The 56,947-nt window shown below is 66.9% G+C and carries 51 protein-coding genes and 3 pseudogenes (1 of these 54 cut by a window edge); 27 read left to right on the top strand and 27 right to left on the bottom strand.

The features are described from left to right. The 13 genes and pseudogenes from HB681_RS19270 to HB681_RS19215 all read left to right on the top strand — a co-directional run. On the top strand, positions 1-412 hold the final stretch of the coding sequence (locus HB681_RS19270) for a branched-chain amino acid ABC transporter permease (RefSeq protein WP_213956489.1). 530 nt of this gene lie to the left of the window's left edge; 412 of the gene's 942 nt are visible here — the last part of the coding sequence; the start codon falls outside the window, past its left edge; its stop codon occupies positions 410-412. Between the two features lie 238 nt (positions 413-650). Then, positions 651-1,811, top strand: coding sequence for a branched-chain amino acid ABC transporter permease (locus tag HB681_RS19265; protein WP_213956488.1), 1,161 nt, complete (start codon positions 651-653; stop codon positions 1,809-1,811). 16 nt (positions 1,812-1,827) lie between these two features. Next, positions 1,828-3,081 carry an ABC transporter substrate-binding protein gene (locus HB681_RS19260; RefSeq protein ID WP_213956487.1) on the top strand — a complete coding sequence of 418 codons (1,254 nt, stop codon included), beginning with the start codon at positions 1,828-1,830 and terminating at the stop codon, positions 3,079-3,081. Further along, a complete protein-coding gene (locus HB681_RS19255; protein ID WP_213956486.1) occupies positions 3,081-3,914 on the top strand; it encodes an ABC transporter ATP-binding protein in 834 nt (277 codons plus the stop codon). The genes HB681_RS19260 and HB681_RS19255 overlap by 1 nt, the downstream gene beginning before the upstream one ends. Continuing rightward, positions 3,914-4,417: pseudogene (locus HB681_RS38755) on the top strand (ATP-binding cassette domain-containing protein); the annotation flags it as partial. The gene HB681_RS19255 and the pseudogene HB681_RS38755, both read left to right, overlap by 1 nt. A gap of 567 nt (positions 4,418-4,984) precedes the next feature. Next, positions 4,985-6,190 (top strand): annotated as a pseudogene (locus HB681_RS38750) (Tm-1-like ATP-binding domain-containing protein); the annotation flags it as partial. A gap of 33 nt (positions 6,191-6,223) precedes the next feature. Continuing rightward, a complete protein-coding gene (locus HB681_RS19245; RefSeq protein ID WP_213956484.1) occupies positions 6,224-7,054 on the top strand; it encodes a phosphoenolpyruvate hydrolase family protein in 831 nt (276 codons plus the stop codon). Between the two features lie 33 nt (positions 7,055-7,087). Beyond that, on the top strand, positions 7,088-8,776 hold the full coding sequence (locus HB681_RS19240) for a flotillin domain-containing protein (protein ID WP_213956483.1): 1,689 nt from the start codon (positions 7,088-7,090) through the stop codon (positions 8,774-8,776). 3 nt (positions 8,777-8,779) lie between these two features. Next, entirely contained in the window at positions 8,780-9,214 is a 435-nt protein-coding gene (locus HB681_RS19235) for an SRPBCC family protein (protein ID WP_213956482.1), read from the top strand. 40 nt (positions 9,215-9,254) lie between these two features. Further along, positions 9,255-9,722 (top strand): nuclear transport factor 2 family protein, encoded by a 468-nt coding sequence (locus HB681_RS19230; protein WP_213956481.1) that lies wholly within the window; start codon positions 9,255-9,257, stop codon positions 9,720-9,722. 9 nt (positions 9,723-9,731) lie between these two features. After that, positions 9,732-11,207, top strand: a complete 1,476-nt coding sequence (locus tag HB681_RS19225; RefSeq protein ID WP_213956480.1) for an SRPBCC family protein — start codon at positions 9,732-9,734, stop codon at positions 11,205-11,207. Beyond that, entirely contained in the window at positions 11,207-11,614 is a 408-nt protein-coding gene (locus HB681_RS19220) for a VOC family protein (protein WP_213956479.1), read from the top strand. Before HB681_RS19225 ends, HB681_RS19220 begins: the two co-directional genes overlap by 1 nt. 74 nt (positions 11,615-11,688) lie before the next feature. Further along, on the top strand, positions 11,689-12,924 hold the full coding sequence (locus tag HB681_RS19215; protein WP_213956478.1) for an MFS transporter: 1,236 nt from the start codon (positions 11,689-11,691) through the stop codon (positions 12,922-12,924). Between the two features lie 48 nt (positions 12,925-12,972). Here the strand turns inward: HB681_RS19215 and HB681_RS19210 are convergent, their stop codons facing one another. Together HB681_RS19210 and HB681_RS19205 are read right to left on the bottom strand one after the other, a co-directional pair. Next, a complete protein-coding gene (locus HB681_RS19210; RefSeq protein WP_213956477.1) occupies positions 12,973-14,508 on the bottom strand; it encodes a tripartite tricarboxylate transporter permease in 1,536 nt (511 codons plus the stop codon). A 1-nt stretch (position 14,509) separates the two neighbouring features. Then, the gene (locus HB681_RS19205) at positions 14,510-14,896 is read right to left on the bottom strand and encodes a tripartite tricarboxylate transporter TctB family protein (protein ID WP_213956630.1); all 387 of its coding nucleotides are present in this window, start codon (positions 14,894-14,896) and stop codon (positions 14,510-14,512) included. Positions 14,897-15,121: 225 nt separating this feature from the next. Between HB681_RS19205 and HB681_RS19200 the strand changes: the two genes are divergently transcribed. Both HB681_RS19200 and HB681_RS19195 read left to right on the top strand, forming a co-directional pair. Then, positions 15,122-15,460 (top strand): type II toxin-antitoxin system RelE/ParE family toxin, encoded by a 339-nt coding sequence (locus HB681_RS19200; RefSeq protein ID WP_213956476.1) that lies wholly within the window; start codon positions 15,122-15,124, stop codon positions 15,458-15,460. Further along, entirely contained in the window at positions 15,438-15,728 is a 291-nt protein-coding gene (locus tag HB681_RS19195; RefSeq protein WP_213956475.1) for an addiction module antidote protein, read from the top strand. The genes HB681_RS19200 and HB681_RS19195 overlap by 23 nt, the downstream gene beginning before the upstream one ends. Before the next feature lie 84 nt (positions 15,729-15,812). Here the strand turns inward: HB681_RS19195 and HB681_RS19190 are convergent, their stop codons facing one another. From HB681_RS19190 to HB681_RS19110, 17 genes are all read right to left on the bottom strand, one after another. Continuing rightward, positions 15,813-16,502: a substrate-binding domain-containing protein gene (locus HB681_RS19190; protein ID WP_256735009.1), complete on the bottom strand. Its 690-nt coding sequence runs from the start codon at positions 16,500-16,502 to the stop codon at positions 15,813-15,815. A gap of 58 nt (positions 16,503-16,560) precedes the next feature. Further along, entirely contained in the window at positions 16,561-17,535 is a 975-nt protein-coding gene (locus HB681_RS19185) for a tripartite tricarboxylate transporter substrate binding protein (protein WP_213956474.1), read from the bottom strand. An 88-nt stretch (positions 17,536-17,623) separates the two neighbouring features. Then, positions 17,624-17,890, bottom strand: coding sequence for a helix-turn-helix domain-containing protein (locus HB681_RS19180; protein WP_213956473.1), 267 nt, complete (start codon positions 17,888-17,890; stop codon positions 17,624-17,626). A gap of 20 nt (positions 17,891-17,910) precedes the next feature. After that, positions 17,911-18,774 carry an isocitrate lyase/phosphoenolpyruvate mutase family protein gene (locus HB681_RS19175; protein ID WP_213956472.1) on the bottom strand — a complete coding sequence of 288 codons (864 nt, stop codon included), beginning with the start codon at positions 18,772-18,774 and terminating at the stop codon, positions 17,911-17,913. Continuing rightward, positions 18,756-20,183 carry an FAD-dependent oxidoreductase gene (locus tag HB681_RS19170; RefSeq protein ID WP_213956471.1) on the bottom strand — a complete coding sequence of 476 codons (1,428 nt, stop codon included), beginning with the start codon at positions 20,181-20,183 and terminating at the stop codon, positions 18,756-18,758. The genes HB681_RS19175 and HB681_RS19170 overlap by 19 nt, the downstream gene beginning before the upstream one ends. After that, positions 20,180-20,797, bottom strand: a complete 618-nt coding sequence (locus tag HB681_RS19165) for an isochorismatase family cysteine hydrolase (protein ID WP_213956470.1) — start codon at positions 20,795-20,797, stop codon at positions 20,180-20,182. The genes HB681_RS19170 and HB681_RS19165 overlap by 4 nt, the downstream gene beginning before the upstream one ends. Further along, the gene (locus tag HB681_RS19160; RefSeq protein ID WP_213956469.1) at positions 20,794-22,860 is read right to left on the bottom strand and encodes a hydantoinase/oxoprolinase family protein; all 2,067 of its coding nucleotides are present in this window, start codon (positions 22,858-22,860) and stop codon (positions 20,794-20,796) included. Before HB681_RS19160 ends, HB681_RS19165 begins: the two co-directional genes overlap by 4 nt. Beyond that, on the bottom strand, positions 22,861-24,552 hold the full coding sequence (locus tag HB681_RS19155; protein WP_213956468.1) for a hydantoinase B/oxoprolinase family protein: 1,692 nt from the start codon (positions 24,550-24,552) through the stop codon (positions 22,861-22,863). It lies immediately after the preceding gene. Continuing rightward, the gene (locus HB681_RS19150; RefSeq protein WP_213956467.1) at positions 24,545-25,063 is read right to left on the bottom strand and encodes a 3-isopropylmalate dehydratase; all 519 of its coding nucleotides are present in this window, start codon (positions 25,061-25,063) and stop codon (positions 24,545-24,547) included. Before HB681_RS19150 ends, HB681_RS19155 begins: the two co-directional genes overlap by 8 nt. Then, on the bottom strand, positions 25,060-26,331 hold the full coding sequence (locus tag HB681_RS19145; protein WP_213956466.1) for a 3-isopropylmalate dehydratase large subunit: 1,272 nt from the start codon (positions 26,329-26,331) through the stop codon (positions 25,060-25,062). The genes HB681_RS19150 and HB681_RS19145 overlap by 4 nt, the downstream gene beginning before the upstream one ends. Then, positions 26,328-27,287 carry a tripartite tricarboxylate transporter substrate binding protein gene (locus HB681_RS19140; RefSeq protein WP_213956465.1) on the bottom strand — a complete coding sequence of 320 codons (960 nt, stop codon included), beginning with the start codon at positions 27,285-27,287 and terminating at the stop codon, positions 26,328-26,330. The genes HB681_RS19145 and HB681_RS19140 overlap by 4 nt, the downstream gene beginning before the upstream one ends. 9 nt (positions 27,288-27,296) lie before the next feature. Then, the gene (locus tag HB681_RS19135; protein WP_213956464.1) at positions 27,297-28,007 is read right to left on the bottom strand and encodes an ABC transporter ATP-binding protein; all 711 of its coding nucleotides are present in this window, start codon (positions 28,005-28,007) and stop codon (positions 27,297-27,299) included. Continuing rightward, the gene (locus HB681_RS19130) at positions 28,004-28,756 is read right to left on the bottom strand and encodes an ABC transporter ATP-binding protein (protein WP_213956463.1); all 753 of its coding nucleotides are present in this window, start codon (positions 28,754-28,756) and stop codon (positions 28,004-28,006) included. Before HB681_RS19130 ends, HB681_RS19135 begins: the two co-directional genes overlap by 4 nt. Beyond that, positions 28,749-29,726: a branched-chain amino acid ABC transporter permease gene (locus tag HB681_RS19125; RefSeq protein ID WP_213956462.1), complete on the bottom strand. Its 978-nt coding sequence runs from the start codon at positions 29,724-29,726 to the stop codon at positions 28,749-28,751. The genes HB681_RS19130 and HB681_RS19125 overlap by 8 nt, the downstream gene beginning before the upstream one ends. Before the next feature lie 31 nt (positions 29,727-29,757). Further along, the gene (locus HB681_RS19120) at positions 29,758-30,630 is read right to left on the bottom strand and encodes a branched-chain amino acid ABC transporter permease (RefSeq protein ID WP_213956461.1); all 873 of its coding nucleotides are present in this window, start codon (positions 30,628-30,630) and stop codon (positions 29,758-29,760) included. 18 nt (positions 30,631-30,648) lie between these two features. Continuing rightward, the gene (locus tag HB681_RS19115) at positions 30,649-31,851 is read right to left on the bottom strand and encodes an ABC transporter substrate-binding protein (RefSeq protein WP_213956460.1); all 1,203 of its coding nucleotides are present in this window, start codon (positions 31,849-31,851) and stop codon (positions 30,649-30,651) included. Between the two features lie 19 nt (positions 31,852-31,870). Then, on the bottom strand, positions 31,871-32,659 hold the full coding sequence (locus HB681_RS19110; protein ID WP_213956628.1) for a GntR family transcriptional regulator: 789 nt from the start codon (positions 32,657-32,659) through the stop codon (positions 31,871-31,873). Between the two features lie 207 nt (positions 32,660-32,866). Here HB681_RS19110 and HB681_RS19105 point away from each other — a divergent pair, with 207 nt between their 5' ends. The 3 genes from HB681_RS19105 (at position 32,867) to HB681_RS19095 (ending at position 37,482) form a co-directional block, all read left to right on the top strand. Continuing rightward, on the top strand, positions 32,867-36,391 hold the full coding sequence (locus HB681_RS19105) for an ATP-binding protein (RefSeq protein ID WP_213956459.1): 3,525 nt from the start codon (positions 32,867-32,869) through the stop codon (positions 36,389-36,391). Between the two features lie 127 nt (positions 36,392-36,518). Then, the gene (locus HB681_RS19100; protein WP_213956458.1) at positions 36,519-36,728 is read left to right on the top strand and encodes a hypothetical protein; all 210 of its coding nucleotides are present in this window, start codon (positions 36,519-36,521) and stop codon (positions 36,726-36,728) included. A gap of 64 nt (positions 36,729-36,792) precedes the next feature. Beyond that, positions 36,793-37,482: an alpha/beta family hydrolase gene (locus HB681_RS19095; RefSeq protein WP_213956457.1), complete on the top strand. Its 690-nt coding sequence runs from the start codon at positions 36,793-36,795 to the stop codon at positions 37,480-37,482. Positions 37,483-37,544: 62 nt separating this feature from the next. Here the strand turns inward: HB681_RS19095 and HB681_RS19090 are convergent, their stop codons facing one another. After that, positions 37,545-37,718, bottom strand: a complete 174-nt coding sequence (locus HB681_RS19090) for a DUF3563 family protein (protein WP_213956456.1) — start codon at positions 37,716-37,718, stop codon at positions 37,545-37,547. Positions 37,719-37,896: 178 nt separating this feature from the next. Here HB681_RS19090 and HB681_RS19085 point away from each other — a divergent pair, with 178 nt between their 5' ends. Continuing rightward, positions 37,897-40,239, top strand: coding sequence for an ATP-dependent DNA helicase (locus HB681_RS19085; protein WP_213956455.1), 2,343 nt, complete (start codon positions 37,897-37,899; stop codon positions 40,237-40,239). On the opposite strand, the gene HB681_RS19080 is transcribed toward HB681_RS19085, so the two are convergent. The 4 genes from HB681_RS19080 to HB681_RS19065 form a co-directional block, all read right to left on the bottom strand. Beyond that, complete coding sequence (locus tag HB681_RS19080) at positions 40,221-40,727, bottom strand: hypothetical protein (protein ID WP_213956454.1); 507 nt, start codon at positions 40,725-40,727, stop codon at positions 40,221-40,223. The genes HB681_RS19085 and HB681_RS19080 overlap by 19 nt on opposite strands. 25 nt (positions 40,728-40,752) lie before the next feature. Then, entirely contained in the window at positions 40,753-41,547 is a 795-nt protein-coding gene (locus HB681_RS19075) for an alpha/beta hydrolase (RefSeq protein WP_213956453.1), read from the bottom strand. 104 nt (positions 41,548-41,651) lie between these two features. Further along, a complete protein-coding gene (locus tag HB681_RS19070) occupies positions 41,652-42,515 on the bottom strand; it encodes a tetratricopeptide repeat protein (RefSeq protein WP_213956452.1) in 864 nt (287 codons plus the stop codon). Beyond that, positions 42,516-43,454 (bottom strand): Ku protein, encoded by a 939-nt coding sequence (locus HB681_RS19065; protein WP_213956451.1) that lies wholly within the window; start codon positions 43,452-43,454, stop codon positions 42,516-42,518. It lies immediately after the preceding gene. 762 nt (positions 43,455-44,216) lie between these two features. On the opposite strand from HB681_RS19065, the gene HB681_RS19060 reads away from it, so the two are divergent. Further along, on the top strand, positions 44,217-44,570 hold the full coding sequence (locus tag HB681_RS19060; RefSeq protein WP_213956450.1) for a hypothetical protein: 354 nt from the start codon (positions 44,217-44,219) through the stop codon (positions 44,568-44,570). Positions 44,571-44,603: 33 nt separating this feature from the next. Here HB681_RS19060 and ligD read toward each other — a convergent pair whose 3' ends face one another. After that, complete coding sequence (gene ligD, locus HB681_RS19055) at positions 44,604-47,087, bottom strand: DNA ligase D (protein WP_213956449.1); 2,484 nt, start codon at positions 47,085-47,087, stop codon at positions 44,604-44,606. Positions 47,088-47,297: 210 nt separating this feature from the next. Here ligD and HB681_RS19050 point away from each other — a divergent pair, with 210 nt between their 5' ends. The 6 genes from HB681_RS19050 (at position 47,298) to HB681_RS19025 (ending at position 54,754) form a co-directional block, all read left to right on the top strand. Next, the gene (locus HB681_RS19050; RefSeq protein ID WP_213956448.1) at positions 47,298-48,659 is read left to right on the top strand and encodes an MFS transporter; all 1,362 of its coding nucleotides are present in this window, start codon (positions 47,298-47,300) and stop codon (positions 48,657-48,659) included. Positions 48,660-48,874: 215 nt separating this feature from the next. After that, positions 48,875-49,906 (top strand): TRAP transporter substrate-binding protein, encoded by a 1,032-nt coding sequence (locus tag HB681_RS19045; RefSeq protein WP_213956447.1) that lies wholly within the window; start codon positions 48,875-48,877, stop codon positions 49,904-49,906. Between the two features lie 129 nt (positions 49,907-50,035). Beyond that, complete coding sequence (locus HB681_RS19040; protein ID WP_256735014.1) at positions 50,036-51,835, top strand: TRAP transporter large permease subunit; 1,800 nt, start codon at positions 50,036-50,038, stop codon at positions 51,833-51,835. Between the two features lie 29 nt (positions 51,836-51,864). Next, positions 51,865-52,920, top strand: coding sequence for a substrate-binding domain-containing protein (locus tag HB681_RS19035; protein WP_213956445.1), 1,056 nt, complete (start codon positions 51,865-51,867; stop codon positions 52,918-52,920). A 3-nt stretch (positions 52,921-52,923) separates the two neighbouring features. Continuing rightward, positions 52,924-53,934, top strand: coding sequence for a hydroxyacid dehydrogenase (locus HB681_RS19030; protein ID WP_213956444.1), 1,011 nt, complete (start codon positions 52,924-52,926; stop codon positions 53,932-53,934). A gap of 7 nt (positions 53,935-53,941) precedes the next feature. Then, positions 53,942-54,754: an amidohydrolase family protein gene (locus tag HB681_RS19025; RefSeq protein WP_213956443.1), complete on the top strand. Its 813-nt coding sequence runs from the start codon at positions 53,942-53,944 to the stop codon at positions 54,752-54,754. 15 nt (positions 54,755-54,769) lie between these two features. Here the strand turns inward: HB681_RS19025 and HB681_RS19020 are convergent, their stop codons facing one another. Next, positions 54,770-55,708, bottom strand: a complete 939-nt coding sequence (locus HB681_RS19020; RefSeq protein ID WP_213956442.1) for a pseudouridine-5'-phosphate glycosidase — start codon at positions 55,706-55,708, stop codon at positions 54,770-54,772. 92 nt (positions 55,709-55,800) lie between these two features. On the opposite strand from HB681_RS19020, the gene HB681_RS19015 reads away from it, so the two are divergent. Continuing rightward, positions 55,801-56,391, top strand: coding sequence for an NADPH-dependent FMN reductase (locus HB681_RS19015; protein WP_213956441.1), 591 nt, complete (start codon positions 55,801-55,803; stop codon positions 56,389-56,391). Between the two features lie 80 nt (positions 56,392-56,471). Here HB681_RS19015 and HB681_RS19010 read toward each other — a convergent pair. Then, positions 56,472-56,947 (bottom strand): annotated as a pseudogene (locus HB681_RS19010) (hypothetical protein); the annotation flags it as partial.

The following is a 56,947-nucleotide window of genomic DNA, read 5'->3' as shown; positions in this document are numbered from 1 at the left end:
GATCGGCGTCGGCCTGTGGCTGATGCTCACGCGCACCCGCATCGGCATGATGATCCGCGCGGGGGTGGACGACCGCGGGATGCTCGCTGCGTCCGGCGTGAACGTGCAACGGGTGTTCGCGCTGACCTTCGCGATCGGTGCCGGCATGGCGGGGCTTGCGGGCGTGGTCGGTGGCACTGCGCTGTCGATCTCGCCGGGAGAAGACACCCGCTACCTGCTGGCCTCGCTGGTGGTGGTGATCGTCGGCGGCATGGGCAGCGTGGTGGGCGCTGCGATCGGCGCGCTGCTGATCGGCCTGGCGGAACAGTTCGGCCTGGCCTATGCGCCGACCTACAGCGTGGTCTTCACCTTCGTGATCATGGTCCTGGCGCTGGCCTTCAAGCCGCGCGGGTTGATGGGGAAGAACACATGACCCGCTGTGTGCACGATGGGGGCCTGCGGGTGATCGACCGCTGCATGAATGCGGGCTTGACCGTACGCGAAGGGCGCGAAGGTACGCGAAGGACGCGAAGGACGCGAAGGACGCGAAAAATACAGAAGGAAATTCAAAAAGAATTCTTTTGGTTTTCTTTCGCGTCCTTCGCGGAACCTTCGCGTCCTTCGCGTACGGCCAAGCCCGATCCCGTTCCCGCATTCCGGGGAGCCCGCACATGAGCGCTGCCAAATGGCGCCGCGCGATGAACTCGTCCGCGACGGCGGCGGACCTGTCGCGTGCCGCGCGGCCCCCCGCCGTCGTTCATCCAATGGGTACGCCTCCCGCAATCCCATCGATTCAAGCATCGGCGGAATCCTGGTCCCGCACCCGCGCCTCGATCCGCGCCATCCGCTGGCGCCACGTCATCGTCCTGGCCTTCGTCCTCGCCTACCCCTTCTTCGCCTCGAACTTCTTTACCTTCCAGATCGGCGCACAGTCTCTCGCGCTCGGTCTCATCGCGCTGTCGCTCACCTTCCTCGGCGGCTACGGCGGCATGGTGTCGCTCGCGCAGATGACGGTCGCCGGCTTCGCGGCCTACATGCTGGCGATCTTCGGCACCAGCAGCAATCTGGCGATCAGCCTGGGTTGGCCCTGGTGGCTGGCGCTCGTCGTCGCGGTCTCGTTGGCCACGCTCGTCGCGGCCGGCATCGGTTGGCTCTCGGTGCGCACCGAGGGCATCTACACCATCATGATCACGCTGGCCGTGGGCGTGGCCTTCTTCTACCTGGCGCAGCAGAACTACACCGTCTTCAACGGCTTCCAGGGCTTCAGCAAGATCTCGCCGCCGGTGCTGTTCGGCGTGGACTTCCGCGACCCGATGCCTTTCTACTTCGTGGTGCTGGCCTGCTCGCTGGGCGGCTACTTCTTCGTCAAGCACCTGATCCGCGCGCCCTTTGGCATCGCCTTGCAAGGCATCCGCGACAACCCGCGCCGCATGCAGGCGCTGGGCTACAACGTGACGGCGCATCGCGTCGCCGCCTATGCGGTCGCCGGCTTCCTCGCGGCCATCGGCGGCATCCTGATGGTCTGGTACAACAACCGCATCTCGCCCGGCACCGTGGGCACCGGCGCGATGATCAACATCCTCATCATCGCCGTGCTCGGCGGCATGAAGCATCCGATCGGCGCCTTCATCGGCGCCATCGTCTTCGTGCTGCTGCAGAACTTCGCCATCGACCTGGTCGACCGCGAACGCTTCAATCTCGTGATCGGCGGGGTCTTCCTCGCGATCGTGCTGTTCTCTCCCGATGGATTGCTGGGCCTCTGGCAGGCGCTGCGCAACCGCATGGGCAACTCGTTTTTCCCCAACCGCGGCAGTGGCCGCATTCATCGATGACAAGAAGGAGCGAGACATGAGCAGAGGCAATCGTTTGTTCGCGCGCAGCATCGTGGCGGCCGCGGCGTTGATCAGCATGGGCGGCCTGGCCCAGGCGCAGGAGGTCTTGAAGATCGGCCTGCTTGCTTCCCTGGAGGGGCCGTTCGCGGCGCCCGGGCAGGACGGCATGCGCGGCGCCGACCTCGCGCTGAAGGAAAAGAACGGCATGGCCGGCGGCAAGAAGATCGAGTTCATCAAGGTCTCGTCGGACGCCACACCCGACAAGGCCGTGAACTCCACGCGCAAGGCAGTCGAACAAGACAAGGTGCCGATCATGATCGGCCCGCTGTCGGGTGACGAAGGCATAGCGGTCAAGAACTACGCGAAGACGCAGCCGAACGTGACCTTCATCAACGGCTCCTCGGGCGCGCAGGCCGCGACCCTGGGTGATCCCGCCGCCAACTTCTATCGCTTCAACACCGAGGGCGCGCAGTGGATGGTCGGCCTTGGCGAGCACGTGCTGGCCAAGGGCTACAAGAAGACCTACCTGATCGCCGAGGACTACGGCTTCCCCTACTCGCAGGTGCAGGGCTTCATGGCCAGCTATTGCGCCAAGGGCGGCAAGGTGGTCGACAAGGCCTGGGTGCCGCTGGGCACCAAGGACTATGCCTCGGTGATCGCCAAGATACCGAAGGATGTCGACGCGCTCGTCGTGGTGCTGGGCGGCTCGGATGCGGTCAACTTCCTCACCCAGTACGAGCAGGCCGGCGGCGACAAGCCGATGGTCGGCGGCTCCATCACGGTCGACCAGACGGTGCTTAACTTCAAGGGCAAGCGTCGCGAATCGCTGCTCGGCACCGCGTCGGCCGGGCCGATGGCCGACTCGATCGACACGCCGGAGTGGAAGAAGTTCGTGGCCGACTACAAGGCCAACTTCAAGGACGGCTTCCCGAGCCCTTCGCTGTTCGCGTACCTCTACTACATCAACACCAAGGCGACGCTGGATGCGCTCGATGCGGTGAAGGGTGATTTGTCGAATGGCCAGAAGGCATATCGCGAAGCCTTGCAGAAGACCAACTTCAAGGGCCCGGCCGGCGACGTGAAGATCGACGCCAACCGAAACGGCGTGGGCACCACCTACATCACCGAAGTGACGAAGGCGCCGGATGGTTCCTTCTACAACAAGGTCGTGAAACAGGTGCCCAACATCACGCAGACGCTGGGCCTTCCGGAAGCAGACTTCAAGAAGATGGGCCTGGGCACCCGCGACGTACCCGACTGCAGAACCTGATGGCATCGATCACCCCGCTTCGCCCACGCGCGACGCACCGCGCTGTCACGGGCCCGCACGCCGTGTCGGGCAGTGGCGCGCAGTTGCTCTCGGGCGACGCACTGCGGCTGGACGGGGTGACGCGCGCCTTCGGCGCACTGAAGGCAGTCGACAACATCTCGCTCACCGTCACGGCGGGCCAGAAGTACGCGATCCTCGGCTCCAACGGCGCCGGCAAGACCACGCTTTTCAATGCGATCACCGGCGACTTCCCGCCGACCTCCGGTCGCATCCATTTCTTCGGCGAAGACATCACCGACCTGCCGCCGCAGGACCGCATCCGCAAGGGCATGCGGCGCACGTACCAGTCTTCGCTGCTCTTCCGCGACCTCACGGTGCGGGACAACCTCTTCCTCGCGGTGCGCGGCGTGGCCAGCGGCCGCTTCAGCTTCCTGCGCGCACGCGCCAACAATGCCTCGACGCGCGCCACCAATGACCTGCTGGAGCGCGCGCGCCTCACCCACATCGCCGACGAGCGCGTGGCCAACCTCGCGCACGGCCAGCAGCGTCAACTGGAGATCGGCATGGCGCTGGCCGGCGCGCCCCGGCTCATCCTGTTCGACGAACCCGCCGCGGGGCTGTCGCCGCACGAGCGCCGCGAACTGGTCGCGCTGCTCGGCTCGTTGCCGGCGCACATGAGCTTCGTGCTGATCGAGCACGACCTCGACATCGCGCTGCGCGTGGTGGACCGCGTCACCGTGATGCACAACGGCCGCGAGCTGCGCACAGGCACGCCCGACGAGATCGAGAACGACGCGCAGGTGCAGGCGATCTACATGGGGAGCAAGCACTGATGGCCTGGTTCGGCAGCAGCGACAAGCACAAGGGCGACGCCATCGGCAACGGCCCCGTGCTGGCCATCGACGGGCTCGACGTGTTCTATGGCCGCGCCCACGCGCTGCAGGGCGTGAGCCTGGTGCTGGAACGCGGCGTGCTCGGCATCGTCGGGCGGAACGGCATGGGCAAGACCACGCTGTGCAACGCGATCACTGGGCTGGTGCCGGCGCGCGGCAGCGTGCGTCTCTCGGGCGAAGAGATCATGGGCATGGCGCCCAACGAGATTACCCGGCGCGGCATCGCCTATGTGCCGCAAGGTCGGCGCGTGTGGCCTTCGCTGTCGGTCGACGAAACGCTGCGGCTGGTCGCCAGCAAGCGACGCGACGTGGACCGTGTCTACGCCATGTTCCCGCGCCTGGCGGAGCGGCGCGGCAACGGCGGCGCGCAGCTTTCCGGGGGCGAGCAGCAGATGCTGGCGATCGGACGCGCGCTGCTGCTGAACCCCCGGCTGCTGGTGATGGACGAGCCCACCGAAGGCCTGGCGCCGGTCATCGTCGAACAGGTGGCCCAGGCGCTGCGCGACCTGGCCACCGAAGGCAAGATCGCCGTGCTGCTGATCGAGCAGAACCTGGGCGTCGCGATCTCGGTGGCCGACCGCATCGGGCTGATGGTGAACGGGCGCATCGCGCAGGTCATGCCGACCTCGCAACTCGCGGCTGATCGCGAGCTGCAGGAACGGCTGCTGGGCGTCCGGTCTGGCGGCGCCGAGGATGAGGACGATCCGGTGGTCGCGCCTCGCGGCATGGAGGACGCGCCGAGGACGCAGGTCTTCACCGTGCGCCGCGCACATGGCGATGGCGCGCCCTCCCTCGATGACGTTGCGCCAGGTACGGTGCGCGGCTTCACGCGCTGGAATGCGGGTGGCACCGCGGCGCCTGTCGCCGACATCCCGAGGCAGTCTTCCATGTCGGCTGCACCTGCGCCGATGGCGCCCTCAAGCGCTTCGACTTCCGCATCGCCTCCGCCTCCCGCCACCTCGCCCCGCGTCTTCGAATTCCCAGTCGCTGCGAGCAGCGTCCGCTCCGCCTACGTCGCCGGCACCTTCGACACCAAGGGCCGCGAACTCGCCTTCCTGCGCCAGTGCCTGGAAAAACTCGGCATGCGTGTCGTCACCGTCGACCTCTCGACCTCCGGCAAGCCCTCCCCCGCCAGCGTCCACCCGCGCGAAGTGGCACGCCATCATCCACAGGGCGAATCAGCCGTGTTCGGCAACGACCGTGGCATGGCGATGACCGCGATGGCGCTGGCCTTCGAGCACTTCCTGCTCACGCGCCGCGACTTGGGCGGCATCATCTCCGCGGGCGGTTCCGGCGGCACCACGATGGCCACGCAGGGCATGCGCGCGCTGCCCATCGGCCTGCCCAAGATGATGGTCTCGACCATGGCCAGCGGCGACACGCGGCCCTATGTCGGCCCGAGCGACATCTGCATGATGTATTCGGTGACCGACGTGCAGGGCATCCACCGCATCAGCGAACTGGTGCTGGCCAATGCGGCGAATGCGCTGGCCGGGATGATTGCGCATCCGCCCGTCACCTCCAGCGTCACAAAGGCGGCCATCGGCCTGACCATGTTCGGCGTAACCACGCCCTGCGTGCAGGCGGTGACGAAGCGGCTCGAGGACAACTACGACTGCCTGGTGTTCCACGCCACCGGCGTCGGCGGACAGTCGATGGAGAAGCTCGCCGATTCGGGACTCATCGTCGGCGCCATCGACGTCTCCACGACCGAGATTGCCGACGAGATCGCAGGCGGCACGCTCTCGGCCGGGCCGACGCGGCTCGATGTGTTCGCGCGCCACGCCCTGCCCTATGTCGGCTCCTGCGGCGCGCTCGACATGGTCAACTTCGGCGCATGGGATACGGTGCCCGAGCGCTTCAAGGGCCGCAAGCTCTACCGCCACAACCCGAACGTGACGCTGATGCGCACCACGCCCGACGAGTGCCGCCTGATCGGCGAGTTCATCGCCACCAAGCTCAACGCGATGCGCGGCCCGGTGCGCTTCCTGATCCCCGAGGGCGGCGTCTCGGCCATCGACAAGCCCGGCCAGCCTTTCCATGACGCGGAGGCCGATCGCGCCCTCTTCACCGCCATCGAAAGCGGCTTTCGCACCGGCCCTGACCGCAAGCTGCAGCGCCTGCCGCTGCACATCAACGACGAAGCCTTCGCCGAAGCGTTGGTTGCTGCCTGGAACGATGTGTCGCGGTCCACCGCAGGCATGCGCCGCGCCTGAAGAACAAGACCACAGCGAGGAGAACAACGCACCATGCCCCGCATCGCACGCACCACGCTGCTCGAACGCTTCCGGGCCAAGATTGCTGCCGGCAAACCGATCATCGGCGGCGGCGCCGGCACCGGGCTGTCGGCCAAGTGCGAGGAAGCCGGCGGCATCGACCTCATCGTCATCTACAACTCGGGCCGCTACCGCATGGCCGGGCGCGGCTCGCTCGCGGGGCTGATGGCCTACGGCAATGCCAACGAGATCGTCTGCGAGATGGCGCACGAGGTGCTGCCGGTGGTCCGGCACACGCCGGTGCTGGCCGGGGTGAACGGCACCGATCCCTTCATGATCCCGGACGAATTCCTGCAGCGGCTCATCGGGCTCGGCTTCTCGGGCATCCAGAACTTTCCGACGGTCGGCCTCATCGACGGCACCTTCCGCGCCAACCTCGAGGAGACCGGCATGGGCTACGCGCTGGAGGTCGAGCTGATCGCGAAGGCCCATGCGCTCGACCTGCTGACCACGCCCTACGTCTTCAACGCGGCCGAGGCGCGCACCATGGCCGGCGTGGGCGCCGACATCATCGTGTGCCACATGGGCCTGACCACCGGCGGCGTGATCGGTGCCGACACCGCCCTCAAGCTGAGCGACTGCGTGCCCCTGGTCAACGCCTGGGCAGCGGCCGCGCACGCAGTGAACCCACAGGCCATCGTGCTGTGCCACGGCGGCCCCATCGCCACGCCGGACGATGCGGCCTACATCCTTGCCAACTGCCCGAGCTGCGCCGGCTTCTACGGCGCAAGCTCGATGGAGCGCCTGCCCACCGAGGTGGCGCTGACCGAGACCACGCGACGCTTCGTCGAGATCGCACGGTAGAGACACATCACTGGATCAATGGAGACGACACCCATGTCAGGCGCTCAATTCGGAAGTTTCATCCTCGGGCTGATCGTGGTCGCGATCGTCGTGGCGATCGCGGTCTGGCTGCTGCACTGGCTCTACCTGCGCAGCTCGAAGGAACGCGCCTTCGTGCGCACCGGCCTCGGCGGGCAGAAGGTGGTGCTCGGCGGCGGCGCGTTCGTGCTGCCGATCGTGCACGACGTGATCCCGGTCAACATGAACACGCTGCGCCTCGAAGTGAGCCGCGGCCGAGACAAGGCGCTCATCACGCGCGACCGCATGCGTGTCGACGTGATCGCCGAGTTCTATGTGCGCGTGGCCACCAGCGAAGAGGCCGTCGCCGCCGCCGCCCAGACGCTGGGCCTGCGCACGATGGAGCCGGAGCAGTTGAAGGAACTGGTCGAGGGCAAGTTCGTCGACGCATTGCGCACCGCCGCCGCCGAGATGACGATGGAAGAGCTGCACGAAAAGCGTGGCGCCTACGTCAAGCGCGTGCGCGACGCGGTGGCCGAGGACCTGACCAAGAACGGGCTGGAACTCGAAGCCGCCTCGCTCACGCAGCTTGACCAGACCGGCATGGAGTTCTTCAACCCGAGCAACGCCTTCGACGCCGAGGGCCTGACGCGCCTGACCGAGCAGATCGAGCATCGCAAGAAGCAGCGCAACGACGTCGAGCAGGACACGCTGATCGCCATCCGCAACAAGAACCTCGAAGCCGAGAAGCTCTCGCTCGACATCGACCGCGAGAGCGAGCACGCGCGGCTCGCGCAGCAGCGCGAACTGGAGATGGCCCGCGCCCGCCAGCGTGCCGAGGTGTCGACCGAGCGCGCCCAGCGCGAGCAGGAGTCCGAGAACGCGCAGATCATGGCCAAGCAAAGCATCGACACGGCGCGCATCCGCTCCGAGCAGACGATCGAGGAAGGCCGCATCGGCAAGGAACGCGCGATCCAGAGTGCGGAGATCGAGCGACGCACCTCGCTCGAACTGGCCGAGCAGCAGCGCGCGATCTCGGTGGCGCGCGAAAGCAAGGCGCAGAGCGAGGCGGTGGCCGAGGCGGAGACGGCACGCGCACTCGCGGTGTCGGCGGAGGAAAAGGTCTTCACCGCCCGCGAGGTCGAGATGGCCGAGCGCAAGAAGGCCATCGACCTGATCGGCGCAGCGCAGGTTGCGGAACGCGATGCGCTGCGGCTGACCTCCTCCGCGCAAGCGGAAAGCCAGGCCAGCACGGCCCGCGGCGCCGCCATCCGCGCCCAGGCCGAGGCCGATGCGGACGCCGACAAGATCCGCTCGATGGCAATGCGCGTGCGGGCGGAGATCGAAGCCGATGCGGCCCGCATGATGAACGAGTCGCACAACATGCTCACGCCGGAAGCGCGCATGTCCGCGCTGCGCATGAAGCTCGTGGAGAAGGCCGAGGCCATCATCCGCGAATCGGTGCGGCCGATGGAGCGCATCGAGAGCATCAAGATCATGCACGTCGACGGCCTCGGCGGCTCGCAGGGCGGCGGCTCGGTCAATGGCGAGGGCGGCGGCTTCGCCGATGGCATGGTCAACTCCGCGCTGCGCTTTCGTGCGCAGGCGCCGCTGGTCGACCAGTTGCTGCGCGAGATCGGCATCGAGGGCGGCGACATCCAGCGACTGGTCGGCAATGCCAGCGGCTCGCAGGCCGCCCTGCCCTCGGCGGCGCCCAAGGAATAGCGCATGGTGAATGTCTATGTGTCGAGCGTCATCGATGCCAGCGCCGACAACGTGTGGTCGCGCATCCGCGACTTCAACGGCCTGCCGAAGTGGCATCCGCTCATCGCCGACAGCCGCATCGAGAACGGCCAGCCGGCCGACCGCATCGGTTGCATCCGCCACTTCCACCTGAAGGACGGCGGCATGATCCGCGAACGGCTGCTGGCCCTGTCGGACTACGAATACAGCTGCACCTACGAGATCCTCGAAAGCCCGATGGGCGTGACCAACTACGTCGCCACGCTCAAGCTCACGCCGGTGACCGATGGCGCGCGCAGCTTTGCCGAATGGAGCGCCGAATTCGATTGCGATGCCGGCCGCGAGCGCGAGCTGACCGAGTCGATCGGCAACGGTGTCTTTCAAGCAGGCTTCGACGCATTGAAGCGGTCCGCGCGTTGAAGCTTTCCCACCAGAGACCGCGCCTGGAAGGTCATCCACGATGAAGCGACTCAAGGAATTGGCAGTGGTCTGCGCGATGGGCCTCTGCGCCTCCGGCGCATGGTCCGAACCGATGAAGCTGCCGCCGTTGAAGAAGCAGCCCACCGTCGAGAAAGTGATCGCCGAGCACATCGACGCGCTCAACAAGTCCGACTGGAACCGCCTGATGACGCAATACCCGAACGATGCGCAGATCCACCTGCCCAACGGCCAGGTCGTCAAGGGGCGCGCAGCCGTCGGCGAGTTGTTCGCCGGCTTCGTCAAGGCGCCGCCGGACGGATTGAAGGGCATCCGCTTCAGCAAGGTCAGCGCCATCCAGGTGGGTGACACGATCGCCATGAACTGGAAGGCCGAAGCCGACTTCCTCGAAGAGCCCTACACGGGCTCCGACGCCTACATCACGAAGAACGGACTGATGGCCGCCATGGTCAGCACCTTCGATGGCTCGAAGCTCAAGTTCAAGAAATAGCCCTGGCACATGCTGCAGAAGATCGTCCGCTCCACCGTCATCGATGCGCCTATCGACCGCGTCTGGGCGGTGCTGCGCGACTTCAACAGCCACGACCAGTGGCACAGCGCCATCGCGGAGAGCCGCATCGAAGGCAACGAACGCAGCGACCAGGTCGGGTGCGTGCGCAGTTTCACGCTGAAGGACGGCAACCGCATCCGCGAGCAACTGTTGACACTGGACGACACGCAGCACAAGAGCACCTACTGCATCGTCGAAGCCACGTTGCCGCTGCAGCGCTACGTGGCCACGGTGACGCTCAAGCCCGTGACCGACGGCAACCGCACCTTCTGGCATTGGGAATCGACCTTCGCGACGCCACCCGGCATGGAGCGCGAGTTGCGCGACACGGTCGCCAAGGGCGTCTACGAGACCGGCTTCGACAACCTGCGACAGCACCTGCTGCGGGGCAGCGACCTGCGGGCAGGCCCTGGCGGCGCCATGCCCACCGCCCTGCCCGCTTCGACGCGCCGCGTGGTGTTGAAGCGCTACGGCGGGCCGGAGGAACTGCAAGCGGAAAACGCCGATGCCGCTCCGCCCCGCGCGGGCGAAGTCCGCATCCGGCAGCGCGCCATCGGCATCAACTTCATCGACGTGTACCTGCGGCGCGGCTGGGTGCCGCAGATGCTGCCGGTGTCGGCAAGTTCGCCGGGCGTCCTTGGCATGGAGGCGGCGGGCGGCGTGATCGATGTCGGGCCGAATGTCTCCGGCTTCCTGGCCGGCGACCGGGTGGCCTACCTCGGTCCCGTGCCGGGCGCCTACTGTGGCGTGCGCAGCGTGCCGGCCGAATGGGTGGTGCGCCTCCCCGCGGCCGTGGAAGACGAGATGGCCGCCGCCCTGCTGCTCAAGGGCATCACGGCCGACTACCTGCTGCATGACCTGGGGCGCGTGCAGCGCGGCACGCGTCTGCTGGTCCATGCGGCAGCGGGCGGCGTGGGGCTGCTGGTATGCCACTGGGCGCGCAGGCTGGGCGCTGTCGTCATTGGCACCGTGTCCAGCGATGCCAAGGCCCGCATCGCGCGCGAGCACGGCTGCGAGCACGTCATCGTCACCCGCGACTACCGCTTTGCCGACGCGGTGCAGCGCCTCTGCGGCGGCGCCGACGTGGTCATCGACGGACTGGGCGATGCGGCCCGCGACGAGAACCTCGCGGCGCTGGCCCGCCGCGCCCACTGGATCAGCCTGGGCCAGGCCAGCGGCCCGCTGACCCCACTGCCGCCCGATGCGCTGGTGGCCAAGTCACTGAGCTTCTCGCGGCCCGTGGTGTTCGACTATGTGTCGACGCATGCGCAACTGGCCGAGCGCGCGCAGCGCGTGTGGAATGCGCTGGCCGAAGGTGCCATCCTTTCGCCGCCCATCGAACGCTTCTCGCTCGACGCTGCCGCGCAGGCGCACGCGCGGCTCGAATCGCGCGCCACCACGGGTGCGCTCGTGCTGGTGCCATGATGAGCAACACACCCATTGGAGACTCGCCCATGATCGTCGGCATGAACCACTTCACCATCACCGCGGAAGACGAGCAGAAGACGCTGGAGTTCTATACCGGCCTGCTCGGCCTCAAGGTCGGCTACCGGCCGGACCTCGGCTTTCCCGGCGCATGGCTCTATGGCACCGGCCCGCAGGCGGTGCTGCACATGTACTTCGGCCGTCCGGTGCCTGCGCAACGCACCGGGGTGATCGACCACATGGCCTTCACCGCGCAAGGCCTGCGCGAGGTGAAGGCGCGCTTTGATGCCAGCGGCGTCAAGTACGACCTGCGGCAGCAGGCCGGCGCCGGGACGTGGCAGTTGTTCTGCCTGGACCCGAACGGGGCCAAGGTGGAGTTGGACTTCGATCCGTCGGAGCAGCTTTGAGCCCACGCTGAGCAGGCGCGTCGGACAATCCCGCGGGCTCCTGCGCCCACGCCGGCGCGCCATGACAATCCGGCATGGCTCCCCCTTCCCTGCCCGCCTCCTCCGCCCAGCCCGAGTTCTCCCTCCGCAAGATCGCCATCCCGGCCTTCGGCCCCTCCCTGCTCTTCGGCATCGGCGAAGGCGCCATCCTCCCCATCGTCCCGCTCACGGCGCGCGACCTCGGTGCCTCCGTCTCGATGGCCGCGCTGGTGGTCGCGCTGATCAGCATCGGCTCGCTGCTCAACAACATCCCCGCATCGCTGATCACCATGCGCTGGGGCGAGCGCTGGGCCATCGTGGTCGCGGGCATCTGGAGCGGCCTGGGCATGGCCTTGTGCATCTTCACCTCGCACCTGGGCCTGTTCGCCGCGGGCTGCCTCATGGTGGGCATGTCGCAGGCCGTCTACAACCTCGCGCGGCAGAGCTACATGACGGAGGCGGTGCCGGTCATGTACCGGGCGCGGGCCCTGTCCACGCTCGGCGGCGTGATGCGCATCGGCATGTTCATCGGTCCCTTCCTGGCGGCCGCGGCGGTGCATGCCTTCGGACTGTCGGCGGCCTACGCCATCGGCATTGCGGGCGTGCTGGGCGCAGCGGCCATCGGCGCGCGCATTCCGGACCTGGAGGCGCCACCGCACCCGGCCGGGCAGGACGCACCGGCAGCTCCCACCCTCGTCTCGACGCTGCGCGACCACCACCGCGCCTTCCTGACCGTGGGCGTGGGCGTGGTGCTGGTGAGTGCCGTGCGGGCCTCTCGCCAGGCCGTCATTCCCCTGTGGGCCGAGCACCTGGCGCTGGCGCCCGCGGTGGCCTCGCTGGTCTATGGCCTGGCCGGCGGCATCGACATGCTGGTCTTCTATCCGGCGGGCAAGGTGATGGACCACAAGGGCCGGCGCTGGGTCGCGGTGCCGTCGATGCTGGTCATGGGTATCGCGATGCTGCTGATGCCGCTGACCACCGGCTTCGCCACGCTGCTGGTGGCCGCGCTGGCGATCGGCTTTGGCAACGGCATCGGCTCGGGGTTGATCATGACGCTGGGCGCGGACCACTCGCCTCGCCACGGGCGGGCGCACTTCCTCGGCGTGTGGCGTCTGATGTCGGACATCGGATCATCCTCCGGCCCCGCCCTGCTGTCCTTGCTGGCGGCCAGCATGTCGCTGGCGCTCGGCATTGCCGCCACCGGGCTGATCGCGCTGGTGGCGGCTGGGGTGCTGGCTTGCTCGATTCCGCCCCGTCGCGCGGGAGGCCCGGCGCACGGGGAGAATCGCTAGGACGCTTGCCGCGCGGCGTCCCCGGTGCCTTCGAGCGCCGGTCGGCGATCAGCCCGCAGGCTGCTCGATCGGATCGACAGGCGCCTGGTCTCCCGGCAGCATCTTCTTCTTGCGCACCTGCCGCACGAATGCCACCAGTTGCCAGATCACGAAGATGGCAATCAACGCCATCAGCGTGCCGGAGATCGGACGCTGGACGAAGGTGCCGAAGCTGCCCCGGCTCAGGAGCATGGCGCGGCGGAAGTTCTCCTCCAGCATCGGCCCGAGGATGAAGCCCAGCATGAGCGGCGAAGGGTCCAGCTCCAGTCGCATGAACATGTAGCCCATGAGACCGAACGCAGCCGTGATGTAGATGTCTTCCATGCTGTTGTTCACGCTGTAGGTGCCGATGCAGCAGAAGAACAGGATCGACGGGAACAGCACGGCGTACGGGATCTTGAACACCGACAGCCAGTAGCGCACCAGCGGCACGTTCAGCACCAGCAGGAACACATTGCCCACCCACATGCTGGCCACCAGGCCCCAGAACAGCTCGGGGTGCGCCGCGATCATGTTCGGGCCCGGCTGGATGCCCTTGATGATGAAGGCGGCCAGCATCAGCGCCATCACCGCGTTCTCGGGGATGCCGATGCTCATCAGCGGGATGAAGCTGGTGCGCGCGGCGGCTTCGTCGGCCGCGGCCTGGCCGGCCACGCCCTCGATGCAGCCGGTGCCGATCTCGTCCCGGTACTTGCTGACCTTCTTGTCGATCGCGTAGGCCGCGAACTGCGCGATGGTCGGGCCGCCGCCGGGCAGGATGCCCAGGAAGGAGCCGACCACGCTGCCGCGCAATGCGCTCGGGATGATCCGCTTGAACTCCGCCCAGGTGGGGATCAGGTTGATCTTGCCGTTGAAGGGCGAGCGCTCCTCGCGCGAGTCGAGGTTCTTGGTGACCTCGGCGATGCCGAAGCAGCCGAGCGCGATGCTCACCACGCCCACGCCGTCGAACAGGAACGGAAGATCCATCGTGAAGCGCGCTGTGCCGCTGTTCACGTCGGTGCCGATCTGTCCGAGCAACACGCCGACCATCGCCATGGCCAGCCCGTTGAGCAGGCTGCCGGTGGTCACGAAGCTCACGCACACGAAGCCCACGAGCATCATCGCGCAGTAGTCGGCCGGGCCGAACAGGAAGGCCACTTCGCCCAGCGTCGGCGCCAGGAAGGTCAGCACCAGGATGGCGACGGTGCCGCCGATGAAGCTGGAGACGCCCGCCGTGAACAGCGCGAGGCCGGTCTTGCCCTTCAGCGTCATCTGGTAGCCGTCGATGCAGGCCACGATGCTGCTGGCATGCGGGATCTTCATCGTGATGGCGCTCACGCTGTCGCCGTATTGCGCGCCGTAGTAGATGCCGGCCAGCATGATGAGCGCGCCGGTGGTCGGGATCGAATAGGTCAGCGGCAGCAGCAGACTGATCGTGGCCAGCGGGCCGAGGCCGGGCAGCAGGCCGACGAGCGTGCCGACGACACAGCCGATGGCACAGTAGAGGAGGTTCGAGTAGGTCAGTGCGTGCTCGAAGCCGAACGCGAGGTTGTGGAGGGCTTCCATGTCAGTACAGCGGCAGGTTGAGGCCAAGCCCTTTTTGGAGCGCCAGCGCCATCAGGAGCAGGCCGGCGGTGATCTTGACGTTGCGCATCCAGGAGTAGGAGGTGCCGGCCATGGTGGAGCAGAACACCAGGAAGATGATCCCGGCGATCATGTTCACGTAGGTGGAGATCAACGCGAGGCCGCAGAGGCTCGCCATGATGATCGCGATGTTCCTGAAGTTGAGGTTCAGCTTGACCGAGTCGACGAAGAAGGCCCGGATCAGCGAGACCAGGCCGATGACGAACAACAGCGAGCTGATCATGGCGGGGAACAAGCCCGGCCCCGCGCGGCTGAAGTCGCCGATCGGATAACGCAATGATTGCAGGCCGAAGGCCAGCGCAATCGCCATGAGGAAGATTCCCCTGACTATGTTTCTGTTCATATGCACAACGAGTTGTCTCCGGTAATTGACACCCTCGCCAGTCAGGCCGGAACGATCGGCCATTCACCAGCTGGGATAACTCGATGTTCCTGCGTGGAGCCTGACCGAACTCTGACGGGAACCTGAGGGGAATTACTTATCGCGGGGTCCTGGATTGGAGAATTTCGGCTTGCGCTTGACTTTTGTATCCATATGGATACGATTCACCCCGCGGTCACTTTCCTGCGGACTTCAGAATTCGACGCTTGGCTGAGCGCATTGCGTGACCCAGTGGGCCGTGCCCGAGTCATTGCCCGAATTCGGTCGGCCGAGCTAGGAAATTTTGGTGACTGTGAACCCGTGGGCACTGGCATCTCGGAGATGCGAATACACGTCGGGGCAGGCTACAGGGTTTACTTCACTCGCAAGGGCGACGTCGTGTACCTGCTGTTGTGCGGTGGCAGCAAATCGACCCAGTCGCGGGACATCAAGCGGGCCAAGGCGCTCTTGGCGAGCATGGGGATCCGATATGAAAAACGTTGCTGCATTTGATGCCGCCGATTACCTGGATACCGACGAAGTCATCGCGGAATACATCAATGCCGCCTTGGAGGACGAGAATCCCGCCGTCTTTCTCCAGGCCATTGCCGATGTTGCGAAGGCGCGCGGAATGTCCCGACTGGCCAAGGACGCCGGTCTTGGGCGCGAGAGCCTCTACAAGGCGCTGGCACCTGGCGCCAAACCGCGCTATGACACAGTTCTCAGACTTCTGCGAGCCTTGGGGGTGGAACTCCACGCCACGCCTTCTCATTCCGCATAGGCTGAGTCCGGCGGGATTTCCGGTCAACAGTCGCCGCTCGCCTTGCCGATCAGCCGTCCCATGTGGAGTGTCTCCGTGGTTCGATCAGGCCGGCTGCATGCCGTGCCTTCGCTTGGCATCGGCACAGTCTTCCGAGTCCATGAAGTCGAGCAAGGCGCGCACCGCCTCCGGTTGCGCGCCTCCAATGCCTGGGGCGGCGGAGAAGATCGTCGTGATCTGGCTCTCGGCCGGCAAGGGCCCGATGAGGTCGATGCCCGCGAGGCCGATGAGTTCGCTCATCTGCTGGAAGCCCAGCGCCGCCTCACCCCGTGCAATCAGCAAGCCGACCGGCACGCCGGGAGGCGCCTGCACCAGCCGTCCCTGCAACTCGGCCTCGATGCCCCAGCGCTGGAACATCGCCATCAGCGCCACGCCGCTGGGCCCCGTCGAATAGGCGACGATGGAAGCCTCGCGCACCGCCCTCCGCAGTGCGTCCCCGGTGGAAATATCCGGCCGCGCCGCGCCCGCGCGCACCGCCACGCCCACGCCGGAGCGAACCAGGTCGACCTTGCCGGCCCCATCGAGCCGGCCTGCGTCGACGAGCTTGTCGATGGCATCCGAAGCCAGCGCCACCACGTCGAACACCTCGCCCGCCGCCACCCGCCGCGCCGCTTCGACGCCTCCGACCGCCTCGACCGAGACAGCCACGCCGCTGCGTTGCGCATGAGCCGCCGCGAGTTCCTCCAGCAACCCCTTCGTGGCCATCGAGCAGATGCACCTGATCGCATTCCTCATACCGTCTCCTGGGTGGCGTGCGCCGCCTTGATCCCCGGCGCCCGGCGCTTGAGCCTTTTCAATCGGGCTTGATGCTGGCGTCGCGGATCAGCTTGCCGTAGCGCGCGGCGTCGCTCTTGAGCAGCTTCTCGAACTGCGCCGTCGGCCCGGGCAGCGGCACGCCGCCGGCCGCGGCCAGTTGCTCCTTCACCTCCGTCGACTGGATCGCCTTCTGCACCGCGTCGTGCAACTTGGCCAGGACGGGTGCAGGCAAGCCGGCCGGCGCGACAAAGCCGTACCAGACGCTGGCTTCGAAACCCGGATAGCCAGACTCGGCCACCGTCGGCACGCCCGGCAGCACGGCCGACCGGTCAGCGCTCATCACGGCGAGCACGCGCAGCTTGCCGGACTTGGCCAGCGGCAGCACCTCCAGCGCATTGACGGCCACCACGTCGACATGGCCGCCGAGCACATCTGTGAGCGCCTGCGCGCCACCCTTGTAAGGCACATGGGTCAACTGCAGGCCGGCGGTGTGCTGGAACAGTTCCATCGCCAGGTGCGGCGTGGAGCCATTGCCCGGCGTGGCGACGCGGATGCTGTCCGGCCTGACCTTGGCCGTCGCGACCAGTTGCGCGAGCGTCTTGATCGGCGAGCCCTCGCCCACCGCGAACACCACCGGCACGCGGCCGACCAGCGCGATCGGCGTGAACTCGCGGTCGAGGTCATACGGCGCCGGCTGGAACAGTGAAGGATTCACCGCCAGCGCATTGGCCGCCAGCAGCAAGGTGTAGCCATCCGGCGCGCTGGTGGTGAGCGCCTTCACCGCGATATTGGTGCCGGCGCCCGGCCTGTTCTCCACCACCACCGGCTGGCCCAGGGTCACGGCCATGCGCTGCCCGACCGAGCGCGCAATGGCATCGACCGCGCCGCCCGCGCTGTAGCCGACCAAGATCCTGAGGGGCTTGCTCGGGTACGCGTCGGCTGCGACGGCCACGGTGCTGAATGAGAGGAGCGCAGCAAGCGCGAGGGCGCAGCGCGCGAGGAGTGATTTCATGGCATGTCTCGAATCGTGATGTGCGGCCAGTGTCGAGTCCAATGCCGTTGCGTGGCGTGAATTCGGCTTGGCTTGCCTTCACACTTCTTTATCGAAGGGGATCGATGCCAGGCCGATGCAGCGACACCGGAATCTCGTAGAGTGCCAGCATGCCGAGCACATGGCCTATCGCGACGCCCGGCTCGCCCGATTCGATGCGCGCGATCGTCTGGACGTGCACGCCAAGCCGCGCGGCCGCCGCGGCCTGGCCCTCGCCGGCAGCAATGCGGCCCTGCCTTGCCGCAGCGCCCATGTCCTTGATGGCGCGCAGCGCGTCTTCGTGGATGTCGACAGAGATTCGTTTGCCTTGGGCCATCGGCGCATTGTCCCCGAGCGCTACTCGTACCGCTTGCCGAGCGCCATCAACGCCGGCGTCTCGATCACCTCGTTGAGCCCGTCGAAGTCGAGCATGCGCTCGCGCCACGGCTGGGTGGTGCGGTGCTGCTTCAGGCTTGCGTAGTAGCCCTGCAAGGTATGGACCACGGCGCGCGCGGTGCCGCCCGGAAAGATCGCGATGCGAAAGCCGTGCGCCTGCAGCGCATCGGCATCCTGGATCGGGGTCTTGCCGCCTTCGACCATGTTGGCGAGCATGGGGATGCGATGGGCAAAGCGGCGGCAGGCCGTATCCATCTGCCCGGGCGATCGCAAGGCCTCGATGAAGAGTGCGTCGACGCCGGTCTCCAGGTAAGCCTCCGCCCGGTCCAGCGCGGCTTCGAGCCCTTCGACGGCCACCGCGTCGGTGCGCGCAAGGATCAATGTGTCGGCCGAGGTGCGGGCGTCGAGCGCCGCCTTCAGCTTGCCGACCATTTCCTGTGGGCCCACCACGGTCTTGCCGTCGAGGTGGCCGCAACGCTTGGGGAAAGTCTGGTCCTCGATCTGGATCATCGCCGCGCCCGCGCGTTCGAAGCCGCGCACCGTGCGCTGCGTGTTGAGCGCATTGCCGAAACCCGTATCGGCGTCGACGATCACGGGCAGGCTCACGCGCTCGGTGATGCGGGCCAGCGTATCGGCGACCTCGGTGAAAGTGGTGAGGCCCACGTCGGAGCGGCCCAGCAGCGTGTACGCGATCGACGCGCCAGACAGGTACAGCGCCTCGAAGCCGGCCTGCTGCGCGACCAGCGCGCTCAGGGCGTCGTACACGCCGGGCGCCAGCACGATATCGCTCGACGCGAGGCGCGCCTTCAGGGTGATGTTGGCCATGGCATTTGCTTCCTTGCTTTGATGATCAGCGCGGCCGCCGAGCGCGCCGCGATGTAGCCGCCGGCGACGGCGCTCAGCAGGCCGTTGCCCGAGAGGTAGCCCCAGACCACGTCGCCCGATACGCCCCCTGCCGCGCCGCCGGCCGCGAACAGGTTGGGCAGTGGCGAGCCATCCTGCCGCAGCACGCGGGTGTCGCTATCGATGTCGAGCCCGCCCTGCGTGTGGAACAGAGCGCCCGTGACCTTCACCGCGTAGAAAGGCGCATCGAGCCCGCGCTTGAAGACGCGTCCATCCGCCTGCGGCGCGGCGCCTCGCATGGCATCCAGCGTGCCTTGCAACACGGACGCATCGCAACCCATGCACGCCGCCAATCCGGCCACCGAATCGAAGCGTCGCAACGCACCCGCAGCTTCTGCTTCGCAGAAATCCGGGAAGCCGCGCGCCAGCGCCAGCAAGGGCGGATCGAACACGTTCCACGCGATGCCGCCCGGCTGCGAGAGCACATGCACGGCCGCTTCCGAGTAACCCTGCGTCTCGTCATGAAAGCGCCGCCCTTCCCTGTTGACCTGGATGCCGCCTTCCATCATCACGGCCCAGGTCATCAGCGCGCCCTGCGGCGTGACCCACGAGCCGTGCCCCTGGTAGCCGCCAAGGTCGCGCAGGCGCGCGCCCAGCGCTTCACCCCAGAGGATGGCGCTGCCGTCGTTGCCCACGTGTCCGCCGAATGTCGCGTCGGCCATTTCGGGGAGCAGGCTGCGCACCATCTCCGGATTGCCTCCGAAGCCGTTGCAGGCCAGCACGAGCGCATCGCAACCCAGCCGCTCTTCCTGACCGTCGGGGCGCAGGTAGCCGACGCCGATGGCGCGGTCGTCGGCGTCGAACCAGAGGCTTTCCACCACGGCTTGCGTCAGCACCGGAATGCCGGCCGCATCGACGGCAGACTGCAGGGCTGCCATCAGTGCGGTGCCCGTTTTCTGCCCCAACGAATGCATGCGATGCACGCTGTGTCCCGGATAGAGAAAGCCGTCGAGCAGCATCCATTCGAGGCCATGCCGCTCCTGCAATGCATCGAGCGCAGGGCCGATGGAACGCGCGTACGCATCCACCAGCGCAGGCACGGCGCGGCCATGCGCCTTGGCCTGGATGTCCCGTGCGAACAGCCCGGCGCTGTCCTCGACACCCCGCGCTCGCTGCGCACGCGTGCCCGGCGCAGGTATGAAGCCGGAGGACAGCGCGGTCGAGCCGCCCGGCGCCGCGTCACGCTCCAGCACCACGCAGTCGATGCCCGCGTCATGCAGCATCAACGCCGCCGTGAGCCCGCAGGCGCCGCTACCCACGATGGCCACGCTGGCATGCACCTGCGCATCGATGCGGGACGCCCGGCGAATGCTGCGATGCGGCGTCGTCATTCCAGCAGCTGGACGAAGCCGGCGCAGTCGGTCACCTCCGCCACGTTGCGCATGTCGGCGAGCGAGACCTCGTGCCGTTCCACGCCGAAGGCCGCGCAGCCGTCGGCCAGCACCAGCGTCCGGTAGTCGCGCATGTGCGCATCGCGCACGGTGCTGGCCACGCCGCCGTTGGTGACGATGCCGCATACGGCCACCGTGTCGATGCCGCCCCGGCGCAACACCCAGTCGAGTTGCGTGTGGAAGAAGGCCGAATAGGCCACCTTGCAGACCACCAGGTCGACCAGCTCCTCCAGTTCGTCCACGTTCTCCTGGCCCCAACTGCCGGGCGCGAAGTCGCCCTTCTTCAGGTAAGGCCGCAGTGCTTTCAGGTGCGGCGACACCATCGGCTCACCGGAGGGATCGGGCCACAGCGTGAACTGGCTCGCAGCCACCATGCCGCCCGCGGCCTTGAGCGCACGCGCCACCTCGGCAACGCGCGCGGGCAGCAACAAGGCCGGCGGATTCGAGTCGCCACCGCGCGCATAGGCGCCTTCGGGATGCAGGAAGTCGTTCTGCAGGTCGATGATGACCAGCGCCGTGTTCCGCGCGACGACGGGCATGGGGTGCGCGCTCATTTCAGGCTCACCAGCAGGTTGCCGAAGGCATCGACCTCGGCCTGGAACCCGGGCTCCAGCCACACGGTGGTGTCGGCCTGTTCCAGGATCGCCGGGCCATCGACCCGCGCGCCCACCGGCAAGTCGAGCCGCGTAAAACGCAGCGCCTCATGCCACTCGCCATGATGGAACACGCGCTGCGTGCCCAGCGGCTCGATGCAGCCGACGCCATGGGGCGCGAGCACGGCCAGGTCGAACTTGGGCCGAACGCCGATACGCGCATAGCGCAGGTTCATCACGCGAATCGCGATGCCGTCGAGCACGCGGCCAAAGGCCGATGCATAGGCCTGCTCGAACGCGTGCTGGATGCCATCGCGCGTGAGCGTTGCCGTGCTGTCTTGCGCCATGGGCACCGGCAGCGTGTGCGTCTGCCCGGCATAGAGCATGTCGAAGGCCACCATCTCGCGCACCTCGTCGAAACGCACGCCCGACGAATCCAGTCGCTGCTGGCACGACGCCGACAGCTCGGCGATCCGCTGCCCGACTTCGCCGACGTCGAGTTCGTCCAGCGGCTTGTTGAGCGTCTGCACCGCGTCGTGCCGCATGTCGGCGATCACGCAGCCCAGCGCCGAAGTCACGCCGGGGTAGCGCGGCACGATGCCGGTGGTCACACCGACCTCGCGCATCATGGCGCAGACATGCAGCGCGCCGCCGCCGCCGAAAGGCATGTAGGCAAAGCGGCGCGGATCGTGGCCCTTCTCGATCGACACCAGCCGGATCGCACCGGCCATGCGCGCGTTGGCCACGGTGAGGATCGCCTCGGCCGCCGCGTACGCGTCCAGCCCCAGCGGCCTGGCCACATGGTCCTCGATGGCCTGCCGCGACTTCTCCGCATCCAGCGCAGCAAGCAGGCCGCCCCCGAGCGGCCTGTCCGCCGCGATGCGGCCCAGCAGCACGTTGGCATCGGTCACGGTCGGGCGCATGTTGCCGCGGCCATAGCACGCCGGCCCCGGCACGCTGCCGGCCGATTCGGGCCCGACCTGCAGCATGGCGCTCGCATCCACCGACGCGATCGAGCCGCCACCCGCGCCGATGGTCTCGATCTGGATCATCGGCGAGCGGATCACCATGCCGAACTCGATGGCCGTCTGCGCCGCGAGCGCGGCCTCGCCACTGGCCACCAGCGACACGTCGAAGGAGGTGCCTCCCATGTCCCCGGTGATCACGTTCGGAAAGCCGGCTGCGCGCGCAATGGCGGCGCAGGCGATCACGCCCGCGGCCGGGCCCGACAGCGCGGTGCGCACCGGCAGGTCGCTCGCAGTCTGGCGCGACATCACCCCGCCGTTGCTCTGCACCACCAGCAGTTCGCCCGCGAAGCCATTCGCGCGCAGGTCGGATTCGAGGCGTTCAAGATACTTGCCGACCACGGGCTGCAGCGCGGCGTTGAGCGTGGCCGTCGAGCAGCGCTCGAACTCGCGGATCTCGGGCAGCACCTCGCAGGCCGAGGTCACGTGCGGGTTGGGCCACAGCGCGCGCACGGCCGCGACGGCGAGCCGCTCGTTCTCCGGGTTGGCATAGGTGTTGATGAAGAACACGCAGACTGCCTCGCAGCCTTCGGCCAGCAGCGCCCGGGCTTCGGCGCGCACCTGGTCGAGGTCGACCGGCGTGTGCAGCGTGCCGTCGGCCAGCACGCGCTCGTCCACCTCGCGGCGCAGCTCGCGCGGCACGATCGGCACGAAGCTTCCGCGCAGGCCCCAGGTCTGCGGCCGGTCGCGCCGGCGCATCTCCAGCACGTCCCGGAATCCGCGCGTCGTGATGATGCCGGTGCGGGCCACCTTGCGTTCGAGCAGGGCGTTGGTGCCGACCGTGGTGCCATGCACGATGGTCGCGATGGCCCCGGCCGAATCGGCCACGCGCGCCACGCCGTTCATGAAGCCGCGCGCTTCCTCGCCGCGCGTCGACGGCACCTTGACGATGCGTGCCGTGCCCCGGGCTTCATCGAGCACGAACAGGTCGGTGAAAGTTCCGCCGACATCGACGCCGACGATCAAGCGAGCGTCCCGGGTTTGCTGTGCAGCAGTCATTCAGGCGCTTTCGTCATCGGTGCCGTCATTGGCGGCGTAGCCCATCGCACGGTCCTGCTGCCGCTGCGCCTCGCCGCGCATGGATGCGGGGCCCCAGCCGCCGCCGCCGGGCGTCTCCAGCCGCACGCGCTCGCCGCGCGCCAGGCGGATGCCGCGCATCTTCGAGAGCATCGGCGGCACGTTCCATGCGCCGTCGTTCTCGTAGCGGAAGACATTCACCGCGCCCGGACCGCCGCCCGCGATGCCCTTGGGTGGTGAACTGCCGCGTTCGCCGAAGACGAAGACCTCGGCATCCTTCTCGAGCAGTTCGATCTCGTAGACGGCGCCGAGTCCGCCTCGGTACTGGCCGTCGCCGCCGGAGCCGCCACGCAGCGACCATTCGGTGAAGCGCACCGGGTACGCGGCCTCGAGGATTTCCAACGGCGGGATCGTCGCCGTCGAGATCGGCGCATTGCCGTGCGACAAGCCGTCGCCACCCGAATGCGCGCCATGCCCGCCGCCGAAGAAGCTGAACATCACCCACTGCTGCCCTTCGCGTCCCTTGTCGGAACGATGCCCCGCGATCGACAGCGCATTGATGGTGCCGTAGGCCTGCGCCACGGCGCGCGTCGGGTCGGCCTGCGCGGCCGCGCTGAAGATCACGTCGATCATGCGCAGGATGGTCTCGGTGTAGCCGCCGACCGGGCGCGGGCGCTCGGCGCTGATGACGAGGCGGTCCGGCAGCACGAAGTCGACGGCATCCAGCACGCCGGCATTGGCCGGCACGTCGGGGAACAGGTGCTTGAGTGCGACGTAGCAGGCCGCGATCGCCGTGGCGCGAGAGATGTTGACCGGCCCGGCGCACTGCGGCGAGGTGCGCGAGAAGTCGAGCAGCAGGCGGTCGCCGGCCACCGTCATGTCGAGCGCGATGGTCAGCGGCACGTTGGTGATGCCGTCGTTGTCGAGCACGTCCTCGAAGCTGTAGCGACCGTCAGGCAGCGAGGCGATGTGCGAGCGCATCAGCTTCAAGGCGCGGCTGCGCAACTCTGTCATGGCCTGCAGCACCAGTTCGTCGCCGTATTCGTCGAGCAGGCCGTTCAGGCGCCGCGCGCCGAGTTCCAGCGCGGCCAGCTGGCCGTTGAGATCGCCCCAGAGGCTGGCCGGCAGGCGCGTGTTGGCGCGCAGGATGGCGAGCACGTCTTCATCGATGCGCTCGTCGCGCACGATGCGCACGGGCGGGATCTGCACCGCCTCCTGCCAGCATTCGGTGGCCGCGGGGTTGTAGTTGCCCGGCACCGCGCCGCCCACGTCGTGCCAGTGCGCTGCCGAGGCCATGTAGCACCAGAGCTTACCGGCGCGGTAGAAGGGCCGCACCAGCTTGAAGTCGTTGGCATGCGTGCCGCCGTCATAGGCGTCGTTGGTGATCCAGGTCTCGCCTTCCTTCATGCCGCCGCGCGGATTCGCCGCGGCCACGGTCGCGCGCACCGCGAAGGCCATCGCCCCGACGAACACCGGCAGGCCGGACTTGCCCTGGATCAGCGTGTCCCCCGTGCCCGCGTCGTAGAGGCCGTGGCAGGCATCGTGCGCCTCGGCAATGATGGGATTGAACGCGCTGCGATAGAGCGTCGCGTCCATCTCGTCGGCCACCTGTTCGAGGCGGCCGCGCAGGACGGCGAGCGTGACGGGGTCCATCACGGGGGGCTGGTCAGACATCGATGGGTTCCTTGCCGGCGCGCTGGCGCAGTTGGTTCATGAGCCCGCCGGCGCGGACCATGTCCATGAGAAAGGCCGGCACCGGCTCGCAGGCCAGCCGCGTGCCGTCGGGTGCGATCACCGCGGGTTCACTGGTGTCGATGCGGATGCGGTCGCCGTCCCGGATCACGTCGACCTGCGCGCAGGTCAGCAACAGCAGCCCGAGGTTGATCGCGTTGCGAAAGTAGAGACCGCTGTACGAAGGCGCAATCACCGCCGACACGCCCAGCTTGACCAGCACCGCCGCGGCCTGCTCGCGCGACGAGCCGATGCCGAAGTTCGGCCCCGCCACGATCACGTCGCCACCGCGCACCGCGCTCGCGAACTCGGGTCGCACGGATTCGAGGCAATAGGCCGCGATCTTGTCGATGCCATGCTTCATCGCATGCCCGGGTGCGAGCACGTCGGTGTCGATGTCGGCGCCCAGGCGCCAGACGCGATGGGTCGAGCCGGGCCCGATGCGCTTGCTCATGCCAATACCTCCCGTGGATCGCTCACGCAACCACGCAATGCCGAAGCTGCCACCGTGTACGGCGACCCTAGATAGACCTGCGCACTCGGCGAGCCCATGCGGCCCTTGAAGTTGCGCGCCGTGCTGGAGATCACCGTGACGTCGTCGCCCATGGCGTCGCCATAGCCGGCGCAGGCGCCGCAGGTAGTCGGGAAAAGTTCGGCGCCGGCGTCCAGCAAGGCTTGCAGCACACCCTCCTGCCGCGCCTGCTCCTGATCCTGCAGGCTGGCTGGCGCGACGATGAAGCGCACGCCTGGAGCCACCTTGTGCCCGCGCAACACTTCCGCCGCGGCGCGCAGGTCTTCCAGCTTGGCGCCGGTGCAGGCGCCGATGTAGGCCACGTCGATGGCCGTGCCCGCGTACTTGCTCACGCCATGCGCGTTGGCGGGGCTGTGCGGCGCGGCGACGTAGGGCTCCAGCGTCGACGCATCGAACCGGTGTTCGGTGAAGCGGGCGTCCTCGTCGGTGAACCATCGCGCCGTGTCCACGCGCGGGACGCCTGCCTGCGCCAGGAACGCGGCCGTCGTTGCATCCGGTGCGATCAGCCCGACCTGCGAACCCAACTCCGCGCTCATGTTCGACAGCGTCATGCGTTCCTGCATCGACAGCGCCGTCACCGCCGGCCCGCAGAACTCGATCGCCTGGTAGCGGCCGCCGTTCATGCCGAAGCGGCCGATCATGTGCAGCATCATGTCCTTCGCCGTCACGCCCGCGGGCAGCGCGCCGTCCCACCCCATGCGGATCGTCTCGGGCACGCGCAGCCAGATCTCGCCGGTGACCATCACGCTGAGCATCTCGGTGCTGCCGACGCCGAACATGTACGCGCCGAACGCGCCACCCGTCGGTGAATGCGAATCGCCGCCGACGCAGAACATGCCGGGCCGGATGTGGCCGTGCTGCGGCACCACGACGTGGCAGATGCCCTGGCTGTCGTAGACATGCGGCAAGTCCTGCTCGCGCGCCCATTCGCGCGCGATGCGCACGATGCGCCGCGAATCGTCGTCGCGCTCCGGCACGTAGTGGTCCATCACGAGCACCACGCGCGAGCGATCCCAGATCCGGGCCCCGAGGTCTTCGAGCATCGGCTTGAGGCGTCGCGGGCCGGAGGAGTCGTGGAACATCGCCAGGTCGACCTTGCAGGTGACGATCTCGCCGACGCCGACCGTGTCGCGCCCGCAGGCCTTGGCGACAAGCTTCTGCGCCAGCGTTTGAGGCAATGCGGCGTTCATTCCGGCTTCGCCCCCGAAAACTTGACGACCTTCGCCCAGCGCTTGATCTCGCCCTGCACGAAGGCCGAGAACGGCTCCGGCGCATCGCCGACCGGAATCGCGCCCTCGCTGTCGAGGCGCTTGCGCATCTCCGGGTCCTTGATGGCCTGCCGCGCCGCGTCGCTCAATCGCTTCGACACCTCGGGCGCCATGTTCGCGGGCCCGAACAGGCCGAACCAGGCACTCGACTCGTAGCCCGGCAAGGTCTCTGCGATCGCGGGCACATCCGGGAAGGCCGGCAGCCGCTTCGCCGATGTCACGCCGAGCGCCTTGAGCTTGCCGGCCTTGATGTGCTGTTGCACGTTGCCGACCGCGGCGAACATCAGTTGCACCTGGCCGCCGAGCACGTCCTGCACGGCCGGCGCGGTGCCTCGGTAGGGGATGTTCACGATGTAGACCCCCGCCTGCATCTTGAACGCCTCGCCTGCCATGTGCAGCGACGAGCCGATGCCGCCGATCGCGAAGTTCAACTGGCCCGGTTTGGACTTGGCCAGCGTGATCAGCTCGCGCACGTCCTTCACCGGGACCGCCGGGTTCGCAACCAGGACCGATGGCGAGGTCGCGACACAGGTCAGTGCCGTGAAGTCCTTGACCGGGTCGAAAGGCAGCGTCGGATACAGCGTCGCGTTGATCGCGTGGCTGGTGAAGCTCATCAGCAGCGTGTTGCCATCGGGCGGGGCCTTGGCCACCGCATCGGCCGCGATATTTCCGCCGGCGCCGGGCCTGTTCTCGACGATCACGGTGCGACCGCCGAGCGCCGGGCCCATGCTGGCCGCCAGGGAGCGCGCCAGCGTGTCGGTCGAGCCGCCGGCCGGTGCGCCCACGAGGATGCGCACCGGCGTGTTGCCGACTTGCGCGAATGCGCCGCGCGCCAACACTGCGGCGCCAGACGAAATGAGGATGTCCCGACGTTTCATTTCTCGCTCTCAAAGCCCCAGGTAGGCCCGGCGCAGTTCATCGCTGCCGAGCAGCTCTTGCGGCAAGCCGGAGAAGCGTACGCTGCCGTTCTCCAGCACGTAAGCGCGATCGGCGATCTCCAGCGACTGGCCCACGTTCTGCTCCACCAGCAGCACCGCGAGGCCCTCGTCGCGCAATCGACGGATCAGCGTGAACATTTCTTCCACCAGCAGCGGCGACAGTCCCAGCGACGGCTCGTCGAGGATCAGCAGCACCGGCTCGGCCATGAGACCCCGGCCTATCGCCAGCATCTGCTGCTCGCCACCGCTCATCGTGCCCGCGTTCTGGCGCATGCGCTCCTTCAGTCGCGGGAAGATGCCGAACACCTTCTCCAGGTTGGCCGCACGCCGCTCGCGGGCGCGGGTGAAGGAACCGAGTTCCAGGTTCTCCAGCACGTCGAGGTTGGGAAACACCTTGCGGCCTTCCGGCACCTGGATCAGGCCGGCCTTCACCACGTCGCGGTAGTGTGCGCCGCTCAGGTCGCTGCCGTTGAAGCGCACCGTGCCCGACCACGCCGGGCACAAGCCGCAGATGGTCTTGTTCAGCGTCGACTTGCCCGCGCCGTTGCTGCCGAGCAGCGCGACCATCTCGCCCGCGTTCACATGCAGGTCGACGCCGCGCAGCACCTCGACGCGGCCGTAGCCGCCGCGCAGGTCGCGGATGTCGAGCAACGCCGTCATGCGGCCTGCCCCCTGCGCAGGCGCGCCGCCGTCCCATGACCCAGATAGGCCTCGACCACCTTGTCGTTCGACGTGACTTCCGCCGGGCTGCCCTCGGCAATCAGCCGCCCCTGCGCCAGCACCCACACATGCTGGGCCAGGTTCATCACCGCCTGCATCACATGCTCGATCATCAGCACCGTCACGCCGCTGTCGGCAATGCCGCGCACCACGGGCATCATCTCAGCGATCTCCTGCGGGTTGAGGCCGGCCAGCACTTCGTCGAGCAGCAACAGCCGGGGCCGCGTCGCCAGCGCCCGCGCGAGTTCCAGCCGCTTTCGCCCGGCCACGGTCAGGTCGGACGCAGCCTTGTCCAGCTGCGCCCCCAGCCCCACCTGCATCGCCACTTCCTCGGCCCGCTGCAGGGCAGCCGCTCGGCCGCGCACATGCAGGTGCACGCCCACCGCGATGTTCTCGCGCACCGTCTGAGCGGCGAAGGGCTTCACGATCTGGAAGGTGCGCGTCATGCCCATCGCGGCGTTGCGATGCGGCTCGCGCCCAGTGATGTCCAAGCCAGCAAAGCGCACAGTGCCCGAATCCGGCTTGAGGAAGCCCGACATCAACGCGAACAGCGTCGTCTTGCCTGCCCCGTTCGGCCCGATCAGCGCACAGAGGCTGCCCTCGCGCACCGACAGGCTCACGTCCTGCACCGCCTTCAATCCCCCGAAGGAACGCGACAGGCCGGCAATCGACAGCAGCGCCTCAGTCATGCGCCCTCCCCTTGCCCGCCCACAACTGCCGCGCAGACAAGCCGATGCCCGCAATCCCGCGCGGAAGGAACATCACGATCAGCACCAGCACCGTGCCGTAGATGACCATGTTGATGCCCGGCAATTCCCCGAACAAGTTGCGCGTGAAGTCCGCCAGCACATGCAGCACCACCGCGCCCAGCACAGGACCCCACAGCGTACCCATGCCGCCCACGATGGCCCCGACCAGCGCCTCGACGGACGTGGCCGAGCCGTAGGCAATGCCCGGGTCCACATACTGGAACACCTGCACATAGAAGGCCCCCGCCGCGCCCATGAATGCACCCGAGATGCCGATGGCCGCGACCTTGATGCGAAACGGGTTCACGCCCACCGCCCGCGCCGCGTCCTCGTTGTCACGCACCGCCTGCAAGTACGCGCCGAAGCGCCCGTTGCGCAGCCAGCATGTAACAAGCAGCGCGGCCGTGACGAAGGCCAACACCACCCACAGGTAGCCGCTGCGCGACGCGAACTGGAAGTTGGCAGGGGACTCGCGCAACGGAACCATCAGCCCCACGCCCCCGCCGGTAAACGAGACCGACGTCGCCAGGATGCGGAATACCTCCGCGAACGCCAGCGTGACAAGCGCGAAGTACGAGCCCTTGAGCCCATAGCGAAAGGTCAGCGCACCGACGCACAGCCCCAGCACGCCAGCGCCCGCTACCGCCACTGCCAGTGCAATCCACGCATTGAGGCCGCCCTGCATCTGTGCAATCGCCTGGATGTAGGCACCCGTCCCGAAGAACAGCGCATGCCCGAATGAGAACTGCCCGCCAAACCCGCCGAGGATGTTCCAGGCCTGCGCGATCAGGGTCGCATAGAGCGCCATCGTCACGAAGTTGAGCACCACGCCGGATGTCGTCACCAGCGGCACACAAGCCACCAGCACCGCGAACAATGCGATCCCCGCAAGCTGTGTCCGCGCGCTCACCGATGCCCCCGCGCCCGGCAGTTCGTGCCGCTCATGCCTTCGCCCCGAACATGCCTTCGGGCCTGAACAACACCACCCCGATGAAGATCGCAAAAATCCCGATCTGTCCCAGCGACTCGCCCAGGTACAGCCCGCCCAGCGACTCGACGATGCCCACCAGGAAGCCGCCGACCAGCGCCCCCACGAAGCTCCCCATCCCGCCCAGCACCACGATCGTGAAAGCCACCAGCACGAAGCCGCTGCCCACCTGTGGATTCACGTAGTACGCCGGCAGCAGGAAGCACGCCGCCGCGCCAAGGCAGGCCAGCCCGATGCCGAAGCTCATCGCATAGACATGGTCCACGTCGATGCCCATGAGCTTGGCCCCCTCCTTCTCCTTGGCGACGGCGCGGATCGCCCGCCCCAGGTCCGTTCGCCCCATGATCCAGAACAGCACGCCCGACACCACCAGCGCGCCCGCAAACGCCACCAGCTTGGGTACCGCGATCATCGCCGGCCCGATGGCCACCGTGCTCAGCGAATACGCCGTGTCGATGTTCCGCGTGTCCGACTTGAAGAACAGCAGCGCCAGGTTCTCCATCACGATCGAGATGCCCAGCGTGGCCAGCAGGATGTTCTCGTCCTTGCCGTGCCCCGCGCGGTTGATCACGCCGCGCTGCAGCGCATAGCCCAGCGCGAACATCCCCGGCACCACCAGCGGCAGCGCGAGGTACGGATCGATGCCGGCTTTCTCTTTCAGGAAATACACCGCATACAAGGCCAGCATCAGGCTGGCCCCGTGCGCGAAGTTGATGATGTGCAGCACGCCGTAGATCAGCGTGAGCCCCAGCGCGATCAGCGCATACACCGCGCCGGTCGTGATGCCGTTCAGCACCGATGGAAAAAGAATGCTGAAGTCGAACATCCCGGACCAGCGACGCGATCAAGCCCGCAGCGGGAACAAGGGTTCCGCTTCGCGGTAGTCGCGCGGAATGATCACCTTGATGTCGTTCTTCAGCACCTGCGTCATCAGAGGCTGCGCGCCCTCGTTCTGGCCGTTGACGAACTTCGTCGGGCCATAGGGCATGACATTGTTGGACCAGGTGCTCGACGCCAGCGCATCGATGATGGCCGCACGGTCCGACGACTTCGCGCGCTCGATCGCATCGGCCAGCAGGCCCATCGCGGTGTAGGTCATGAAGACCTCGTAGCTGAAGAACTGGCCCTTGGCCTCCACGCGCTTGCGCAGCTCGGCCGAGCGCTTGTCCTTCGGGTTGAACCAGTGGTTGCAGTCGATGATGCCGTTGGCCGCGTCCGGAAACTCCTTCACGAACTTGTAGCTCGACGCCGCCCCGCCCAGCACCGAGAAGATGGCCTTGGGCGTGACCTTCTGCTGCTGCATGGTGCGCACCAGCAGCGCGTACTCGTTGTAGTAGTTGGCCGGGATGACGATGTCGGGGTTGATCGCCTTCATGCGCAGCACGATGTTGTTGAAATCGCGCGTCGGATTCGCGTGCTTCACCACCTCCTTCACCTCGAAGCCGTAGCCCGGCAACTCGGCAGACAGCAGGTTCGCCGTTCCGGTGCCGAACAGCGACTCCTCGTGGATGATCATCACCGTCTTCGCCGGGTTGCCGGCCGCCTTGTTGAGCACCAGCAGGTTGGCCATGGCCACCTGCGCGCACTTCTTGTAGCCAGGGCCGAAGCGGAAGGTGTTCTTCAGCCCGCGCTCGACGATCTGGTCGGCTACGCCCACGTCCACGACATGCGGCAGGTTGTACTTGGCAGCGGCCTGGGTCGTGGCCAGGCAGATGGCCGAAGCGAAGGCTCCGACGATGGCGCTCACGCCCGCCTCGTTCATCTTCTCGACCTCGGCCGTGCCGGCCTGCGGCGTCGATTGCGCATCGCCCAGCAACGCCTCGATCTGCGCTCCGCCCAGCGACTTGATGCCGCCCGACTTGTTGATGTCCTCGATCGCCATCTGCGCACCGAGCCGGCATTGCTGCCCCGAATAGGCCAGCGCCCCCGTCACCGGATGCAGCACCCCGACCTTGACGGTCTTCGGCTGCGCGCCGGCCACCAGGGGAAACGCAACGGCGCCCGCCAGCGCGGCGGACTGCGATACGAAGCGACGACGGTTCTGCATGAATTACCTTCTCTTTCCTTCAGTTGAACTGGGCTGACACATCCTGGCTGACCCACACCTTGGCATCGATGCTGCCCACGCGGGAAAGCTGCATCTCGTAGGTGTAGCGGTCGGGCCGGTAGAAGCCGTGCAGCCACTGCACCGGCCGCTCGGCGTCGTCGTAGACCAGGCGCCGAACGGCAAGCAGCGCGGAGCCGACCGAGACTTCGAGGTGTTGTGCAAGCACGTTGTCTGCCAGCCGTGCCGAGATGGTCTGGTGCGCCCGCCCGACCTTCACGCCGGACTCTTCGAGCAACATGAGGATCGGCTTCTTCGCCAGCTCGCGCCGGCCGAAGCGCCGCGCGATGTCGCCCGGCACATAGGTGGTGATGTGCGACAGCGGCCCCTCGCGCGTCGAGCGCACGCGCACCGCCTTCTGCACCGGGTCGCCGGGGTTGAGCTTCAACGCATCGGCGACCTGGCTCGATGCCGTGATCGTTGCCACGTCGATGACCTTGACCGAGGTGCGCAGCCCCATGGTCACCAGGTTCTCGAGCAGGCCGCGCAAGTTGGCCCGGCCCGTTGCTTCGCCGTCGTGTCCGCCGACGCCCGCTGCAGCCGCCGGTGGCAACGCCCGCGTGCGACGGCCCGGGTTGCGCGCGATCAGTCCTTCGGCCGCCAGTTGCTCCAGCGCCCGCCGCACCGTCACGCGCGCCACGCCGAACTGCGCTACCAGCGCCAGTTCGCCCGGCAGCCCCTCGGCAAAGCGCCCCTCGTCGAGTTGCTCGCGCAGCACCAGGTAGATCTGGTGGTACTTGGGCAGCGGCATGCGTGGCATGCGCGGATGGTTCATTGCTTCGATTGTTCTGTCAATGGGACATTTAAGGAGTCGGTGAGCCGATGCGTGCGTAAAGCGCCAAGGCGCCGACATCCGGAACCTTCGTTCCCGTGTAATCTCTCAGGTCGAAGAGTGCTCGGATCCACAGGGAGAAGCCGGGCGCAAGGTGCTGGCACCTGCGTCCTCCACCTGTTCCAGATGACGATCAATCCCTCGATGGCGGCCAATCTCGTCAACGTCCGCGGCACGCACCTCCAGGCCGGCGACACGCGCGAGCTGTACCGGCAGAAGATCGCCCGCATCACGCTGGACTCCATGGTCCAGTTCGTCGGCTTGCTGGATGCGCAGGGCACGGTGCTCGAAATCAACCAGGTCGCGCTCGACGGCGTCGGCATCAAGCTCTCGGACGTCGAGGGAAGGCCCTTCTGGACCACCTTCTGGTGGCAGGTGCGCGACGAAGGCGCCACGCTGCGCGCGTCCATCGAGCGCGCCGCCCGGGGCGAATTCGTCCGCTGGGATGCCGAGATCTACGGCCGCGCGAGCGGCGCCGAGACCATCATCATCGACGCCTCGCTCTCCCCCGTCATGGACGACAGCGGCAAGGTCGTGTTCATCACGGCCGAGGGCCGCGACATCACCGAGAAGAAGGCGCAGGAGCGCGAGATCGCGCGGCAGCGCGCGGAACTGGCGCGGCTCGACGAACTGAAGACGCAGTTCTTCGCCAACATCAGCCACGAGTTCCGCACGCCGCTGACCCTGATGCTCGGGCCGCTCGAAGACGCGATGCTCGACCACGACGAACCCCTGACCGAGCGACAGCGCGAGCGCGTCGCGACGGCCGCGCGCAATGGCCTGCGGCTGCAGAAGCTGGTCAACACGCTGCTGGATTTCTCGCGCGTCGAGGCGGGCCGCATCCAGGCGGCCTACCAACCGGTCGACCTTGCCGCGCTCACGCGTGACCTGGCCAGCAGTTTCCGATCGGCCTGCGAGAAGGCCGACCTGGTCCTGGGCATTCGCGCGCCCGCCTTGTCGCAGCCGGTCCATGTCGATCCGGAGATGTGGGAGAAGATCGTTCTCAACCTAGTCTCCAACGCCTTCAAGTTCACGCTGGAAGGCGGCATCACGGTCGACATCGCGGAAGACGATGGGGATGCCGTGCTGCGCGTGAGCGATACAGGCACCGGCATTCCCCAAGCCGAGGTGCCGCGCGTGTTCGACCGCTTCCATCGCGTCGAGGGCGCGCGCGGCCGCACGCACGAAGGCACCGGCATGGGACTGGCCCTGGTCAAGGAACTGGTCGAGCTGCACAAGGGCTCGGTGTCGGTCGACAGCGAGCCCGGCCGCGGGACCACCTTCGAAGTCCGCATCCCCTTCGGCTCCACGCACCTGCCGCAGGACCGCGTCGAAGGCGCGCGCACCCAGGCTTCGACAGCCACGCGCGCCGAAGTCTTCGTCAGCGAGGCCTTGCGCTGGCTTCCGGAGGACATCGACGCGATGAGCGACGTCGCCGCGCCACCCGCGCAACACCAGGATGCCACCGGCAAGCGCCCGCACGTCCTGCTCGCCGATGACAACGCCGACATGCGCGACTACCTGCGCCGCCTGCTCTCGCCGCACTACGAACTCACCTGCACGGCCAATGGCGAGGAGGCCTTCCTGGCCGCCCGCCGCCAGCGGCCCGACCTGATCCTGACCGACGTCATGATGCCGCGCGTCGACGGCTTCGAGCTGCTGCGCAAGCTGCGCGCCGACGCCGGGCTGCACACCGTGCCGGTGGTCGTCCTGTCGGCACGCGCAGGCGAGGAGGCCAAGGTCGAGGGCCTGCGCCGCGGCGCCGACGACTACCTGGTCAAGCCCTTCAGCGCGCGCGAACTGCTGGCCCGCGTCGCGGCCAACATCGAACTGTCGGTCACGAGGCTGCAAGGCTCCAGGCTGATGCAGGAAGAAGCGCGCAGCCTCGAACTGCTCAACAAGGTGGGCACGGCGGTGGCCGCGGAGCTGAACCTCGACCGCGCGGTGCAGGTCGTCACCGATGCGGCTACCGCGCTCACGGGCGCGGGCTTCGGCGCCTTCTTCTACAACCTGCTGGACGAGAAGGGCGAGAGCTACATGCTGTACGCGCTATCGGGCGTGCCGCGCGAGGCCTTCTCGAAGTTCCCGATGCCACGCAACACGGCGGTGTTCGCGCCGACCTTCAAAGGCGAAGGCATCGTGCGTTCCGACGACATCCTGCTCGACCCGCGCTACGGCAGGAACCATCCGCATTTCGGCATGCCACAGGGCCACCTGCCGGTGCGCAGCTACCTGGCCGCGCCCGTCGTCTCCCGCTCGGGCGAAGTGCTGGGCGGACTCTTCTTCGGCCATCCGGAGCCCGGCGTTTTCACCGCCCGCCACGAGCGCCTGCTGGTGGGCATCGGTGCGCAGGCCGCCATCGCCATCGACAACGCCCGGCTGTTCCAGGCCGCCGAACGCGAGGTGGCCGAACGCCGCCGCGCCGAAGCCGCGCTGCAATCGCTCAACGCCACGCTGGAGCAGCGCGTGCTCGACGAGGTCGACGAGCGCGCCAAGGCCGAGGAGCAGCTGCGCCAGGTCCAGAAGATGGAGGCCGTCGGCCAGCTCACCGGCGGCATCGCGCACGACTTCAACAACATGCTGGCCGTGATCATGGGCAGCCTGAACCTGCTGCAACGCAAGCTGGCCAAGAACGACACCGACGTCGAACGCTTCGTCGACGCGGCCATCGACGGCACGCGCCGTGCCGCCGCGCTCACCAACCGCCTGCTGGCCTTCTCGCGGCAGCAATCGCTGGCGCCAGAGCCGGTCGACGTCAACGGCCTGGTCGCCGGCATGAGCGACATGCTCATGCGCACCCTCGGCGAACCGATCCGCGTCGAAACGGCGCTCGGCGCGGAGGTCGGGCATGTCATGGCCGACCGCACGCAATTGGAGAACGCGGTCCTCAACCTGTGCGTGAATGCCCGCGACGCCATGCCCGATGGCGGCAAGCTCACGCTGGAGACGTCGAACGTCACGATCGACGACGTGGACGCGAGGGAATACGCGATCAGCGCCGGCGCGTACGTTCGCATTGCCGCCACCGACTCCGGCCAGGGCATGACGCCCGATGTCATGGCCCGTGCCTTCGAGCCCTTCTTCACGACCAAGGGCGTGGGCAAGGGCACCGGCCTCGGGCTCAGCCAGGTCTATGGATTCGTGCGGCAATCGGGCGGCCATGTGAAGGTCGAGTCCGAGCCAGGCCGAGGCACGGTCGTGAAGATCTACCTGCCACGCCACGCCGGCGAGGCGATGCCTGCAGACGCGCCTGCCGCGCTGCGCACGCAGGTTCGGCGTGGCACGCAGGCGGAAATCGTCATGGTGGTGGAGGACGAGCAGCGGCTGCGCACCGTGTCGGTCGAGGCCCTCTGCGAACTGGGCTACACCGTCATCGAGGCGGCCAGCGCGCACGACGCGCTGCGCATGCTCGACGAGGGACGCGCCATCTCGATGCTGTTCACCGACGTGGTCATGCCCGAGATGTCGGGCCGCGAACTGGCCGAACGCGCGCGCCAACGGGTGCCGGGCCTGAAGGTTCTCTTCACCACCGGCTATACCCGCCGCGCGATCCCGCGCAACGGCGTGCTCGGGCCCGGTACGCGAATGCTGACCAAGCCGTTCAGCGTCGACGAACTGGCGCTGAAGGTGCGCCAGGTGCTCGATTCCTGATCGGCTCCCACGCGCAGCGACGGGCTCCCGGCCTACATGGGAGTCCGTATCGGCTCACACGCCGCGGCCTCCATCGGCCTGATCCTGCGCGATTCGCAGCCGCTTTGAACAAGAGAGCCGAAACGCCATGACCACGCACGACACGTTGACCGAGACCTACGACGCATGGAAGCGCGCCACCGACGAGCATCACGACATGATGGCGTCCGTGATGAGCGGCGGCCTGCTCGACGTCAGGGCGATGATGCAGAAGACCCAGCAGATCGATGCGCTCCACGCTACCTGGATGAAGATCGCGCAGCAGCTCGTCTGCACCCGCACGGAAGTACGCGCCTGAGCCTGCCCTTGCCGCGCTGCCGCAGTAGAGTGATGCGTCCCATCGCCCCTGCCGCGGCACCGCCATGACATCGACTTCCACAGCAGAACCGGTCACCATCCCGCTCGACGACGGTTCCACCGTCTCCGGCCTCGCGCTGGCGCCACCAGACCCGGTGGCCTGCTACATGCTCGCCCACGGCGCCGGCGCAGGCATGACACATCACTTCATGGCCGCCGCCGCCGAGGGCCTGGCCCAGCGAGGCATCGCGACCTTGCGCTATCAGTTCCCCTACATGGAGGCCGGCGGCAAGCGGCCGGACACGCCCGCCAAGGCGCATGCGACGGTCCGGGCGGCCGTTGCCGAGGCATCACGGCGCTTCGGATCGCTGCCGCTGGTGGCCGGCGGCAAGTCCTTCGGCGGCCGCATGACCTCGCAGGCGCAGGCGCTGGGCTTGCTGCCCTCCGTGGCGGGCCTGGTGTTCCTGGGATTTCCGCTGCATCCGGCGGGAGAACCTTCCATCACCCGCGCAAAGCATCTATCCGACGTGCGGGTGCCGATGCTGTTCATCCAGGGCACGATCGACAAGCTGGCGGAGCTGGGAAAGATTCGCTCGGTCGTTGCCGATCTGGGAGAACGGGCGACCATCGTCGAGATCGAGCACGCGGATCACGCCTTCCACGTGCTCAAGCGCACCGGCCGCAATGACGACGAGGTGCTGGCGCAGGCGCTCGACAGCGTCGCTGCGTGGGTCCGGCGTCTGGCCGCGACCTGATACGGAGCATGTGCAGGACCTGCCTGCCGGCGCTCCGCTGCCGAAAGGATGCTGCGAACTCTTTAGATCGAGTGGCGCAGGTGGAAGGGCTCCTGGGTGTCGCGCTCGTCGAGTGCGCGCATGCGACGCTCGAGGTCATAGATGTCGACGGAACCGGCCAGGTAGGCGTCTTCGATTTCCTGTTGGGACTGGAAGCTGCGTTGCAGGGCGGAGATGGCACGATGGAGGAGCGACATGGTGTGGTCCTTTCAGTTACTGGGTTGATCTGTGGTATGGGCTGTAGTTTAAGGGTTTACCCTAAAGTCTGTTTTCAGCCGTGTATACAACCAACCTGAGCGAAGGGACTTGTGGAGATATTTCACGGGTTGCCCGGAAGCTGCCTGCCAGGATCGCCTGCCCCACAATCCAACCCCCATGTCCTCCGACACCACCGCTTCCGCCCAGGCGCAGCCGCCATCGGCTGACTGTGCCGAGGCGCCGCCGCCACTGGCTGCTGCGCGTGCGGCGGTCTCGGTCAAGGCCTTGTGCGCATTCGGCGCCAAGGTGGGCGACCTGGACTTCCGCTTCGTGCCGGTGCCCAGCGCGCAGGAAGGCATGGCTGGCCACAGCCTGGTGCAATCGCGGCGTGGCGCGGACTATGAGCGCGAGGTGACGCTGTCCGCCATCGGTGCGGGCCTGCTGGTGCGCGGGCGCGCGGACGGCTACGACGCCAGGCGCCGACGCGTCGAGGAGATCAAGACTTTCCGGGGCAGCTTCGACGCGATCCGCGCGAACCACCGGGCGCTGCACTGGGCGCAGGCCAGGTGCTACGGCTGGATGCTGTGCGAGCGCGAGTCGCTGGACGAGATCGCCGTGGCGCTCGTGTATCTCGACCTGGCCAGCGGCGAGGAGACCGTGCTCGAGGAGCGTTGGCCACGCGATGCCTTGCGCGCCCATTTCGAGCACCTCTGCGTGACCTTCATGGCCTGGGCCGAACGGCAAGGCGACCGCCAACGCGCGCTGCAACGCGAACTCGGATCGCTGTCCTTCCCGCATGCGGCCTTCAGGCCCGGCCAGCGCGAACTGGCCCGAGGCGTGTACCGCGCCGCTGCCGCGGGGCGCTGCCTCATCGCGCAGGCGCCCACCGGCATCGGCAAGACGGTGGCGACCACCTGGCCCTTGCTCCGGGGCTGGGCCACGCAGAAGACGCACAAGATCTTCTTCCTCACCGCGAAGACCCCGGGTCGCGCGGTCGCGCTCGAAGCGCTGGGCCTTGCGGGCCGCGACAGCGAATCACTGCGCGTGCTGGAGCTCACGGCGCGCGAGAAGGCTTGCGAGCACCCCGGCAAGTCCTGCGACGGCGAGGCCTGTCCGCTGGCGCGCGGCTTCTACGACCGCCTGCCCGATGCCCGCCGCGAAGCCATCGGCACGCGCGAACTCGGCCGCGCGCAACTGCGCAGCATTGCGCAGGCCCATGCCGTCTGCCCCTACTTCCTCGCGCAGGAAATGGCGCGCTGGAGCGATGTCATCGTCGCGGACTACAACTACTACTTCGACAGCAGCGCCTTCCTCTTCGCGCTGGCCAAGGAGGAGGAATGGCGCGTCGCGGTGCTGGTCGATGAAGCGCACAACCTGCTGGAGCGCGCCCGCGGGATGTACACGGCGCCGCTGGCTGCGCAGCCCTTCGAGGAGGCGCAACGCGCGGCGCCCACAGGCATCAAGCCGCGGCTCGTGGCCCTGCGCCGGGAGTGGCGTGCGTTGCAGGCAGGACAAGCCGCCGGCTACGCGGCCCTCGATGCCATTCCGGAGCGCCTGCTGCAACCGCTGCAGGAGGCGGTCTCGGCCATCGCCGAACACTTTGCCGCCACGCCCAGGGACGCGCACGGGCCGCTGCAGCGCTTCTTCTTCGACATGGTGTACTTCCTGCGTTTGTCGGATGCGTTCGGCTCGCATTCGGTATTCGAAGTCACCTCGGGCGACGATGCCGGCGGCGACGCGCTGACCATCCGCAACCTGGTGCCCGCGCCGTTCCTCAAGCCGCGCTTCGCGGCGTCGATGTCGACCGTCTGCTTCTCCGGCACCATCGCGCCCTTCCCCTTCTACCGCGACGTGCTTGGCCTGCCCGACGACACGCTGGAGTTGGACGTGGCGTCACCGTTCCAGCCGCATCAGCTGAGCGTGCAGGTCACGCCGCGCATCTCGACCCGCTTCCATCACCGCGCCGGCTCGCTCGACGCACTGATCGACCTGGTCGGCGCGCAGTTCATGCGGCGGCCGGGCAACTATCTCGCTTTCTTCAGCAGCTTCGACTACCTGGAGGCGGCACACGAAACCTGTGCGCAACGCTGGCCCGACATCCCGACCTGGTCGCAGTCGCGGCGCATGGCGGAGGCCGATCGCGAGGCCTTTGTCGCACGCTTCCAGGCGGGTGGCCAGGGCGTGGGCTTCGCGGTGCTGGGAGGCGCGTTCGGCGAGGGTGTGGACCTGCCGGGCGACCGGCTGATCGGCGCGTTCATCGCGAGCCTGGGCCTGCCGCAGCACAACCCCATGAACGAGGTCATGCGCGAGCGGATGGAAACGCTTTTCAGCGGCCAGGGCTACAACTACACCTACCTCTATCCGGGCCTGCGCAAGGTGGTGCAGGCGGCGGGACGCGTGATTCGCACGGAGAGCGATTCGGGGGTCGTCTACCTGCTGGACGACCGCTTCGAGCGGCCGGAGGTCCGTCGCCTGCTGCCCTCGTGGTGGCAGCTCGAGCGCTACATCCTCAGCGCGTAGAAGGCAGCGGCTCCGGCGGCCAGCGCCAGCGGCAGCAGCCAACTTCCGCGTGTCTTTCGCTTGCGCTTGGGCTTGGGCTTGGGCCCATGGCTTTCCAGGCGCGCCGGCAGCGACTGCACCTCTTCCATGCTGGCGTAGGGCTCGAAGCGCTCATCCGCCTCGATGGCCTCGATCAAGGCCGCCCGCACGGCCGGGCTTTCGTCATCGTGCTCATAGGCCGATGGCGCCTGGCCAAGCGCCAGCTGTACGTGGGCCAGGTACATCCGCCCCTTCGGCGAAAAGCCGATGAATTCCCCGTTCATCGCCAGGATGCCGTGGTCCAGCAACGCATCGAGGCCGCGCCGGACGGCGGGCCGCTCGCTCACTGGCACGCTCGACTGGAGCCCGGTGCGAAGCGTCTTGCCGGCATGGGTGGCGACCAACCGCGCGCGGACCATCATCACGAGGACGGCAGCGACAGCCTCTCGGTCGGACAGCGGTTGTGGCATGGGATGTGGCCAGAAGCCTCTCGCTTCATTGCGCCCGCGCCGGGTCCGGGAACACCCAGGCGCCGATTCGCGAACGGTCGAAGGGCCTCCACGCGTCTTGCGGCTGGGCCAGCCGATCGGCCAGCGCATAGAACACGGCCGGATGCGCACCCAGGCCGAGGTGACTCGCCAGCACTTCGATGTTTTCCGCAGCCGCGCCCGGCTGCTCGACGCTGCAGCGCCACGAGACCACGCCATCGGTGCGGCTGAAGATCGAAGTGGTCGGCACCGGCGGCGTCGGCGTCACGAGCTGGCGGCGCGCCGAGTCTTCCGCGGGCTGTCCGCTGACCTTCTCGTAGATGTGCCACGCCCGGGTCGCGCGCGGGCTCCCGGTGAAGGGCGTGCCCAGGGTCACGACGCCGCGCACCATGTCCGGCCGCAGCGAAGCCATCATGCGGGCATACACGCCGCCCAGGCTCCAGCCGACCAGGCTCACCTTGCCGCGCGCCGCATGCAGCGACTTGAGCTTGCGCAACATGCGCGCCTCCACTCCGGCGCGCGGGCCCAGGTTCTGCCCCAGGCCCCAGCCCTGCGCGTCGTATCCGCGGCTGCGCAAGAAGCGCCGCATCAATTCGGTGGAACGATCGCCAGCGCCCAGGCCGGGCAACACCAGCACCGCATGACCGTCGCCGCGCGGCGTCATCTGCAGCAACGGCCACAGCGCCAGCGCCGCGCCAGCCTCATAGACGGCGCGGGCCTCGGCCAGCATGAGCCAGCGCGAAGGCGGCTCGAAACCAGGCGTCTCGAGACCCGGGGAGTTGAACTGAAGAACGCTGTCCATTGCAATGCCCTGATGTCGATAAGGACCCGAGGGTGCCTATCGCGGACGGGTCCGGAAGTCGGACGCGGGCGTCAGTGCACGCGGGATTTCGTGCACCCTCGTGTTCAGGACTTGGCTATCAGGCGCCGGTATGCGCTGAAATGCCGGATCGCCAGCTGCTTGCGGCCCTCGCGCGCGTAAAGCAGCGCCGCGTTCTGGTGCGCGTCCGCAATATCCGGCCGCAGGCGAAGGCATTGCTCATAGCTTTCGAGCGCTTCCGCGACACGGTCCAGGCCTTCGAGGGCCACGGCGCGGTTGTAGTGCACCAATGGATCGTCGGGGCAGTGCAGGACGGCCTCGTCCAGCAGCCGCACGGCTTCCTCGCAGCGCGCGGCCTCGCACATCATGAAGCCGAGGTTGAGGTAGGCATGCGCGTGGTCCGGTTGCAGTGCCAGCACCTGCCGGTACGCGGCCTCGGCCGCGGCGGCGTCGGTCTCCTCGAGGTCCTCCGCCTGCGTGAAGATCGTGTCCACATCGATCGGCGGCGCAGCGCCGCCCTTGCCCGCCACTGGTTTCGACAGGTGGCTGATCGAACCGGAAGCGCCGGTGCCCGGCGCCACGCTGAAGTCCATCACCAACTGGCCCGTGTCTGGTTCCCATTGCGAGCCGCCCGCCCGCACCGCGATGCGGTCGCCCACGGCCGTGATTCTCAGTCCGCTGACCGGTGCCTCCGCCGGCAGCGAGCCCTTCAGGCGGCGCAGGGAACGCAGGATCTGCCGCGTCGGAATCCCCGCGGCGCGCAGCTCATGTGCCGAGCGCAGCAGCACCAGGTCCTGGAAGGTGAAGCGCCAACCGCCGCCCGGGTCGCGCGACGGGTCCACGAAGCCGAGTTCGATCAGCTTCGCCACCGCATGGCGGCTCAGGCCCGACGCCTGTCGGATGCCGCGCAGCGAATCGGCCGTGGGTGCGGGCGGCGCGGCGGCGCTCACTTACTTCCGCGCGCGTGCACGCACCGGCGCCACGGCTTCTTCCGCCGCCTTTGCCGGCTTGGGTGCGCGCTTGGCGCCCTTGGGCTGCGCCATCGGCGTGACCACTTCTTCCACCTCGGCGGCCGACGGCTTTGCCGGGCGCTTCGCGGGCTGCCTGGCGCCACGCGAGAGGCTGGCGCGCAGCATCTCGGTGAGATCGATCACCTCGGCGCCGCCGTGCGTGTCTTCCGGATGGTCGACAGCCACCACCTGCTTGCCTTCGATCTTGGCGTCGATGGCGGCGAGGATGCGCTTTTTCTCCTCGTCCTCGAACATCGTCGGCTCGTAGGTGTCGGCGGAGATCTGGTCGATCAACTGGAGCGCGAGCTTGAGCTCGGGCGCCGAGGGCGTCACCTGCTCGATATCCAGATCCTTCAGCGAACGGACCTCGTCTGCGTACAGCAGTTGCTGCAGCACCAGCCCCTCGTCCTGCGCACGCACCTGCACCACGTATTGCTTCGATTTCCACACCCAGCGCGCCAGCGCGCAACGGCCGCTTTCGAGCATGGCCGCCTTCAGCAGGTTGTAGGGCTTGCCGCCGCGCTTGTCGGGCGCGAGGAAATAGGCCTTGTCGAAGTAGATGGGGTCGACCGCCTTCTCGGGAATGAAGGACACGATGTCGATCAGGTGACTGCCGCCCTCCTCCAGCGACTTCAGCTCGGCGGGTTCGAACAGCACGTAGCGGTCTTTCTCGAACTCGTAGCCCTTGACCATCTCGGACCTCGGCACGACGACCGACGGATCCTTCTCGGAGACGTACTGCTGCTTCACGCGCGCGCCATCCTTGGTCAGCAGGTTGTAGCGCACCGCGCCGGCGCTTTCGGTCGCCGAGTAAAGGCGCACCGGAATCGACACCAGGCCAAAGCCAAGCGACAGGGATGCAAGGGAGCGTGCAGCCATCGACTTCTCCAGGAACGAAGCAACGATTGGCAGCTTGCCACTTTCTGGCGATTTGACAAGTCGGCCGCTGTTGCTGCGCAACAGGACAACTCTTCATTCAGATGCAATTAATTGAATACAAGCGCATGGCCGCGTGGCTCGTCGCGGTCATGAAGCCCCGGCGGCGAGGACGCTTTCGTCAGGCGGCTTTTGCCATTTCATTCAATGAAATATTTAAATGCTGCTTGAGTTAGGACTTGGAATACCGAAATCCTGGATCGCGAAGAAGTTCGATACCGAAAAGTACGCGACCACCGGAACGCAATTCATCCAGATAATAAATAGTATCTGAGTCGGCCGATCCGAAACTCCCACGCGCCGGAATTTTGCGGGAACTCACTGGAACAGGGGAATGGCGCGCGGACCGGCAGACCGCCAGTTCCCCCTTGGGGACCATCATGCGCTTGACTCACGGCACGAATCTGCAGGCGGGCTACACCAATCAATTCCGCCCTTGCGTAGGACGACACCAAAATTGCGTGTAGGGCAAATCCTACATTATTGAATCAACAAAATTCCTGCGGCCAGTGGAACTATGTAGGCACTCTCCTACAAAAATAACACCCCCCAAATGGGTGATATTTTTTTAACCTTCAAAAAATCACCAACCACCACGAAAGCTAGTAGTTTGGTGTACCAGCTGGCAATTGAATTCGAAAACACCGTGAAATAATCCTATTCAGTCACTGGCCTGCTCCCCAAAAAAAAGGCAGCATTGGATGCATGACAAAGCCATTTCTCCTTCTCTCCAGTTTGCTCCTGACGGGTGCGGCGGTGGCACTCGTGGGATGGCAGGCGCTGTTCGGGATCACGGTCCTGTCGTTCTGCACCCTGCTCTGGTCCAGCGAGGGGCCGCCGCAGACACTCTCCAGCGAGGGCGTGGATGAAGTCGAAGCACCCGGCTTGCAAGCCCTGCCTTCGATCGACGCGACCGGCATCGAAGAGGCGATCGATGACGCGGGCTGGTACTACCCACTGGCCGACACGGTGCTCGCGCTGTCGGCGGCCAACGAAACCAGTTTTGGCGATCTGGAACCCGGCCCCGCGCAGGTCGCGTTCAACGCAGTGAGCGCCTAGCCAAGCTGCCAGCGCGGGCCTGGCAGTCGCGGCTCAGCCCGTGAAGTCGAGCAGTTTCATCGCCTTTCCCAACCCCTGCGGCGCATAGCCCTTCCACGGATCGTTGCCCCGGTCGAGCCGTTCGTGAACGTTGGCGATGCTCCATTGGGCGCCGCCGCGGACCTCATCGACTTCGTCCCAAGTCAACGGAATCGACACCCCCAGCCCCGGCCTGGCCCGGGCCGACCAAGCCGCCGCCGTGGTGGCGCCAAAGCCGTTGCGCAGATAGTCCGGAAAGATCTTCCCGACCCGGTTCTTCGGCCCGCTCCTGGCGACAAACAACTGCGGGATGGTTCGCGCAAGGTGCTGCACGATCGCCTGCGAGAAAGACTTGACCGTCTCCCAGTCGTGTTGCTTCTTCAGCGGCACCACCACATGCAGGCCCTTGCCGCCGCTGGTCTTCACGAATGACACCAGCCCCAGCTCTTTCAACAGCACGCGCACCAGGTGCGCGGCCTTCTGCATCGACTTCCATGTGACGCCCTCGCCGGGGTCGAGGTCGAAGGTCATGCGATCGGGCTTGTCGATCGCCGACTTGACCGCATTCCAGGTGTGGAACTCCACCACGTTCATCTGCGCCGCAGACAACACGGCTTGCGCGTTGGGCACTTCCAGATAGGCGGGATGCGCCGGATCGAGCGCCTGGTCCAGCGGCTTCACGCCCGGCATGCGGCCTTCAAGGTGCTTCTGGAAGAACAGCTCTCCCTGCACACCCGCCGGCGCCCGCACCAGGGACACCGGGCGAGCCTTCAGGTGCACTAGCAGGAGCGGCGCCACCAGTCCGTAGAAGCGCACCAGGTCCAGCTTGGTCAGGCCGGTCGACGCGTCGATGACACGCTCCGGATGGGTGACCTTGGGCATGGAAGGGCCGAGTGGTCGTGCAGCCATGGATGGCGCCTCCTTGGGTCGTTCGCGAACGATCGCCTTCGCCGGTTTGTCGGCACGCAGCCCGTGGAACACCGCATGGCGAATGCGGCCGGTCCGGGTCCATTCGCCAAAACTCACCTCCGCCAGCAGGCCGGGCTCGACCCAGTGCGCCGTGCGATCCAGTTCGGTCGGGCCGCTGAGCGGCGACTTGCGCGCGGCCAGCGCATCGAGGCGCTTCTTCAGGCCGAGCAGCGTCTTCTCGTCGAAACCCGTGCCGACGTTGCCGGCGTAGTTCAGCTTGCCCTGCTCGTCATGCACAGCCAGCAGCAGCGAGCCGAAGCCGCTGCGCGTGCCTTGGGGATCTGTGTAGCCGGCGATGACGAATTCCTGCCGCCGCGCGCATTTGAGCTTGATCCAGGTGTCCGCGCGGCGCATGACGTAGGGCGCGTCGCGCCGCTTGCCGATCAAGCCCTCGAGGCCCATGCGGCATGCGGATGCCAACAGGTCCTGCGGCCGGGCATCGAAGCTTTCGCTGAAGCGAAGGGCCGCGGGCGGACGGGCCAGCAGTTCGTGCAGGATCGTGCGCCTGGTTTCCAGCGGCTCCTTGCGCAGGTCGCGGCCATTGAGGAACGGCGCGTCGAAAAGGTAGTAGACGATGCCCGCAGTGCGGCTGCTGTCGAACGCGTTCTGCAACGCCTGGAAATCCGGCACGCCCTTGTCGTCGAGAACGACGATTTCGCCGTCGAGCCAGCCGGAGTCGAGCTTCAATGCCTGGATCGCGCCAACGAGGTGCGCCAGCTTGTGCGTCCAGTCATGGCCGTTGCGGGTGAACAGCTGGACGGCCTTGCCCTCGACCCGTGCCAGCAGGCGATAACCGTCGAACTTCAGTTCGTACGACCACTCTGCCGCATTGGCTGGAACCTTGTCGACCAACGCGGCCAATTGCGGCTGCAATTTCAGGGGCAACGCCGCCTTCTCGCCGGGAATGTCGCCAGGAATGTCGGCCGATGGCTTCCCTCGCGACTTGCGCGCGGGGGCCCGCGCAGTCGACGCCGCACGCGACCGCAACGGCACCACGCTGTCGGGCATTTCATCGACCAGGCTGAACTCCGCCGCAGGCCTGACGAAGGCGTCCTTTTCCTTGATCAGCAACCAGGGGACCTGCTTCTCGCCACGGCCCTTGATGCGGATCAACGCCCAGCGCCCGTGCATCTTGTGCCCGTGCAGTTCGAACTTGAGCATGCCGTCACGGTAGCCCTCGTGCGCATCTTCCAGTGGCGTCCAGGTGCCTTCATCCCAGATCACCACCTTGCCGGCGCCGTACTGGCCCTCGGGGATGACGCCCTCGAACTGGTTGTAGGCGACCGGATGGTCCTCCACCTGCACCGCCATGCGCTTGTCGTGCGGGTCGTAGCTCGGCCCCTTGGGCACGGCCCAACTCTTCATCGTGCCATCGAGTTCGAGCCGAAAGTCGTAGTGCAGCCGGCTGGCCCAGTGCTTCTGGATCACGAACGCGAGCGATCCGCCACGCGTCGTCCCACCTTCCGCGGGTTCGGGCGTGACGGCGAAGTTGCGCTTCGCGCGGTAGAGCTTCAGCGAATCGTTGGACATGCGGCCATCAGAGTCAAATGGACATCAATTAATTGCAAATTTCAACTGTTTACTTTCGATTTAGTTGCTTTTGATGTCAGCCAAGGCGTCGATTCGACGCAGGACATCAACGCAAACCCTAGATGTCCCGCATGCGACAGATCGCGAAAATAACGCACCTATAGCATCGCCTCCACAAAAATACGCGCATTGACGCGTGGGAGGCAAATCATGAGTTCAAACGCAAGTGCCGTTCCAGGCACTCTCGCCGCGCACGCCGCCGACAAGGGCCGGGTTGAAGCGCTTTACAAGAAGATAGGCTGGCGGCTTCTGCCCATCCTGCTGCTTTCCTACATGATCGCGTTCCTCGACCGGGTCAACGTCGGTTATGCGCAGTTGGGCATGAAGAAGACACTGCCTTGGGACAACGAGGTCTACGCGCTTGGCGCCGGCATGTTCTTCGTCGGCTACCTGATTTTCGAAGTACCGAGCAATCTCCTGCTGGCAAAGATCGGCGCCCGGAAAACCATGCTTCGCATCATGCTCCTGTGGGGAGCCTGCGCTGCCGGGATGATGTTCGTCGAAACCCCCATGCAGTTCTACGTCGTCCGCTTCGTGCTCGGCGCATGCGAGGCGGGTTTTTTCCCTGGCGTCATCCTCTACTTCACCTACTGGTATCCGTCGGTGCGGCGCGGGCAGGTGATCGCGATCTTCATGTCGGCGACTGCCATCATCAGCGTGCTGGCAGGCCCCATCTCCGGCGGCACACTCAAGTATCTCGACGGCGTGAACGGCTGGCATGGGTGGCAATGGCTGTTCCTGACCCAAGGCATACCGGCTCTCATGCTCGGTGCCCTGGTGTTTTTCTGCCTGGACGACAAGCCGGACCAGGCCAAGTGGTTGTCCGAGTCCGAAAAGAACCTCGTGCGCTACAACCTTGAAACGGACGTCAGCGGCAGCAACGCTCACAGTGGTCATTCGTTCGGAGAAGTGCTGCGCGACCCGAGGGTCTACGTGTTTGCAGCGGCGTACTTCATCTTGCTGGGTTGCGCCTACACCATCATTTTCTATACCCCTACCCTGATCCAGAGCTGGGGCGTCAAGGACGTGCTGCACGTCGGCCTGCTGGCCGCCATTCCCAACGTCTTCGGCGTCATCGGGATGATCCTGATCGGCCGCAATTCTGACCGGACGGGCGAGCGGCGCTTTCACTATTTCATATGCGTTGCGCTGACCGCCATCGGCATGGGCATCACCACGCTCACTATCGGCAACCTCACGGGATCCCTGGTGGCACTGTGCTTTGCAACGATTGGCATGACGGCCGCGACGCCGCTCTTCTGGACCGCCGCCACCGAGTACCTGCCCAAGGCGTCGGCTGCTGGTGGCATTGCCTTCGTCAGCAGCCTGGGTGCAATCGGCCCATCAGTCTTTCCATCCATCAACGCTGCCATCACCAAAGCCACAGGCAGTCCCACTGCCGGCATCTACGCCGTCATGGTGTGCTACTTTGCCTCCGGCGCCCTGCTGGTGATGGCCGTTGGAAAGCGCAAGGCCGGCTTCGTGCCCGGACCGAAGGTCGCCGTGCACTGAGAGCGAGGCACCCACAGCCCGCCTGAAATCGCGCGCCCGCGCGGTTTCTTCAAGGCGCGGCACCTCTCCGGAGGGCAGCGCCTTTTGCCTTTCCGGTTCACTCCGACACCAAGGAATACACCTACGCCGCCGCGTTGACCGTCATTTTGTGTATCGATACAGTAAATCGTTCCACCATGCGATGGAGCCGTTTACCCAAAGACAGGAGACACAAGATGACCATGATTTCAAGGCGCAGGTTCGTCCGGGCTTCCTCGGCTGTTTCCCTTGCGGCGGCGACCATCGGCCTGGCTCGGACGGCCGGCGCACAGGCGCCGATCGCGTTGCGGCTGTCCTCTTCCCTCGCGGCCGACCAGAACTCGGCCCACGCCGTATGGACGGAGTTGATGCAGGCCAACCTGAAGAAGGCGGTGGGCGACCAGATCAGAATCGACTACTTCCCCAACAACCAACTCGGCAAGGAAGCCGACGTGGTGCAGCAGGTGAAGGTGGGCTCCATCGACATGATGACCACGGGCTCGTCGATCTGGGCCACCGTGACGCCGCAGTTCGGCATGCTCGACCTGGGTTACCTCTTCGACAGCTACGACCACGTGGCGAAATCGCTCGATGGCGGCGTCGGCGCCAAGCTCAACGACATGCTGCAGAAAGGCACCGGCTGCCAGGTCCTCACCTGGGCCCAGCACTTCGGCGCGCGCAGCGTCTACACGAAGCAACCGGTCAAGTCGCTGGCAGACATCAAGAACGTGAAGCTGCGCGTGCTGCCCACGCCAGCCTTCATCGAGACCTTCAAGATCATGGGCGCGATACCGACGCCGATCTCTTTCGGCGAGCTCTACATGGCAGCCCAGACCGGCGTGGTCGACGGCTTCGAGCACGACGCCGCCACCGTGGTCGCCAACAAGCTCAACGAAGTGGTGAAGTACTGCTGGACCACCGAGCACCTGTTCAGCCCCATGGTGTGCGTGGCCGGCAAGCGCGCGATGGACAAGATCCCCGCCAACCTCCAGCCCGCCTTCCTGAAGGCCGCCGCCGACGCGACAACGCAGCAGCGCACCATCGGGGCGACCAAGGGCATGCAGGCCATCGAGGAACTCAAGAAGCTGGGCATCACCTTCTCGCCGATGGCGAAGAACGAGCGCGATCAGGTGCGCAAGGAGATGGACGAGAAGCTGTGGTCGGGGTTTGCCAAGCAGTACCCCGAGACCGCGCCGCTGTTCGCCGCCATTTCTTCGGCGCGCGGATGAATCGATGCCGGGTGAGCAACTGACATGTCGAGCGTGCTGCCAGCCATCCCCGAAGCGAACGTGGCGCCTGCCACCCCCGCGCTCGGCTTCGACGTCAGCCATGCTTCCGGACGATGGCTCGCCTGGCTCATGCACGTCACCGAGTACGTCGCGGGAGCGGTGCTGGCCGTCGACGTGCTGGTGGTATTCGTCTCGGTCATCTTCCGCTACTTCCTGCATTCGCCCTTCGACTGGGCCGAGGAGGTGGCCCGCGCGTTGATGGTCATCCAGGTGTTCTTCGGCGCGGCGACCGTGCTGGCGCGCAGCCGGCATGTCGGCATCGACCTGTTCCGCGGCATGCTGCCGGCGCGCTGGCAACCGGCGCTGCTGCAGTTCAGCGGCTGGATCATCGTGGGCGTGTCGGCGGGCCTGTTCGCATCGTCCTGCGAACTGCTGGTCGACTCGTACAGCATGAGCACGCCGATCGGCTTTCCGCAATGGATGTATGTCTACCCCGTCACCATCGGCAGCCTGTTCATGACGCTGTTCGGCCTGGCCAATGCGGTGAACGGGCCGCCGCGCGTGGTGTGGGGCACGCTGGCCGCGGGGCTGGCGATGGTGGCCTTGGTGTGCGCCTGGAACATGCTGTTGCCGGCGCATGCGATCCCACCCTGGGCGCTGCTCACGGCCGGCTTTCTCGGTGGCTTGCTGCTCGGCGTGCCGATTGCGTTCGTGCTGGCGCTGTCGTCGCTGGTGTATTTCATGGCCGACCCGTCGCTGCCGATGCTGGTGTATTCGCAGCAGGTGATGGCGGGCACCGACCACTACGTGCTGCTGGCCATTCCGTTCTTCGTGCTGGCCGGGTTGCTGATGGAAGCCAACGGCATGTCGTCGCGGCTCATCGAGTTGCTGCTTCGGATGTTCGGCCGGCTGCGGGGCGGCCTGGGGCTGATCACGATCACGGCGACGGCCTTCTTCTCGGGCGTGTCGGGCTCCAAGCTGGCCGACATCGCGGCGGTCGGCGGCATCATCATGCCGGCCGTGCGCAAGACGCGGCAGGACCCGAACGAGACCGCCGGCCTGCTCGCCTGCACCGCCGTCATGGCCGAGACCATTCCGCCGTGCATCAACATGATCATCATGGGCTTCGTTGCCAACATCTCGATTGCCGGGCTGTTCATGGCAGGGCTGGTACCGGCCGCGGTGCTTGCGTTCTCGCTGGCGGCGGTGACCGTGTATGTCGGCCACAAGATCAACCCCGACGAAGCCTTCGAAGTGCGCACGCCGATGTTCCGCCTGCTCGGCGGCGCGCTGGTCGCACTGATCATGGTGGCGATGATCGGCAAGGGCGTCACGTCCGGCGTGGCGACCTCGACCGAAGTGTCGGCCTTCGCGGTGATGTATGCGCTGGTGATCGGCTGGCTGGCGTTTCGCGAGCTCACGGTGCGCTCGGTGATGCAGCTCTTCGTGCGCTCGGCCTCGATGGCGGGCGGCATCCTGTTCATCGTCGCGGCGGCGTCGAGCCTGTCGTTCGCCTTGACGATCCAGCAGATCCCGCAGTACCTCTCGTCCTTCATGATCGGCTTCGCGCATTCGTACGGCAGCACCATGTTCGTGCTGCTGTCGATGTTGATCATGATCGTGTTCGGCGCCGTGCTCGAAGGTGCGCCAGCGTTGATCATCTTCGGCCCGCTGCTGACGCCCATCGCGGCACAGCTCGGCGTGAACCCGCTGCACTTCGGCACGGTGATGGTCATCGCGATGGGCCTCGGGCTGTTCGCCCCGCCGGTGGGCCTGGGCCTGTTCGCGACCTGCGCCATCACCGGCACCAATGTGAAAGACGTGGCCCGGCCGATGATGAAATACCTGGTCGTGCTGTTCGTGACGCTGGTGGTGCTGGCGCTGGTGCCGGCGTTCTCGCTGTGGCTGCCGACACGGATGGGCTTGTGAATTTCGATCGAAGACATGGAGAGCATTGAGTGAGCAGCATCCACGATGTGGCCAACCGCGCGGGCGTCTCGACCAGCACGGTGTCGAACGTATTGAACGGCCGCAACGACCGCATGAAGTCCGAGACGCTCGCCCGCGTCGAGGCGGCCATCCGCGAGCTGAAATACCGGCCCAACACCTCGGCGCGGCAACTGAAGACCGGGCACACGCCACTGCTTGGCGTGCTGGTGCCATCGATGGCGAATCCGATGTACGGCTTCATCGCGCGCGAGATCGAGACGCTGGCGCAGGAACGCCATGGCTTCCGCATCATGATCGGCAACACCTACCGCGACCGGGACAAGGAAGCCCGCTTCTTCGACGACCTCATGGCGCATGGCGTGCGCGGCGTGATCATCATTTCATCGCTGATCGACGAGCAGCATTTCGAGCGTGCCGGCGAGCGTGGCCTGATCATGGTGAGCTACGACCGCCGCGCCACGCCGGGCGTGGCCTCGGTGATCGACCACGTCTCGGTCGACAGCTTCGAGTCGGCGCGCCTTGCCACGGCGCACCTGATCGAGCAGGGCCACAGGCACATCGCCTATGTCACGCCATCGGGTCGCACGATGAGCCGCAACGAGAAGATCAATGGCTTCCTGCATGCGGCCCGGGCCGGCGGCGTGGAGGCGACGGCGCGGGTGGTCGAGGGATTGCCGGTCGACGAGTACGGCGACTCGATGATGAGCGAGCTCGGCCGGATGCAGGCCGGCCTGCTCGCGAAGTCGAAGAACCGGCCCACCGGCGTGGTCGGCGTCAACGACATCCTTGCCTTCGGGTTGATGGCGGGCTTCAGGGATGCCGGGCTGTCGGTGCCGCAGGATGTGTCGGTGGTCGGCATCGACAATGTCTTCCTGTCCAACCTGATGTACCCGGCGATGACCAGCGTGCGCGTGCCCGTCCCGGAGATGGCGCAGGTGATGGTGGAGCGCGTCATGGGTCGGCTGGCCGACGCCGACATTCCCACCGGCGAATTCATGTTCCAGCCCACGCTGGTGATGCGCGATTCGGTGGCACCGCCGCCCGGCACATCGCGGCGAAGGTAGTCGATGACCACAGTCTTCGTGAGTCACTCCCCGGGCCAGCTGGCCCAGTACTACGGCGAGCGCGCCATCACCGCGTTGCAGGCGATCGCGGATGTGCGCTTCAACCCGGGCGATGCAGCGCTCTCGTCGGACGGGCTTGCCGCGCTCGCGCAGGACTGCGACGTGATCGTGTCGTATCGGCAGACCGTGGGCGACGAAGCGCTGTTCGCCGCCCTGCCCCGCCTCAAGGCCTTCGTGCGCTGCGCCATCGACATCCGCAACATCGACGTTGCGGCCGCGAGCCGGCATGGCGTGCTGGTGACGCAGGCCAGCGCCGGGTTCATCCCTTCGGTGACGGAGTGGATCGTTGCGGCGATGCTGGACCTGAGCCGTGGGATCAGCGCGTCCGCGGCGCTGTACCACGCGGGCCAGCCCGTGCCGCCCGCGATGGGGCGTGAGCTGCGCGGCTCGACCCTCGGTGTGATCGGCTACGGGCAAATCGGCCGGCACCTGTGCAAGGTGGCGCTGGCGCTCGGCATGCGCGTGGTCGTGCACGACCCGTTTGCGACGACCGATAGCGCGGACTTTCCGCAACTCGGCTTGGAGGAGTTGCTGCGCGTGTCCGACCACGTCGTGTGCCTCGCAGCCGCGACCGCAGCGACGGAGAACATGATGAACGCGCGCGCCTTCTCCTCGATGCAGCCGCACGCGTTCTTCATCAATGCATCGCGTGGCGAGTTGGTCGATGAAGACGCCCTGCTCGCAGCCCTGGATGCCGGGACCATCGCCGGTTGCGCGATGGACGTGGGCCGGGCGCCCGACCAGATGCCCACGCCATCGGTCGCGGCGCACCCGCGCGTCATCGCCACGCCGCACATCGGCGGTCTGACCCCACCGGCCATCGAGCACCAGGCGATGGAGACCGTCGCGCAGGTCGCCGCGTTGATGCAGGGCCGGGTGCCGCAGGGTGCGGTCAATGCGAACGAGGCTTTCCGCTGGCGGCAGGCTTGTGCTGCCGCATCCACGCTTTCCTGAGGCCGGCATGTACACCACTTTTCCCGGCGCCTGCGACTGCCACGTCCACATCTACGAGGATGGCTATCCGGTCGTGCCCAACGCGGCCTGGCTGCCGCGGCACTCGCCGGTGTCGGCCTACCGCAGCGAGGTGCAGGCGAAAGTCGGGCTGCAACGCGCCATCGTCGTGCAGCCGACCGGCTATGGCTTCGACAACCGCTGCACCCTCGCGGCGCTGGCGCAACTGGGCGATTCGGCGCGCGGCATCGCCGTTGTCGCGCCGGACGCCCCCGATGCCGAGATTGCGCGACTGCACGCGGCCGGTGTGCGCGGCGTCCGCTTCATGATGCTTCCTCCGTCAGTGATGGCCTGGGACTCGCTGGAGCCGATGGCGGCACGCCTGAAGGATGTCGGCTGGATGGTCAACCTTCAACTCGACGGCCGCACGATGCCCGGCCACGAGGCAGCGTTGAAACGCCTTCCCTGCAAGCTGGTGATCGACCATATCGGCAAGTTCCTCGAACCGGTCGCGCCGGAGCATCCTGCGTTCCAGTCGCTGCTGCGCGTGCTCGACACCGGCAACGCCTGGATCAAGCTCTCGGCGCCTTACGAGACCTCGAAGACTGGCGCGCCGGGCTATGACGATGTCAGCCTGCTCGCGCGCAGCCTCGCCGTGCAATTCCCGGAGCGTTGCCTCTGGGCCAGCAACTGGCCGCATCCGGGCCGCGACCCCGTGCCGCCGGTCGTACCGCTGTACGACCTGCTGGCCGCTTGGGCTGGCAGCGAGGCGACGCGCCGCAGGATCCTCGTCGACAACCCGGCGCAGTTGTACGGCTTCTGAAGCAAGGGCGCAGCGCTAACTCGCGCCGCAATCGCCGCCGAGCGCCACTGCCAGCCGCGCGCCGACTTCGGCGTTGTGCTTCACCAGTGCAATGTTGGTGGCCAGGCTGCGGCCGCCAGTCAGCGCCTTGATGCGCGCAAGCAGAAACGGCGTGACCGCCTTACCTGTGATGCCCTGCGCCTGGCACTCGGCGAGCGCCTGCGCGGTCATGGCATCGATCTCCTCGCGCGGCATGGCCGCCACTTCCGGCACCGGTGTGCTCAGCACCACGCCACCCGCCAGGCCCAGGTCCCACTTGGTGCGGATGAAGCGCGCCTGCGCCGCCGCATCGTCCAACCGGTAGTCCGCACGAAAGCCGCTGTCGCGCGTGTAGAACGCGGCAAAGTTGTCCTGCTCGCAACTGAGCACCGGCACGCCGTGCGTTTCCAGGTATTCGAGCGTGAGCCCGATGTCGAGGATGGACTTGGCGCCCGCGCACACCACGGCCACCGAGGTGCGCGCGAGTTCCTGCAGGTCAGCCGAGATGTCGAAGCTCTCCGGCGCGCCGCGATGCACGCCGCCCAGGCCGCCAGTGACGAAGACCTCGATGCCGGCCAGCGCCGCGCAGATCATCGTGCCGGCCACGGTGGTGGCGCCCAGGCCGCCGCTGGAGAGCACCGCGGGCAGGTCGCGTCGACTCACCTTGGCGGCCTTGCCGGAACGGCCGAGCAGTTCCAGCTCGTCGTCCGAAAGGCCAATGCGAATCCTGCTGCCGATCGCCGCGATGGTCGCGGGCTCCGCGCCGAGTTCGCGGATCACCGCCTCGACTTCGCGCGCCGTGCGGACGTTCTCCGGGTAAGGCATGCCGTGCGCAATGATGGTGGACTCCAGCGCCACCATCGGGCGGCGCGCGGCCCTGGCGGCAGCCACGGGTGCACTGAAGGCGAGCCACGCGGCGGCAAGTTCGGCAGCCATGTCGGTCGATGCTTTCGTTGGTGGAATGGACGGCGTTACTGTAGCCTCGGCCGCATTGCCATCTTTCCTGACTTGAAAGGCAAGGTACGGACATGACTGACAAGGTTCTGGTGTTCTACGGCTCGTACCGGTCCGACCGGATGGGTGTGCGCCTGGCGGATTACCTCGTCGCGAAGCTGCGGGCGCGCGGTACCGATGCGGCGCTCATGGACGCCAAGGCCATCGACCTGCCCATGCTCGACCGCATGTACAAGGAGTATCCCAAGGGCACCGCGCCGGCCAGGATGGAGACGCTGGCCGAGCGCATCCGCGGCGCCGATGCCTTCGTGTTCGTGACCGGCGAATACAACTGGGGACCCCAACCCGGCCTGAAGAACCTGACGGATCATTTCCTTGAGGAATGGTTCTGGCGCCCGGCCGCCGTCGCGAGCTATTCCGCCGGCCGATTCTCCGGGGTGCGCTCGGGCACGATCTGGCATTCGATCCTCTCCGAGATGGGCATGGTGGTCATCTCGAGCACCCTCGCGGTCGGCCCGATCTCCCAGACCCTGGATGCGGGCGGCAATCCTGTCGGCAGCGGTGGAGAGGCGCTGGAGCGATCCTTCGGCCGCTTCGCCGACGACCTGGCATGGTGGACCGAAGCGGCGCGGGCGCAACGCGAGCGAAAGGCGCCACCTTACTGAACCGCCGAGGCGCCGAGCCTTCCCCACGACGCACAGAGAGCCACATCGTGCCGTGTGGCCGCGGCCCCCTCGTCGACCGGCTACTTGATGCCGACGACCTCAGCCTGGGCTCGTGCGTCCGGCGAGGCGGTACTGACCCGCATGAGCTTCTCGCCTTCGCGAAAGAACAGCCAGCATCCGTCTTCCGCTTTCGTGGCATCGGTGGGCGCGCCTGTCAGCGTCGCATTGAACTTTGCGCACAGACTGCCGTCGCCCTTGAGTTCCCAACGGCCCACGACGCTGATGCTGCTCTGGTTCGTACCCATGCTGTAGAAGTACACGCGGCCCCCGCTGCGCAGATCCAGGTTGAAGAAGGTCCTTGCGCCGGTCTCCTGCAGCGTGAGCTTCCTGTCGGCGAGCAACTTCTGAACCTCGTCCTGATCGAGGAACTTGCGTGCTTGCGCGAGCGGCGCTGGGGCACTGGCCCGGGCAGGCTGCGCGCTGGGCTGGGCGGCAGCCACGGTGGTCGCTGGTGGCAGCGGCGCTGTCGCGGGAAGCGCTGCCGGGGGTGCGGCCG

Source organism: Variovorax sp. dw_954 (assembly GCF_018449755.1).
Taxonomy (GTDB): Bacteria; Pseudomonadota; Gammaproteobacteria; order Burkholderiales; family Burkholderiaceae_C; genus Variovorax.
Note: the sequence above shows the minus strand (reverse complement) of the source record. Positions and strands in the feature narration are given on the sequence as shown.

Bases quoted from the DNA above. Each gene is read 5' to 3' on its own strand.
- HB681_RS19265 (WP_213956488.1), top strand. From the start codon at position 651: ATGAGCGCTGCCAAATGGCGCCGCGCGATGAACTCGTCCGCGACGGCG.
- HB681_RS19260 (WP_213956487.1), top strand. From the start codon at position 1,828: ATGAGCAGAGGCAATCGTTTGTTCGCGCGCAGCATCGTGGCGGCCGCG.
- HB681_RS19255 (WP_213956486.1), top strand. From the start codon at position 3,081: ATGGCATCGATCACCCCGCTTCGCCCACGCGCGACGCACCGCGCTGTC.
- HB681_RS19245 (WP_213956484.1), top strand. From the start codon at position 6,224: ATGCCCCGCATCGCACGCACCACGCTGCTCGAACGCTTCCGGGCCAAG.
- HB681_RS19240 (WP_213956483.1), top strand. From the start codon at position 7,088: ATGTCAGGCGCTCAATTCGGAAGTTTCATCCTCGGGCTGATCGTGGTC.
- HB681_RS19235 (WP_213956482.1), top strand. From the start codon at position 8,780: ATGGTGAATGTCTATGTGTCGAGCGTCATCGATGCCAGCGCCGACAAC.
- HB681_RS19230 (WP_213956481.1), top strand. From the start codon at position 9,255: ATGAAGCGACTCAAGGAATTGGCAGTGGTCTGCGCGATGGGCCTCTGC.
- HB681_RS19225 (WP_213956480.1), top strand. From the start codon at position 9,732: ATGCTGCAGAAGATCGTCCGCTCCACCGTCATCGATGCGCCTATCGAC.
- HB681_RS19220 (WP_213956479.1), top strand. From the start codon at position 11,207: ATGAGCAACACACCCATTGGAGACTCGCCCATGATCGTCGGCATGAAC.
- HB681_RS19215 (WP_213956478.1), top strand. From the start codon at position 11,689: ATGGCTCCCCCTTCCCTGCCCGCCTCCTCCGCCCAGCCCGAGTTCTCC.
- HB681_RS19210 (WP_213956477.1), bottom strand. From the start codon at position 14,508: ATGGAAGCCCTCCACAACCTCGCGTTCGGCTTCGAGCACGCACTGACC.
- HB681_RS19205 (WP_213956630.1), bottom strand. From the start codon at position 14,896: ATGGCGATTGCGCTGGCCTTCGGCCTGCAATCATTGCGTTATCCGATC.
- HB681_RS19200 (WP_213956476.1), top strand. From the start codon at position 15,122: ATGGATACGATTCACCCCGCGGTCACTTTCCTGCGGACTTCAGAATTC.
- HB681_RS19195 (WP_213956475.1), top strand. From the start codon at position 15,438: ATGAAAAACGTTGCTGCATTTGATGCCGCCGATTACCTGGATACCGAC.
- HB681_RS19190 (WP_256735009.1), bottom strand. From the start codon at position 16,502: ATGAGGAATGCGATCAGGTGCATCTGCTCGATGGCCACGAAGGGGTTG.
- HB681_RS19185 (WP_213956474.1), bottom strand. From the start codon at position 17,535: ATGAAATCACTCCTCGCGCGCTGCGCCCTCGCGCTTGCTGCGCTCCTC.
- HB681_RS19180 (WP_213956473.1), bottom strand. From the start codon at position 17,890: ATGGCCCAAGGCAAACGAATCTCTGTCGACATCCACGAAGACGCGCTG.
- HB681_RS19175 (WP_213956472.1), bottom strand. From the start codon at position 18,774: ATGGCCAACATCACCCTGAAGGCGCGCCTCGCGTCGAGCGATATCGTG.
- HB681_RS19170 (WP_213956471.1), bottom strand. From the start codon at position 20,183: ATGACGACGCCGCATCGCAGCATTCGCCGGGCGTCCCGCATCGATGCG.
- HB681_RS19165 (WP_213956470.1), bottom strand. From the start codon at position 20,797: ATGAGCGCGCACCCCATGCCCGTCGTCGCGCGGAACACGGCGCTGGTC.
- HB681_RS19160 (WP_213956469.1), bottom strand. From the start codon at position 22,860: ATGACTGCTGCACAGCAAACCCGGGACGCTCGCTTGATCGTCGGCGTC.
- HB681_RS19155 (WP_213956468.1), bottom strand. From the start codon at position 24,552: ATGTCTGACCAGCCCCCCGTGATGGACCCCGTCACGCTCGCCGTCCTG.
- HB681_RS19150 (WP_213956467.1), bottom strand. From the start codon at position 25,063: ATGAGCAAGCGCATCGGGCCCGGCTCGACCCATCGCGTCTGGCGCCTG.
- HB681_RS19145 (WP_213956466.1), bottom strand. From the start codon at position 26,331: ATGAACGCCGCATTGCCTCAAACGCTGGCGCAGAAGCTTGTCGCCAAG.
- HB681_RS19140 (WP_213956465.1), bottom strand. From the start codon at position 27,287: ATGAAACGTCGGGACATCCTCATTTCGTCTGGCGCCGCAGTGTTGGCG.
- HB681_RS19135 (WP_213956464.1), bottom strand. From the start codon at position 28,007: ATGACGGCGTTGCTCGACATCCGCGACCTGCGCGGCGGCTACGGCCGC.
- HB681_RS19130 (WP_213956463.1), bottom strand. From the start codon at position 28,756: ATGACTGAGGCGCTGCTGTCGATTGCCGGCCTGTCGCGTTCCTTCGGG.
- HB681_RS19120 (WP_213956461.1), bottom strand. From the start codon at position 30,630: ATGTTCGACTTCAGCATTCTTTTTCCATCGGTGCTGAACGGCATCACG.
- HB681_RS19115 (WP_213956460.1), bottom strand. From the start codon at position 31,851: ATGCAGAACCGTCGTCGCTTCGTATCGCAGTCCGCCGCGCTGGCGGGC.
- HB681_RS19110 (WP_213956628.1), bottom strand. From the start codon at position 32,659: ATGCCGCTGCCCAAGTACCACCAGATCTACCTGGTGCTGCGCGAGCAA.
- HB681_RS19105 (WP_213956459.1), top strand. From the start codon at position 32,867: ATGACGATCAATCCCTCGATGGCGGCCAATCTCGTCAACGTCCGCGGC.
- HB681_RS19100 (WP_213956458.1), top strand. From the start codon at position 36,519: ATGACCACGCACGACACGTTGACCGAGACCTACGACGCATGGAAGCGC.
- HB681_RS19095 (WP_213956457.1), top strand. From the start codon at position 36,793: ATGACATCGACTTCCACAGCAGAACCGGTCACCATCCCGCTCGACGAC.
- HB681_RS19090 (WP_213956456.1), bottom strand. From the start codon at position 37,718: ATGTCGCTCCTCCATCGTGCCATCTCCGCCCTGCAACGCAGCTTCCAG.
- HB681_RS19085 (WP_213956455.1), top strand. From the start codon at position 37,897: ATGTCCTCCGACACCACCGCTTCCGCCCAGGCGCAGCCGCCATCGGCT.
- HB681_RS19080 (WP_213956454.1), bottom strand. From the start codon at position 40,727: ATGCCACAACCGCTGTCCGACCGAGAGGCTGTCGCTGCCGTCCTCGTG.
- HB681_RS19075 (WP_213956453.1), bottom strand. From the start codon at position 41,547: ATGGACAGCGTTCTTCAGTTCAACTCCCCGGGTCTCGAGACGCCTGGT.
- HB681_RS19065 (WP_213956451.1), bottom strand. From the start codon at position 43,454: ATGGCTGCACGCTCCCTTGCATCCCTGTCGCTTGGCTTTGGCCTGGTG.
- HB681_RS19060 (WP_213956450.1), top strand. From the start codon at position 44,217: ATGACAAAGCCATTTCTCCTTCTCTCCAGTTTGCTCCTGACGGGTGCG.
- ligD (WP_213956449.1), bottom strand. From the start codon at position 47,087: ATGTCCAACGATTCGCTGAAGCTCTACCGCGCGAAGCGCAACTTCGCC.
- HB681_RS19050 (WP_213956448.1), top strand. From the start codon at position 47,298: ATGAGTTCAAACGCAAGTGCCGTTCCAGGCACTCTCGCCGCGCACGCC.
- HB681_RS19045 (WP_213956447.1), top strand. From the start codon at position 48,875: ATGACCATGATTTCAAGGCGCAGGTTCGTCCGGGCTTCCTCGGCTGTT.
- HB681_RS19040 (WP_256735014.1), top strand. From the start codon at position 50,036: ATGCACGTCACCGAGTACGTCGCGGGAGCGGTGCTGGCCGTCGACGTG.
- HB681_RS19030 (WP_213956444.1), top strand. From the start codon at position 52,924: ATGACCACAGTCTTCGTGAGTCACTCCCCGGGCCAGCTGGCCCAGTAC.
- HB681_RS19025 (WP_213956443.1), top strand. From the start codon at position 53,942: ATGTACACCACTTTTCCCGGCGCCTGCGACTGCCACGTCCACATCTAC.
- HB681_RS19020 (WP_213956442.1), bottom strand. From the start codon at position 55,708: ATGGCTGCCGAACTTGCCGCCGCGTGGCTCGCCTTCAGTGCACCCGTG.
- HB681_RS19015 (WP_213956441.1), top strand. From the start codon at position 55,801: ATGACTGACAAGGTTCTGGTGTTCTACGGCTCGTACCGGTCCGACCGG.